This is a genomic window from Micromonospora zhanjiangensis, from assembly GCF_042650605.1.
Classification (GTDB): domain Bacteria; phylum Actinomycetota; class Actinomycetes; order Mycobacteriales; family Micromonosporaceae; genus Micromonospora_J; species Micromonospora_J zhanjiangensis.
On sequence record NZ_JBHSBN010000001.1, the window covers coordinates 561005 to 618263 of the forward strand.

The following is a 57259-nucleotide window of genomic DNA, read 5'->3' on the forward strand; positions in this document are numbered from 1 at the left end:
GGTGGCCTGCTACCTGATCGGCCTGCACCTGGCCCAGGTGCGCGGCATCAAGTACGCCGACGAGGTGGCCGCCGTGGTGGACCAGCTCCAGGAGGTGCCGGGCAAGCTGCGCGCCCTGCTGGACCGGATCGAGCCGGTCCGCCAGTTGGCCCGGGAGTTGAAGTCGGCGCCGACCGTGCTGTTCATCGGCCGGCACGTCGGTTACCCGGTCGCCCTGGAGGGCGCGCTGAAGCTCAAGGAACTGGCCTACGTGCACGCCGAGGGCTTCGCCGCCGGCGAGCTGAAGCACGGTCCGATCGCGGTGATCGACCAGGGCACGCCGGTGATCTGCGTGGTGCCGTCCTCGGCCGGGCGGGGCATGCTGCACGACAAGGTGGTCTCCAACATCCAGGAGGTCCGGGCCCGCGGCGCCCGGACCATCGTCATCGCCGAGGAGGGCGACCAGGCCGTCCTGCCGTACGCCGACGAGGTGATCTACGTTCCGCGTACCCCGACGCTGCTGGCGCCGCTGGTGACCACGGTGCCGCTGCAGGTCCTCGCGGCCGAGATCGCCGCGGCCCGGGGCCACGACGTGGACCAGCCGCGCAACCTCGCCAAGTCGGTCACCGTCGAGTAGCCGCGCCCCGGACCGGACGCCGCCCGCGCCCGGGCGGCGCCGGTAGGGTGGGACCCGTGATCGTCTCAGTCGGCCTCGACGTGGTGCTGGTCGATCGGTTCGCCCGGGCGCTGGGCCGCACCCCGCCGCTGGCCGAGCGGTTGTTCACCGCGGCCGAGCGGCTCACCGGGTCCGGCAACCCGCGGTCGCCGGAGTCGCTGGCCGCCCGGTTCGCCGCGAAGGAGGCGGTGGCGAAGGCGCTCGGCGCGCCGACCGGCATGCGCTGGCACGACTGCGAGATCGTCACCGACCCGGACGGCCGGCCCTGGCTGACGGTCACCGGCACGGTGGCGGCGGCCGCCACCGAACGCGGGATCAACCGCTGGCACCTGTCGCTGTCCCACGACGGCGGCATCGCCTCGGCCATGGTGGTGGCGGAACGATGACGGCGGCCGGTCGGCCCGGTCGCGGCCCGGTGCGGGTCGGCACCACGAGGCCCGGCAGGCCGGCCCGAGCCCGGGGGAGGCGAGCACGGTGAGAGCGGCGTGGCGGGTGGCGGACGTACGGGCCGCCGAGAGTGCCCTGATGGCGACCCTGCCGGACGGCACGCTGATGCAGCGGGCCGCGGCCGGGCTGGCCCGGCGCTGCGCGCTGCTGCTGGCCGACCGGGGCGGCCTCTACGGCTCCCGGGTGCTGGTGCTGGCCGGCTCCGGCGACAACGGCGGCGACGCGCTCTACGCCGGTGCCCGACTGGCCGACCGGGGCGCCGCGGTCGAGGCGCTGCTGCTGGTCCCGGACCGGGCACACGCCGGCGGGCTGGCGGCGCTGCGGGCGGCCGGTGGCCGTACCGTCGAACGGCTGCCCGCCCGGACGGACCTGGTGCTCGACGGCATCGTCGGAATCGGCGGCTCGGGCGGCCTGCGCGAGCCGGCCGCCCGGCTGGTGGCCGAGCTGGCCGAGCGGCGCGGTCCGCGGCCGGTCGTCGTGGCGGTCGACGTGCCGAGCGGGGTCGCGGTGGACACCGGCGACGTGCCGGCGCCGCCCGCCGACAATCTGCCGGCCGCGGTCACCGCGGACGTCACGGTCGCCTTCGGCGTGCTCAAGCCGGCCCTGGTGGTCGGGTCGGCGGCGGCCCGGGCCGGCCGGGTCGAACTGGTCGACATCGGCCTCGATCCGCACCTGCGGACCGAACCGGCGGTACGGGTGCCGGACTGGACGGACATCGAGGGCTGGTGGCCGGCGCTGACCGCCGCGTCGGAGAAGTACACCCGGGGCGTGGTCGGGATCGCGACCGGGTCGGCGACCTACCCCGGCGCGGCGGTGCTGTCCGTGGCCGGCGCGCTGGCCGGGCCGACCGGCCTGGTCCGCTACGCCGGCGGGGCCAGGGCGGAGGTGCTGCACCACCACCCGTCGGTGATCGCCACCGACCGGGTGGCCGACGCGGGCCGGGTGCAGGCCTGGGTCTGCGGCTCGGGGCTCGGCACCGGCGACGAGGCCCGCACCGAGCTGCGCTGCGTACTGGCCGCGCCGGTGCCGGTGGTGCTCGACGCCGACGGGCTGTCGCTGCTGGTCGACGGCTCGTCGGCGGAGCAGCTGCGGCACCGCCGGGCACCCACCGTGGTCACCCCGCACGACCGCGAGTTCGCCCGGCTGGCCGGCGAACAGCCGGGCGCCGACCGGGTCGGCGCCGCGCTGCGGCTGGCCTCCTGGATGAACGCGGTGGTCCTGCTCAAGGGGGACCGCACCGTCGTCGCCACGCCGGACGGCCGGGCGTACGCCAATCCCACCGGCAGCCCGGCGCTGGCCACCGGCGGCACCGGCGACGTGCTCGCCGGGCTGCTCGGTTCGCTGCTGGCCGGCGGGCTGGCGCCGGAGCGGGCCGCCCTGGCCGCCGCGTACCTGCACGGGCTGGCCGGGCGGGAGGCGGCCCGGCACGGCCCGGTCACCGCCCCGGACGTGGCCGGGGCGCTGCGATCGGTGGTGCCGGGCGGCGCGGCCCGCCAAGGTCAGTAGGCTGGGCGTATGTGGCAGGCTGAGGTGCGCGTTGATCTCGACGCGATCCGCGCGAACGTGACGCGGTTGCGCTCCGGCACCAGCGCCGAGCTGATGGCGGTGGTCAAGGGCGACGGGTACGGGCACGGCATGCTGCCGGCCGCGCGGGCCGCCCTGGACGCCGGGGCGGACTGGCTCGGCGTCTGCACCCTGGACGAGGCGCTGACCCTGCGCCGGGCCGGGGTCACCGCACCGGTGCTGGCCTGGCTGCTCGCACCCGGCCTGCCGCTGCACGAGGGCGTGGCCGCGGACGTCGACCTGAGCGCCGCGAGCCTCGACCAGCTCGCCGAGCTGGTCGCGGCCGGTCGGCAGGCCGGCAAGCGGGTGCGGCTGCACCTCAAGCTGGACACCGGGCTGGCCCGGGGTGGCGCCACCGCGGCCGACTGGCCGGCCCTGCTCGACGCGGCGGCCAAGGCCCAGGCCGACGACCTGGTCGAGGTGGTCGGGGTGTGGAGCCACTTCGCGTACGCCGACGCGCCCGGCCACCCGACCATCGACCGGCAGATCGCGGTCTTCACCGAGGGCCTGGAGGTCGCCGAACGGGCCGGGATCCGGCCCCGTTACCGGCACCTGGCCAACTCGGCCGCCACGCTGACCCGCCCGGACGCGCACTTCGACCTGGTCCGGCCCGGCATCGCCGTGTACGGGCTGTCGCCGGTGGCGGGGGAGACCTTCGGGCTGCGTCCGGCGATGTCCGCCCGGGCCCGGGTGATGCTGACCAAACGAGTGCCGATGGGCACCGGCGTGTCGTACGGGCACACGTACCTCACCGAGCGGGAGACCACCCTGGCCGTGGTGCCGCTCGGCTACGCCGACGGGGTGCCCCGGGACGCCTCCAACGTCGGCCCGGTCCGCCTGGCCGGCCGTAACCGGACCATCGCGGGTCGGGTCTGCATGGACCAGTTCGTGCTGGACTGCGGCGACGACCCGGTGGCCGCCGGGGACGTGGCGACCCTGTTCGGCAGCGGTGCCGACGGCGAGCCCACCGCCGACGACTGGGCCGAGGCGGTCGGCACCATCAACTACGAGATCGTCACCCGGTTCGGCGGGGTGCGGGTGCCCCGGGTCTACGACGGGACGGGCGAGTGACCGTGGCCGAGCAGAAGCCCCGCCCGGGCCGGTCGGGCCTGCGGGCGGCCGGCCTGCTCGGCGCGGTGGTCGGCGTCGCGGCGGCCGGGGTCGCCGCCGGGGTCGCGGCCGAGCGGGCGGTGGTCCGCAGCTCCAAGCAGCGACCCGACCCGTACGCCGACGAGGCGTTCGGCGCGCTGCCGCACGACGACGAACTCATGCTGGAGATGCCGGACGGCACCGACATCCACGTCGAGGTGGTCGCGCCGTCGACGGCGGAGCCGGGCCGGCCCGTGGTGGTCTTCGTGCACGGGTTCTGCCTGGACATGGGCACCTTCCACTTCCAGCGCAGGACGCTCGCCGAGCGGGGTCGGCACCGGATGGTCTTCTACGACCAGCCCGGGCACGGGCGGTCCGGGCAGTTGAAGTCGGGGGAGTACCGACTCTCCCGGCTCGGCCGGACCCTGCGCGAGGTCATCGACCAATGCGTACCCGAGGGGCCGCTGGTGCTGGTCGGGCACTCGATGGGTGGCATGACCATCATGGCGTTGGCCGAGCTCTGTCCGGAGTTGTTCGCCGACCGGGTCGTCGGCACCGTGCTGATCGCCACCTCCGGCGGCCGGCTGGAACAGTCGAAGCTCGGCCTGCCGGCCATCCTGGCCCGGGCCGGCGGTCCGCTGCTGCCGATTCTCAACAACGCCACCCGGCTCACCGGCGGCATGCTGGACCAGGCCCGCAAGGCGTCGTCCAACATCGCCTGGCTGCTCACCCGGCGGTACGGCTTCGGCACCAACCGGCCGAGCCCGGCGCTGGTGTCCTACGTGGAGCGGATGAACTCGTTGACCTCCACCGAGACGGTGGCCCGCTATTTGCGTACCCTCTACTCGCACTCCCGGTACCCGGCCCTGGCCGCGCTCCGGGACACACCCACCCTGGTCATCGTCGGAGACAAGGACATGATCACACCGGTACACGAATCCGAGGAGATCCTGCGCCGGCTGCCGGACGCGGAGTTCGTCAAGGTGCCGGGCAGCGGCCACGTCGTGATGCTCGAACACGCCGACCAGGTCAACACCGCCCTGGTCGACTTCCTGGACAGGCTTTCAGCATGAGCGAACGCACCGAGCGAAGCGAGGGCCGTGAGCGCATGCCCGGCCAGCCCAGCATGAACGGTGCCGTAACGCTGTCCACGGTGGACGACACCCGGGCGTTCGGCGCCCGGTTGGCGGGCCGGCTGCGCGCCGGCGACCTGCTGGTGCTGACCGGCCCGCTGGGCGCCGGCAAGACCGCCCTGGTGCAGGGGATCGGCGCCGGGCTGGGCGTACTCGGCGACGTCACCTCGCCGACCTTCGTGATCGCCCGGGTGCACAAGCCCGACGCGGCGCGGGGCGGCCGGCTGCCGCTGGTGCACGCCGACGCGTACCGGTTGGGCGACGCCGCCGACCCGCGGGCCGAGATCGACGACCTGGACCTGGACGCCTCGGCCGACCAGGCGGTGACCGTGGTCGAGTGGGGCGAGGGCATGGTGGAGCAGCTCGCCGACGCCCACCTGCTGGTCCGCATCGACCGCCGGGACGACGACACCCGCGTCGTCGACCTGGTCCCCACCGGCGGCGACTGGCCGACCCGCCTGGCCGACCTCACCTGACCTGACTACGGGGAGCGGATCAGGTCGAGGAGGGCGGCGTGGGTGGGGCCGTCGGCGGCGGCGAGGAGACCGCCCACGCCGGTGTGCAGGGGCTGGCCGTGGATGCCGGTGACGACGCAACCCGCGGCCTCGCAGAGCGCGATCCCGGCGGCGAAGTGCACGCTGTCGCGCAGGTCGCCGGCCGTGAGGTACGCGGCGCGGCGTCCGGCGGCGACCCAGGTCAGGGCCAGCGTGGTGGAGAGCGCCCGGGGTTGGAACCGTTCGTTGAAGCGGGCGTCCGCGAGGAGTGCGGTCGCCCGGAACGCGGGACCCTCCAGGGCCGGGTCGAGGTTGAGGTCGACCAGCCGGTTGTCGGCCGAGGGGCTGGCCTCGCTGTCGGCGCCGTCGCGACGCAGGTACGTCCGCTGCCGGTCGGTCCAGAACACCTCGCCGGTGAACGGGTCGGCCGCGGCCGCGGCGGTCAGCCCGGAACCGGTGCGTAGGGCGACGTTGACCGCGACCAGGGTGGTCTGTGCCGCGAAGTTCAACGTCCCGCAGAGCGGGTCGACCAGCCAGGTACGCCCGGCGCGGCTGTCGCCGGTGAGCCCACTCTCCTCGCCCAGCACCGCGTCGCCGGGTCGGGCGGCGCGCAGCACGTCGAGGATGGCCTGCTCGGCGGCCAGGTCGGCCTCCGTGGCGAAGTCACCGGGCTCCTTGGCGTAGCGGGTCAGCGCGGTGCCGAACCGTTCCCGGACCACCGTCGCGCCGGCCTGGGCCGCGGCGATCGCCAGGTCGTGATCATTGAGGGACATGCCCGGAGAGTAGTACCCGGCGGGGGAAGGCGGTTGTCCCGGACCGGTGGACGGGACCGGCCCGCTCGGCGTCGGAACCGTCGGTGGTGACTGGTAGGAATAGTGCCTCCCGTCCGGCGTACGAAAGGTTCCCGCATGTCCGACACCATCGCCGCCCTCGACCTGCCCGGCCTGCTGCCGTCGGGCTGGCGGACGGTGCTCGACCCGCACCTCGACCCGGCCGGCACGGCCGAACTCGGCCGGTTCGTCGCGCAGGAGTACGCCCACCAGACCGTCTTCCCGCCGCTGGAGGACCTGTTCGCGGCCTACCGGTTGTGCCCGCCGCAGGACTGCCGGGTGCTGATCCTGGGCCAGGACCCGTACCACAAGGCGGGCCAGGCGCACGGCCTCAGCTTCAGCGTGCGGGACGGCGTACGGGTACCGCCGTCGCTGCGCAACGTCTACAAGGAACTCGCCGACGACCTGGGCGTGCCGGTCGCCCGGAGTGGCAACCTGACCCGCTGGGCCGAGCAGGGCGTGCTGCTGCTCAACGCCGTGCTGACCGTGCGCGAGGCGACCCCCAACTCGCACGCCGGCAAGGGCTGGGAGGCGTTCACCGACGCCACCATCAAGGCGCTGGACGATCTCGACCGGCGGGTGGTGTTCCTGCTCTGGGGCAGCTACGCCCGCAAGAAGAAGGACCTGATCACCAACCCGCGGCACGTGGTGCTGGAGGCCGGCCATCCCAGCCCGATGAACCCGCGCGGCTTCCTCGGCTCCCGGCCGTTCAGCGCGGCCAACTCCGCGCTCGCCGACGCAGGCCTGCCCCCGATCGAGTGGGACCGCATCGCCGCCTGACCGCTCAAAAGCCGAGATCACCGTCATTGTCATTGTTGAGAGAAGCGACGATTCCCGGGAAAGCAAGTCGCGACTTGCCGCCCGGCTTGGAGCCCAGCATTCTGAAACAAGCAGGCTTGACAGGGGGCTGTCAATTGCTGTCGTTTGAGTGAGCCTTGGCGATCTTTGGCTCGTTTTGGTGTCGGGGGCGCGGGATGTGTCGGTGGGAAGTGTCGTACCCCTGCCCGATACTGATTGTGATCGCTGGGGGTGGTGGGTGTGAGGGTGGTGCAGGCGTATCGCTTTGCGCTTGATCTGTCCCCGGTTCAGGAGCGTGCCGTGTTCACGCATGCTGGGGCTGCTCGGTTGGCGTACAACTGGGCGTTGGCGCGGGTGCGGGCGGTGCTGGACCAGCGGGCGGCTGAACGCTCGTACGGCGTCCCGGACGAATTGCTCACTCCGGCGATCGGCTGGTCGTTGCCGGCGTTGCGGCGGGCGTGGAACGCGGCGAAGGATGTGGTGGCGCCGTGGTGGCGGCAGGTGTCGAAGGAGGCGTTCAACACCGGTCTGGACGCCCTGGCCCGGGCGTTGAGGAACTGGTCGGGCTCCCGGTCCGGCAAACGCGCCGGACGCCCGGTCGGCTTTCCGCGGTTCAAGTCGCGCCGCCGTGCGGTGCCGTCGGTGCGGTTCACCACCGGCGCGATCCGGGTCGAGCCGGACCGCAAGCATGTGGTGCTGCCGCGGTTGGGTCGGTTGAAGCTGCACGAGTCCGCCCGTAAGCTGGCCCGCCGTCTGGACGCCGGCACCGCGCGGATCATGTCCGCGACGGTGCGTCGGGACGGTGTTCGGTGGCAGGTGGCGTTCACCGTCGAGGTCGACCGCACCGAACGGGCCCCGGCCCGACCGGACAGTGTGGTCGGGGTGGACGTCGGGATCCGACACCTCGCGGTGTTGTCCACCGGCGAACTGATCGACAACCCGCGTCACCTGGCCGCCGCCAGGCGGCGGATGCGGCAGTTGGGTCGGGCGTTGTCGCGTAAGACCGGTCCGGACCGGCGTACCGGGCGACGCCCGTCGCGGCGGTGGCAGCAGGCGTCCGCCCGCCTCGGCCGGGTACACGCCCGGGTTGCGAACCTGCGCCGCGACGGCCTGCACAAACTCACCACCCGCCTCGCCCGCCAACACGGCACGGTCGTGGTGGAAGACCTCAACGTCGCCGGCATGTTGCGTAACCGCAGGTTGGCCCGGCACATCGCCGACGCCGGTTTCGCCGAGATCCGCCGCCAGTTGGCGTATAAGGCCGGGTGGAACGGTGGCCGGCTGCTGGTGGCCGACCGCTGGTATCCGTCCTCGAAGACCTGCTCGGGTTGTGGTGCGGTGAAAACCAAACTCGCCCTGCACGAGCGTCAATACACCTGTCAGGTGTGTGGTCTGGTCATCGACCGGGACCACAACGCCGCACTCAACCTCGCCGCCCTCGCCGCGGCAGCGACAACCGCCGGGAGTGGTCCGGTGGCAGCACGTGGAGCCGACCAGAAGACCCGCCTACGCGGGCAGGTGGCTGTGAAGCGTGAACCCGGCACGGCAACCGCCGACAAGACCGGGACCGTCCCACCGCAAGGCGGGACTACCAACCGTGCGCTCACCACAGCGCACTGAGAGGCAACGGCAGGCAGTGAGCGCATACGTCGTGATCATCGAGCGTGCCGAAGATGGCGGCTACGGTGCCTGGTCGCCAGATCTCCCTGGCTGTGTCGCGCTCGGCGAGACGCGTAAGGAAGCGCTCGCCGAGATGCGCGAGGCCATCGCCTTCCACCTTGACGGCCTTCGCGAGGCAGGGGAGCCGGTTCCCGCGCCGACAGCGGTAAGTGTCGACCTGATCGCCGCTTGACCGACGGCCGGGTCGTCACCGGGCGTGATCCGGTGGGCGGATATGCTGGCTCACCGTGCTCGTACTCGTGGTGGATTCGTCGACCCCAGCGGTGACGGCGGCGCTGGCGGACGTCGGCGCGGACGGCGTGCTGCTGCGCGCCGAGCGGGTGACGGTCGATGCCCGGGCGCACGGTGAGCTGCTCGCGCCGCAGGTCGACGCGGTGCTGGCCGAGGCCGGTGCCCGCGCCGCCGACCTGACCGCGATCGTCGCCGGGACCGGCCCCGGCCCGTTCACCGGGCTGCGGGTCGGCCTGGTCACGGCGGCCAGCATGGCGCAGGTGCTCGACCTGCCCGCCTACGGCGTCTGCTCCCTGGACGCCCTCGGCCACGCCGCCGCCCGCTCCGGCGCCCCGGGCCCGGGGCCCGCCGCCGGCTCCGGTGGACCGGTGCTGGTGGCCAGCGACGCGCGTCGGCGGGAGATCTACTGGGCGGTCTACGACGCGACCGGCGCCCGGCTGTCCGACCCGGCCGTCGAGGCGCCGGCCGCCGTCGCGGCCCGGGCCCGCGACCTCGGTGCCCGGTCCGCGGTCGGCGAGGGTGCTCGCCGGTACGCCGAGACGCTCGACCTTCCGGTCCGGCCCGAGCCGGCCTGGCCGCCCGCGTACGCGCTGGCCGAGCTGGCCGCCGAGCGGATCGTGGCCGGGGCGCCCGGCGAGCCGCTGACCCCGCTCTACCTGCGTCGCCCGGACGCGGTCGCGGCCACCGTCCGCAAGCCGGTCCTGCCGTGACCCAGCGCCACGGGACGGCCGCGACCCGGCGGAGCGCGACAGCGGCCGCGCGATGACGCTCACCCGCTTCCGCTGGTGGCACATCGACGAGGTGCTGCCCATCGAGGCCGACGCGTTCGGCCCCATACAGTGGTCGGCGGCGATGTTCTGGAACGAGCTGGCCACCGGCCAGTACTACCTGGTGGCGCTGGATCCGGACGGGTCGGTGGTCGGCTACGCCGGGCTGACCGTCCAGCCCGGGGAGGCCTGGGTGCAGACCATCGCCGTACGCCGGGACCGGCAGCGGGCCGGCCTGGGCCGGCGGCTGCTGGCGGCGCTGCTGGCCGAGGCCGACCGGCGGGGCACCCGCCGGGTGCTGCTGGAGGTCGCGGTGGACAACGAACCCGCCCAGAAGCTCTACGCGGCGTACGGCTTCGAGCCGCTCGGCATCCGGCGCGGCTACTACCAACCGAGCAACACCGACGCACTGGTGATGGAACGTGATGGCTGACGAACCACTGATCCTGGGTATCGAGACGTCCTGCGACGAGACCGGCGTCGGGATCGTCCGCGGGCACACCCTGCTCGCCGACGCGCTGGCCTCCAGCGTCGACCAGCACGCCCGGTTCGGCGGCGTGGTGCCCGAGGTGGCCAGCCGGGCGCACCTGGAGGCGATCGTGCCGACCATGCGCCGCGCGCTGTCCGACGCGGGCGTCACCATGGCCGACATCGACGCGATCGCGGTGACCGCCGGGCCGGGGCTGGCCGGGGCGCTGCTGGTCGGGGTGGCCGCCGCCAAGGGCTACGCGCTGGCCGCCGAGAAACCGGTGTACGGGGTCAACCACCTCGCCGCGCACGTCGCCGTGGACACCCTGGAACACGGCCCGCTGCCCGAGCCGGCCATCGCCCTGCTGGTCTCCGGTGGGCACTCGTCGTTGCTGCTGGTGGACGACCTGGCGACCGGGGTGACCCCGCTGGGCGCCACCATCGACGACGCGGCGGGAGAGGCGTTCGACAAGGTGGCCCGGCTGCTCGGCCTGCCGTTTCCCGGCGGCCCGCCGATCGACCGGGAGGCCCGGGCCGGTGACCCGGCCGCGATCGCCTTCCCGCGCGGGTTGACCGCGCCGAAGGACCTGGCCGCGCACCGGTACGACTTCTCCTTCTCCGGCCTGAAGACGGCGGTGGCCCGCTGGGTGGAGGCGCGGCAGCGGGCCGGCGAGCCGGTGCCGGTCGCCGACGTGGCCGCCTCGTTCCAGGAGGCGGTCTGCGACGTGCTCACCGCGAAGGCGATCGCGGCGTGCCGGGACCGGGGCGTGCAGACCCTGGTGATCGGCGGCGGGGTGGCCGCGAACTCACGGCTGCGTGCGGTGGCGCAGCGGCGGGCCGAGAAGCACGGCATCACCGTACGGGTGCCCCGGCCCAAGCTGTGCACGGACAACGGGGCGATGGTGGCGGCGCTCGGTGCGCGCCTGGTGGCCGCCGGGGTGGCGCCCAGCCGGCTGGATCTGCCCGCCGATTCGGCAATGCCGCTCACCGTGGTCAGCGTGTAATCTTCCGGCGACCCGTGGTGCTGGGAGGGAGACGGTGGCCGACGTGATCGTGCGGATGTGGGAGGCGCGGGCCGAGCCGAAGGGCTTCGCCGAGCTGATCTCGTGGGTCTGCGACACGGCGTTGCCGGAGTTCGAGCACCATCCGTTGCACCTGTCCAGTGAGGTCTTCTCGTCCACCGACCACCGGGTCGTGGTCGTCTCCAAGTGGCGCGGCGGCCCGCAGCCGATGCCGGACCCGCCGGTGCTGCTGGTCGCCCGGCCGCCGCACGAGTGGGACTTCACCCAGGTCGACCGCTGATTCGCCCCGCCGCCCGGGTAGCCGGGGTTGCGAACCGAAACCTGGATATGTAGTGTCCAGGTATGCGGATGAGCGAGGGCGTGGAGTGGGCGCTGCACAGTTGCCTCAATCTGACCTGGCTGCCGAGCGGCACGGCGGTCCCCGCCGCGAAGCTGGCGGCCTTCTACGGCCTGCCGGCCGCGTATCTGAACAAGCAGCTCCAAGCGCTCGCCCGGGCCGGCATCGTCATGTCGACCCCCGGTCCGCGTGGAGGTTTCCAGCTCGCCCGTAGCCCGGAGCGGATCACGTTGCTCGACGTGGTCGTTGCGATCGAGGGGCCGGACGAGGCGTTCCGCTGTGAGCAGTTGCTCAAGCGGGGGCCGGGCGCCGACCCGGAGGTCGACTACCGCCAGGCGTGCCTGGTGTCCCGGGCCATGCGGCGGGCCGATCTGGCGTGGCGGCGGGAACTCGCGGAGCAGACCCTGGCCGACCTGAAGGACCAGGTGGAACGGCAGTATCCGGCCACGCCCGGCAACACCGTGAACAGGTTCACGGCGCTGCGCGCCTGACCGCTCGACCCGAAGCCCTCCCCGAGCGGGAGGGCTTCGATCGGAACATATCCCGGACATAAAATATCCAGATAATGGAAGGTGCCTGATGAATCCCCTGAACGAGTTGCGCTCCGCCGTCCGTGGCGGCGTCCTGCTGCCCGGTGACACCGGTTTCGACGGCGCCCGCCGTCCCTGGAACCTCGCGGTCGACCAATCGGTCGTGGCCGTCGTCGAAGCCGCGGACGCCGACGACATCGCCGCGCTCGTGCGGTACGCCCGGAGCGCCGGGGTCGGAATCTCGGTACAACCCAACGGACACGGCGCGACCGGCCGCACCGACGGCACCATCCTGCTGCGCACCCGGCGACTGGACACCCTGGACATCGACCCGACCGCCCGGCGGGCCCGCGTCGGCGCGGGTGTGGCGTCGGGCCGGTTGCAGGCCGCCGTCGCGCCGTACGGCCTGACCGGGCTGCCCGGCAGTTCGCCCGTCGTCAGCGTCACCGGCGTCGCCCTCGGCGGCGGGCTGAGCTGGTTCGCCCGTGCCCACGGGTGGGTCGCCGACAGCGTCACCGCGTTCGACGTCGTCGACGCCGACGGCCGGCGGCGCCACGTCACCGCCGACCGCGAGCCCGACCTGTTCTGGGCGATGCGTGGCGGCGGCGGCGACTTCGCCGTCGTCACCGCGCTCGACGTGACGCTGCACCCCGCACCGGCCCTGTACGGGGGCCGGGTGCTGTGGGACGCCGAACACGCGCCCGCCGTCGTCGAGGCGTACCGGCGGATCACCGCGACCGCGCCGGACGAGCTGACGGTGTGGCTGGACCTGCTGCACTTCCCCGGCGCGACGCCCATGGTCGCCGTCGACGCCACGTACCTCGGCGGTCCGGACGAGGCGCGTGACCTGCTCGCCCCGCTGGACCACCTGCCCCGGCCGCTGTCCGACGGCCGGCGCGTCATGACGGTGGCCGAGCTGGGTTCCATCACCGCCGAACCGACCGACCCCGGTGCCGGCCTGTCCCGGGCCGAACTACTGCCCGAGTTGACCGACACCGCGGCGAAGACGCTGCTGGCCGACCCGGTCGCGCCGCTGCTGAGCATCCAGCTCCGGCAGCTGGGCGGCGCGCTGGCCGGGCCGTCCGACAGCCCGCACGGGCCGCTGGTCGAGCCGTGGGCGCTGTACATGTTCGGGCTGGCAACCGATCCGGCGACGGCCACGGCGGTCGCCGACCGGCAACGGGCTCTCGCCGACTCGCTTCCGGTGAGCGGCCGCAAGCCGTACACGTTCCTCAACCCGGACGAGACCGTGGCCGACGCCTTCGCTCCGGAGGTGGTTGACCGGCTGCGCGCGGTCAAGCGTCGCCACGACCCGGACGCGGTGTTCCGGGCCAACTTCCCGGTCGGCGACTGAACGGGCCAGATCGAAGCGGTAGCGGCAGGTGACCGCAGCCGCCCGCCCGGCCACCGGGCGGGCGGAAATCGGTGGCGGGGACTGTCCGTGACGGCCTAGCGTCGGCACGTCATGCGCCCGTTGCCTGTCGCCGATCCCGGCGTTCCCGATCACCGGTCAGCCACCCGCCTGCTGCTCTGGTTGGCCCGGTGTGCCTGGCCGTCGCTGCTGGCCGGCATCGGCTTCGGCATCGTCTGGACGGTGAGCCAGGCGTTGATGCCGGCGGCGATCGGCCGGGCCGTCGACGCGATCACCGCCCGCGACCAGGGTGACCTGCTGCGCTGGGGAGCGGTGTTGTTCGCCCTCGGCGCGGTGCAGGCCGGTGCCGGCATCGCCCGGCACCGCTGCGCGGTGGCCAACTGGCTGGGTACGGCGTACCGGACCGTGCAGGTGACCATCGACCAGGCGAACCGGGTCGGGGCCGCGCTGCCGAAGCGGATGGCGGCCGGTGAGGTGGTCAGCATCGGCACCTCGGACATCAACCAACTCGGCAACGCGATGGAGATCACCGCCCGCGGCACCGGGGCGGTGGTGGCGATCGTGACGGTGACCACCATCCTGCTCGGCACCTCGGTCACGCTGGGCCTGGTGGTGCTGATCGGCGTACCGGTGCTGCTGGTCGTCGTCGGGCTGCTGATCCGGCCGCTGCACCGGCGGCAGCAGGCGTACCGGGACCAGGTCGGCACGTTGGCCACCCGGGCGGGTGACATCGTCGGTGGGCTCCGGGTGCTGCGCGGGGTGGGTGGTGAGGCGGTCTTCTCGGCCCGCTACCGGACCGAGTCCCAGCGGCTGCGGGACGACGGGGTCCGGGTGGCCCGGGTCGAGTCGCTGCTCAGCGGCGCGGAGGTCCTGTTGCCCGGCGCCTTCGTCGCGCTGATCACCTGGCTGGGCGCCCGGTACGTACTCAGCGGCGAGATCACCGCCGGTCAGCTGGTCGCGTTCTACGGTTACGCGGCGTTCCTGGTCGGCCCGCTGCGGACCATCACCGAGGCGATCGACAAGATCACCAAGGGGCACGTGGCGGCCCGCCGGGTGATCGACCTGCTCGCCCTGCGACCCGACATCGCCGACCCCGCCGAGCCCACACCGGCGCCGGCCGGACCGGCCGACCTGGTCGACGCCGTCTCCGGGACGACCGTGCCGGCCGGCCGGTTCACCGCCCTGGTGGCGGCCACCCCGCAGGACGCGGTCGAGATCGCCGACCGGTTGGGCCGGTACGTCGACGGCGACGTGACGCTGGGCGGCGTACCGCTGCGGGAGCTGGCGCTGGCGACGGTCCGGCGGCGGATCCTGGTGGCCGACAACGACGCGCGGCTGTTCTCCGGTCCGCTGCGGGACGAGCTGGATCCGTACGGCGTCGCCGACGACCAGCGGATCACCGCCGCGCTGGTCGCGGCGAGCGCCACCGACATCGTCGAGGCGCTGCCCGACGGGTTGGCCGCGGTGGTGGCCGAGCGGGGCCGGGAGTTCTCCGGCGGCCAGCAGCAGCGGTTGCGGCTGGCCCGGGCGCTGGTCGCCGACCCGGAGGTGCTGGTGCTGGTCGAGCCCACCAGCGCGGTCGACGCGCACACCGAGGCACGGATCGCGGCCGGGCTCGGCGCGGCCCGGTCCGGCCGCACCACCCTGGTCTGCACCACCAGTCCGCTGGTGCTGGACCGGACCGAGCACGTGGTCTTCGTCGAGAACGGCCGGGTGCGGGCCGCGGGACCGCACCGGGAACTGTTGGCCACCGTGCCGGCCTACGCGGCCACGGTGAGCCGGGCCGAGGCCGAGGACGCGGAGCCGGTCCGCGCGCCGGCCGAGCTGTCCGCCGGATGAGCGCGACGCGCGTCGAGCGGGAGGTTTGACTCATGGGTACGGCGTTGCCGGTCGCCGACGCGAGGCAGGTCCGGCGGTACGCGCGGGCCGTCGTCCGGCGACACCCGCGGGCGCTGGCCGTGGCGCTGGGCCTGCACGCCCTGGCGGCCGTCGCCGGCCTGGTCGCGCCGCGGCTGCTGGGTGACCTGGTCGAGGCGATCTCGGCGGGCACCACCTCGCTGACCGTGGACCGGATCGCGCTGGCGATCGCCGGGTTCGTAGTCGTCCAGGCGGTGCTGACCCGGTTCGCGTACTTCGCCTCCGCCCGGCTGGGCGAACGGGTGCTGGCCGAGCTGCGGGAGGAGTTCGTCGACCGGGTGCTGGCCATCCCGCTGTCCACGGTCGAGCGGGCCGGCACCGGTGACCTGTTGACCCGGACCTCGCGGGACGTCGGGGCGCTGTCCCAGACGATCCGGTTCGCCGCGCCGGACACGCTGATCGCGCTGGTCATGATGGTCTTCGTGGCCGGCGCGCTGGTCCTGGTGGGGCCGCTGCTGGCGCTGCCCGCCCTGTTGGCGGTGCCGTCGTTGTTTCTGGTCACCCGCTGGTACCTGCGCCGGGCGCCGGCCGGCTACCTGCGCGAGAACGCCGCCTACTCGGACATGATCGACGGGATCAACGAGGCCGTCGAGGGGTCCCGGACCACCGAGGCGCTGGGGCAGCAGGTCCGCCGCCGGGCCCGTACCGACACCGACATCCGCCGGTCGTACGCGGCGGAGCGGTACACCCTGTTCCTCCGGACGGTCACCTGGCCGGTCGCCGAGCTCAGCTACGTGCTGCCGGTGGTGTCCACGCTGCTCATCGGCGGTTGGTTCCACCTGAACGGCTGGGTGACCATCGGGCAGGTCACCGCCGCCACCCTGTACGCCCAGCAGCTCATCGAGCCGCTGGACCGGCTGCTGTCCGTACTGGACGAGTTGCAGGTCGGCGGCGCGTCGCTGGCCCGGTTGATCGGCGTCGCCGAGCTGCCGGCCCGGCCACCGGGCGAGCCGGGCACCGACGCCCGGCCGGGCGACGATCATGGGCCGGACGCGTCGGCCCGGCCGGGGACGGACCTCGGGTCGCGGACCGGCGCGGTCGACGCGCGCGACCTGCGGTACGCCTACCGGCCGGGCCGCGACGTGCTGCACGGTGTCTCGCTCACCGTGGCGCCGGGTGAACGGCTGGCCATGGTGGGCCCGTCCGGCGCCGGGAAGTCCACCCTGGGCCGGTTGCTGGCCGGCATCCACGCCCCGCGTACCGGCGTGGTGGCCGTGGGCGGCACCCCGCTCGCGGACCTGTCACCGGACCGGCTGCGTCGGCGGGTCGCCCTGGTCACCCAGGAACACCACGTCTTCATCGGCACGCTGCGGGACAACCTGGTGATGGTGCGGCCCTCCGCCACCGACGAGGAGGTCCGGGAAGCCTTGTCCGCGGTCGACGCGCTGGCCTGGGCGGCGGCCCTGCCGGACGGGCTGGACACCGTGGTCGGTACGGGTGGTCACCCGCTGTCGGCCGCCCAGGCGCAGCAGTTGGCGTTGGCCCGGCTGGTCCTGGCCGACCCGCACACGCTGGTGCTCGACGAGGCGACCTCGTTGATCGATCCCCGGGCGGCCCGGCACCTGGAACGGTCGCTGGCCGGGGTACTGCGCGGCCGCACCGTGATCGCGATCGCGCACCGGCTGTTCTCGGCGCACGACGCGGACCGGGTGGCGGTGGTCGAGGACGGCCGGATCACCGAACTCGGCCCGCACGACGCCCTGGTCGCCGCCGGCGGCTCATACGCCGCACTCTGGCGCTCCTGGCACGGCTGAGTCTCCCGGTTGGCGCGGGCGTTCCGAGGGCGGCCTGACTCCACCTCTTGCAAAGATGTGTTTGCAAAGATAGCTTTGCAAACATGTCTCAGGATAAGGTTCGGCCGAGTCCGACCACGCTGCGCGGCATCGCCCACCCACTCCGGCTCAAGATGCTCAACCTGCTCCGGGCCGACGGGCCGGCCACCGCCACCATGCTGGCCGAGCGGCTCGGCCAGTCGACCGGAGCCACCAGCTACCACCTGCGCCAGCTCGCGCAGTACGGCTTCGTGGTCGAGGATCCGGCCCTGGGCGCCGGCCGCGAACGCTGGTGGAAGGCCGCCCACCGGGGCACCCTCCTGGAGGGCGACATCGTCCGCGAGGCGCCCGCCGACACCGAGGCCTACCTGCGGGCCGTCGCCTCGCTGTACGCCGAGCGGGTGGACCGGTGGCTCGGCGAGCGGGTCACCCTGCCGGCCGGCTGGGACGGCGCGTCGACCTTGAGTGACACGCGTCTGCGGCTGACCGCCGACGAGGCGCGCGACCTGCACCGCGAGCTGGACGAGCTGATCGGCCGCTACCGCCGGGACGACCCCGACGCGGTCACCCCGGCCGGCGCCGAGCGGGTGGTCGTCCAGTGGCAGCTCATGCCGTTCCTGACCGGAGCCGTCGCGGGAGCCGAACCGCCCGTCCCACAGCCGCCGGCCGGCGAGCCGCCGAGCCGTGAGCCGACCGGGTCCGGTGGTGGCGGATCGGCCGGGTCCGGTGGCGCGGAGACGACCGGGTCCGACGGCGCCGGGTCGGCGGGGTCGACCGGGAGTGGCTCATGACCGCGGGCGGCCGGCGGGCGCTGGTCGGACTGCTGACCGCCGAGGTGGTCTCGGCCGCCGGCACCCGGATGTCGATGGTGGCGCTGCCGTGGTTCGTGCTGACCCTGACCGGCAGCCCGGCCCGGACCGGCCTGGTCGCCGCCGCGGAGATGCTGCCCTACGTGCTGGCCTGCGGCCTCGGTGGTCCGCTGCTGGACCGGATCGGCGTCCGCCGCGTCAGCATCGTCGCCGACACGGTCAGCGCGTTGGCACTGGCCGCCATCCCGCTCCTGTTCCGGGACGGCGCGCTGTCCTTTCCGGTGCTGCTCGGCCTGGTCGCCGTCGTCGGCCTGCTGCGCGGTGCGGGTGACATCGCCAAGCAGGCCGTGTTCCCCCGCACCGTGGCCGGTACGGGCATCGAGCTGACCCGGGCCACCAGCCTGCACGACGGGCTCCGCCGGCTCGCCACGCTGCTCGGCGCGCCGCTCGCCGGCGTGCTCATCGCCGCGCTGGACGCGCCGACCGTACTGCTGCTGGACGCGGGCACGTTCGCGGCCGGCGCGCTGCTGGTCGCCGCCTGCGTACCGGCGGGTCTGAACCACGCCCGCGACCCGGAACCGGCCGGCGGCACCGCCCGCGGCACGGAACCGACCGCCACCGCCGACGGAGCGGCACCGGCCGGCGCCGCGGGGTCCTACCTGGAGTCGCTGCGCGAGGCCGGGCGGTTCCTGCGCGGGGATCGGCTGTTGATCGCCATCGGGATCATGCTGACCGCGACCAACCTGTTCGACCAGGCGTACTCGGCGGTGCTCGCGCCGGTCTGGGCGCGCGAGGTGGTCGGTGACGCGACCGCCCTCGGCCTGCTGTTCGGGATCTTCGGGGTCGGCGCGGTGGTCGGCAACGCGGTGTTCACCGCGGTTGCCCCGCGGATCGACCGCTGGGCGGTGTTCTCGGTCGGGTTCCTCGTCGCGGGCGCGCCCCGCTACCTGGCCACCGCCCTGTTCGGCGAGCGGCTCTGGGCGATGTACCTGGTGTCCTTCCTGGCCGGCGTCGCGATCGCCGCCGTCAACCCGATCCTCGGCACGGTGTTCTACGAGCGGGTGCCACAGCGGTTGCACGCCCGGGTGCTCGGCCTCTCGCACGCGGTCTCCTGGGCCGGCATTCCGCTCGGCGGCCTGATCGGCGGCGGGCTGGTGCAGTGGCTCGGCCTCGAACCCAGCCTGTACGTCTTCGGCGCGGGCTACCTGCTGGTCACCCTGCTGCCCTTCCTCGACCGCTCCTGGCGCGACCTCGACGCCCGTCCCGGCCCCACGCCGACGGTGGAGGCGGACCGGGTGGACGAGCGGCCGGCGGGTGCCCGCTCGACCTGACTCCCCGGCTTCACCCGTCCCGGCGTCCTGCCAGCTCGACCGCGGGTCGGCGGACGCGCCAGGCTCCCGGCAGCACCGTGGCGAGCACGGCGAGCAGGGCCGCCCCGGCGGTCACCGCACCGACCAGAGTCCATGGCAGGGCGATCGGAACGGGACCGGAGTACCGCAGCAGCGCGAGCCACAGACCACCCAGGCCGACCGCCGTCGCACCGGCTGCCAGCACCACGCCGATCGTGACCGCCAGCAGTGACTCCAGGACGAGGACTCGGAGCACCTGGGCCACGGTGGCGCCGGCCAACAGGAGTGCGGCGATGTCGGTGCCGCGTTCGGCGGCGGCCATCAGTACCATGTTGACGATGGCGATCGCCGTGTAGCTCAGCACGATGCCCAGGACGAGGAACAACCCGATCCGGCTGGCGTCGGCCTGACCGTCGGCGAGACCGGCGAGCCACTCGGCCTTCGACGCGATCGCCGCCTTCTCACCGGCGGCAGCCTGGTCGAGTGCCGCCCGCACCGCGGCGGGGTCGGCGCCAGGGCGAAGCTTCACGTAGAGCATCGGAGCCAGACCGGTGCCGTACCGGGGGGTCAGGTAGGCGTACGGGAGGGGGCCCTCGGCCAGCACCGCCGCGACCCGCAGCTTGGCGGGCCTGCCATCGGCCAGCCAGACGTCGACCAGGTCGCCGACGCTCCGGGCCCAGTGCTCCGGCACGGCGATCGAGTCGTCCTTGACGTCCGCCATCGATCCGGCCAGCACGGGGGTGTCCAGGGCCAGTGCAAGCGTCGTGGGCGTCACCGCTTGGGCGGGGAAACCGATCAGTTTCGCCTCGGCGTGCACGGCGTAGACGGTCGTCGGCACCGGCGCGGCCACGTCGACCCCATCGACGGCGCCGAACCGGGCGACCAGCGCCCGGTCGAATCCGGGCGCGCCGATGGGGCGGACGACGTAGTCGGCCAGTACCGTCCGCCCGGTCGACGCGTTCTCCGCATGGTCGATCATGCCGGCCGCGCCGCCGAGCAGCGCCGTGAGGCCGACGGTCACCAGAACCGGTGCCGCCGTCGCGGCGGTGCGGCGCACCGAGGTGAGGGTGTTCTCCCGGACCAGCATCCCGATCGCGCCGTCCGTCGACCGCCCGAGGCGGGTGACCGCCCGGGTCACCGGCGCCACGGCCAGCGGGGACAGCAACCCGACCGCCACCGTGAGCACCATGACCATCGGCATGTACGTCTTGTCCGACGTCGCGGACTCGGGATCCAGCACCGTCGTGGTGAACATCACCAGCGCGCTGCAGAGCGCGACGCCGCCGACCAGCAACCGTCCCCAGGTGAGGGCGCGGGTGTCGACGGCAGCCTCCCGCAACGCCTCCACCGGGCGTGTCCGACCGGCCCGCCAGGACGCCACAAGCACGCCGGACAGCCCCACCCCGGTTCCAGTGGCGAAGGCCACCGCCAGCGGCACCCACGAGGTGCTGTCCGGCAGCCAGTCAGGCGCCATCCCCAGCGCGATCAGCCGGTCGAGCATCGACGGAGCGGCCAGTGGACCGAGGACGCAACCGATGGCGGAGGCGGCTGTGCTGACCAACGCCACCTCGCCGAACAGCATTCGGCGGATCTGCCGGGGAGTGGCTCCCGTGGTCCGCAACAGGGCGAATTCGCGGCGCCGCTGGACGACCGAGTAGCCGAACGTGGCGGCCACCACGAAGATCGCCACGAAGGCGGCGAAGCCCCCGACGATGCCGACCAGCGCGTTGGTGTCGTTGCGGGCGGCCGCGTCCCGGGTCCGGTCCGGGTCCAGCGCCGCCAGGCCGGCGCCGCTGAGCACCCGTGCCCGGTCGCCGACCGCGGCGCGGACGGCGTGCACCGGCCCGTACGCAATCAGGGCGTCGACCTGCGGCGACAGCCGGGCGGCCTCGGCGTCGGTGAAGAAGACCGGTGCCTCGGACCGCCGTGCGGACACCGTCCCGACGACGGTGTAGAGGCGGGAGCCCGCCACGGTGCGCACCCGAACCCGGTCGCCGGGGCGCGCGAGGCCGGCCACCACCACCTCGTCGTCGTGGGCCGGCGCGGAACCGGCCGTCAGCGCGTACCCGGTCGGGGGCGCCGCCGACCAGCCGTGCCCGACCGGATCCCCTCCCGCAGCGGCCTCGGCGTCCCAGGCGGCGGCGTTCGGGATGGCCCCGGCGTCCGGGAAGACGCCGGCCACCTGGGCGTAGAAGCTGCGGTCCGGCACCACCCGACCGGTGGCAGCCACGTCGTCGACCAGGTCGGCGGGCAGTCCCGGCGAATCGGCGAGCTGTGCACTGTCCAGCCCGCTGAGCCTGGTCGACACCGACAGGGTGTCCGCCGGTGCCACTACGGCCGGGCCCACCATGTACCGCTGCGGCGGACGTGCGGGAGCGGCCACGCTGGCCGCGAGGACCAGGCCCGCGGCGGCGATCAGGCCGACGCCGAGCGCGAGGGCGGTGAAGGTACCGACGAAGGACACCCAGCGCATCCGCAGGGTGCTCAGGGCGATGGTCAGCACCGGGTCACCGCCCGGGCCATGTGCGCGGCCACCGACTCGGCGGTGGGGGCGGTCAACTCGCTGGTCAGGCGACCGTCAGCCAGGAACAGCACCCGGTCGGCGAACGACGCGGCGACCGGGTCGTGGGTCACCATGACGATCGTCTGCCGGCGCTGGTCGACCAGGTCCCGCAGAATCCGCAACACGTCATGGCCGGTGGCGGTGTCCAGGGCGCCGGTCGGCTCGTCGGCAAAGAGCACCGCCGGTCGGGTCGCCAGCGCGCGGGCGATCGCCACCCGTTGCTGTTGGCCGCCGGAGAGTTGACCCGGCCGATGTTCCGCCCGGTCGGCCAGTCCGACGTCGGCCAGCGCCCGGTCGATCAGCGACCGGTCGGGCCGGCGGCGGGCCAGCCGCATCGGCAAAGCCACGTTCTGCGCCGCGGTCAGCGAGGGCATCAGGTTGAAGGATTGGAAGACGAAGCCGATCCGGTCCCGGCGCAACAGTGTCAGCCTGGTCTCGCTGAGACCGGTCAGCTCGATCCCACCCACCGCCACCCGGCCCGACGTCGGCCGGTCCAACCCGGCGGCACACTGCAGCAGCGTCGACTTGCCGGATCCGGACGGCCCCATCACCGCGGTGAACGTGCCGACCGGGAAGTCGACGGTCACGCCGTCCAGGGCGGTGACCGTCCGGTCGCCTCGGCCGTAGGTCCTGCGCACCGCGTTCATCCACACCGCCGGCTCCGGCCGGTGTGCGGTCGTCGTCACTGTCACGGATCGAATCCTGGCGACCGGAGAGTGTCGGTGGATCACCGGCGCGACCGATTCCGCGGATCACCGTCGTGGGGGAGCGGGCCCGGTCGATGGGTCGTGTGGGGGAGCCGGCCGCCGTCCCGGCCGACAGCGGCTGACCTAAGGTTCCGGGTCATGTGGCGGACGTGGACGAAGGACGTCGGTCTCGCGGCGGCCGTACTGCTGGCGCAGTCCGCGCCGTTTCTGTTCGCGCACCGGGTGGACGGGTCCGGTCCGTGGCGGCTGGTCGAGTACCTGCCGGTCCTCGCGTCGGCCCTGCCGGTGGTCTTCCGCCGGAAGGCGCCGCTGGTCTGCCTGCTCCTGGTCGAGTTCGCCGTGGGGGCGTACGCGCTGGTCGGCGACGGGCCCGAGCAGCCGATCTGGTTCGGCGCCCTGGTCTGCCTCTACACCGTCGCCCACCAGGCGCCGAGAAGTCACCAGGTTGCCGCGCTGCTCGTCACCGGGGGTGGGTTCCTGGCCGTGGTCGGTTCGGTGACCACCGCGGTACGGGAACTGCTCACCTGGTCCGCGGCGTTCGCGCTCGGGGCACTGGCCCGCAAACGGGCGGAGTTGGCCGCGGCCGGCGCCGTCCAGGCGGCGGAGTTGGCGACGGCGCGGGAACGTGCCCGGATCGCGGCCGACCTGCACGACATTCTCGGCCACGCGTTCAGCATGATGGTGGTCCAGGCGGAGGCCGGTGCGGCCGTGGCGGGCCGCCGACCGGAGCGGGCCATCGCCATCTTCGACGCCATCGCCGACACCGGCCGTAAGGCCATGGGTGAGCTGCGGACGGCGGTCTCCGGGCTGCGCGACGATCCCCCCACACGCAGCCCGAAGCCTGGCATTGACGACCTGCCCGACCTGGTGCGGCAGGCCGAGCGGGCCGGACTGGTGGTGCGGCTGCGCACCGAGGGTACGCCGCGACACCTGCCCGCGGCGGTCCATCTCGCCGCGTACCGGGTGGCGCAGGAGGCGATGACGAACGTCGTCAAGCACGCCCGGGCCCGGACGGTCGAACTGCGTACGGACTGGACGGTGGGAGCCTTCCGGTTGACCGTCACGGATGACGGGGTCGGCACCCGGGTCGCGAACGGCGCGGACCGGTCGACGCTCGGCGGTGACGGGCACGGACTGAGCGGGATGCGGGAACGGGTCGCCGCCGTCGGTGGCGACGTCACCGTCGGCGCGAGACCGGACGGACGGGGATTCAGGGTGGAGGCGGTGTTCCGGTGATCCGGGTGGTGGTGGCCGACGACCAGGAGCTGGTCCGGGCCGGGTTCTCGATGATCCTGGACGTCCAGGACGACATCGAGGTGGTCGGGGAGGCGGGCGACGGCGCGGCGGCGCTGGCCGCCGTCCGGGAGCTGGAGCCGGACGTCGCCTTGCTGGACATCCGGATGCCGCTGATGGACGGGATCGAGGCTGCCCGGCGGATCTGCGCCGAGTCCGACACCCGGGTGGTCATGCTGACCACCTTCGACTCCGACGAGTACGTCTTCGACGCGCTGCGTGCCGGAGCGAGCGGCTTCCTGCTCAAGGACGTCCGCCGGGACGACCTGACGCACGCCGTACGGGTGGTTGTCGCCGGGCAGTCCCTGCTGGCACCGGCGGTGACCCGGCGACTGATCGACGACGTGTTACGTGGTCGACCCCGCCACCGGGACCCGGGTCTGGGTCTCGACCGGCTCACCGACCGGGAACGGGAGACGCTCGTGCTGTTGGGTCGCGGCCTGTCCAACGCGGAGATCGCCCGCGACATGATGGTCAGCGAACACACCGTCAAGACGCACGTCAGCAACGTGCTGACCAAACTGGGACTACGCGACCGGGTCCAAGCGGTGATCCGCGCGTACGAGTCCGGGCTGATCGTCCCGGGCGGATGAGCGGGACGGCGGATCCGTCCCGGGACCGGGCCGGAACCGCCGTGTCTCCCTCCCGCGCGCGAGGCGGAAGATCGGTTGTCCCGGCGATGTCGTGGACGGCCCGGCCGAAGAGCATCATCGTCATGACACAACGCTCGACAGCCCGGCGGACCCGGCTGCTGACAGCCGTGACCGCCGTGGCGGCGATGATTTTCGGATCGGCGGCCCCGGCGGCCGCCGCTCCCTCGGTCCCAATGGCGCCGTACACGCCGTCGGCCGGGTTGACCGCGACCGAGGTGACCTTCGCCGGTGCCGGCACGACCCTGCACGGATCGGTGGTCCGCCGCGCCGACCTCGACATGTCGGTCCGGCATCCGGGAATCGTGTTGGTACACGGTTCGGGGACCGGTCAGCGGGTCACGGTCGGCCAGGAGGCGGAGGTCTTCGCCCGGGCCGGGATAGTCACTCTGATCTACGACAAGCGCGGCGACTACGGCAAACTGCATCGCGACTTTTCCGCCATGGCGCGGGATGCGCTGGCCGGAGTGCACACCCTGCGTGGCGTTCCCGGTGTCGACCCGGCGAAGGTGGGGCTCTGGGCGCTGAGCGAGGGCGGTTGGATCGCGCCGATGGCGGCCGCCGAGTCGTCCGAGGTCGCCTTCCTGGTCACGATCGGCGCGCCGGGCCGGTCCCCACTGCGTACCCAGGCCTGGAACATCAGCAATCGGATCGCCGCCGCGGCGGTGAGCCCGTCCACCGCACGGTCCGTCCCCGCCGCCGGCATGCGCATCGCCGCAGGTACCGGACTCTTCCCGGGCGGCGACCACGACCCGGTGCCGGTGCTCTCGCAGGTTCGCCAGCCGGTGCTGGCCATGTGGGGTGAGCTGGACGTCCAGGTCCCACCCCGGGAGAGCGCCGAGATCTTCGCCGGCCACCTGACGAACAGTCCCAGCGTCACCATCCGGATCCTGCCGCACGGGCACCACGCGGGCCGGGTCACCACCGACGGATTCGACCGGGTCGGCGGGCCGCAGGTCGGCGGGTTCCGCTTCGGCGAGCTGTTGCCCGGCTACGGCAAGCTGATGACCGACTGGATCGCCCAGGTCACCGCCGGTCGGCCGCCCGCGTCGAGCGCGGACGGGCTGCCCGCCCAGCGCATCGACAGTCGGTCGATCGAACCGGCCACCTGGTTCGACTTCGCCGTGTTCGCCCTGCTCCTGACGGTCCTGCTGAGCTGGCCGGTGACCGCTGTGGTCCGCCGGTTGCGGGGCTCGCGGGGTGCGCCGGTCGGCGCCTGGCCGGCCCGCGCGCTCGTCGTCACGGGCCTGGCCGCCGCGCTGGGCGTCACCGGGTACGTCTGCTGGGTGGTGGCGGACCAGGCCAGAAGCATCGGCGGCACGGTGCTGGGCCAGCCGGTTCCCTGGCTGCTGCTGCGGCTGTTGTTGGTTCTCGCGCTGGTCAGTGCGGTCATCACCGGTCTGACCGGGTGGCGACGTCGGACGCAGCTGTCCGTCGGGCACCGACTGCGGCTCGCCGCCGTCACCGCCGGCGGACTTCTCCTGCTCCCGCTCGCACTCACCGCCGGCCTCCTGCAACCGTGAGACGACAGGAAGCGCCCCCACTCGTTGCCAGCGGGGGCGCTTCCGTGCGAACGTCGGAGTGCGGACGGGTCGGGGTCAGCGGCGGAGCAGCTTGAAGGTGGCGAAGCCGCCGCCCGCGAGCGCGACCAGCAGCACCGCCCAGATCACCCCGGAGCTGCCGGCGCCGGGCAGCGAACCGGCGTTGGCCTTGGCCAGCGAGATCGGGTCCTGCTTCGCCGCCGCGGGCACCGCGGCCGGTGGCAGGTCGGTGTACCGGACCAGGCCGGTGCTCTCCAGCATGGTCATGTGGTTCATGACGAACTGGTTGGCGTCCTGGGCGAGCTTGCGGACGACCGGGTCACGGGTGCCGGCCCGGACCGCCCCGATGACCGGGAAGATCTTGCCGTGCGCGGCGCGCAGCCGGGCCACGAAGATCCGGTCGAACTGGGCGCCGTTCGCGTTCTGCATCTCGGCCACCCAGCCCTGCTGCTCGTCGGTGGCCGTGGGCGGTAGCTGGGCACCGAGCTTGTTGGCGGCCTCCACCGCCAACCCGTCGAGCACGACGTGCTGCCTGGCGATCTCCGCGCCGATCTCCCGCACCTTGGGCAGGCGACCCTTCTCGGCGGCGAGCTGACCGGCCGGGATCTCCCACAGTCCGGCCTGCCGGACGCCGTTGAGCAGGGCCACGTCGGTGGCGCTGAGCTGCACCGGCACCGCCGGCGCGGCCGACGTCGGCGCGGGTGCGATCAGCAACCCGGCGATCAGCCCGGTGAACAGCGAGGCCGTCCGGCGGATCAGCCGGGCTCGTTTCCTATCGGCGGTCATCGGCACCTCTCCCGGCGTCGCCCCTGGTGCGGCCCGTGGTCCGACATATCCGCGCCACCTACTTTCCGATCGGTCCGTGCGCTGTCCTGCCCCGAGGTACGGATTACCGGTCGGAAACGTTCATACGTGCAGGTACTTTTTTCACCGCGGTTGGTTCGTCGACCCCGGACCGGACGCGCCCACCGGCCTCAGGCCGCGTCCAGCGGGTCGGCGAGCACCTGCTGGAAGGCCAGCTCGGCCGCGCCGATCAGCGCCGCGTCCTCGCCCAGCTTGGGGGTACGCAGCCGCAGGTGCTCCCGGCAGGCGGGCAGTGCCATCGCGTTGAGCCTGCTGCGGACCTGGGCGGCCGAGGCCAGGTAGACGTCGCGCAGCGTACCGCCGAAGATCACCATCTCCGGATTGAAGATGTTCACCAGGTTGGCGACCCCGAAGCCGAGCCAGTCGCCCACCTTGCGGACCGCGCTCTGCGCGCCGGCGTCACCGCGGGCGGCCGGGTCGACCACGGCGAACACGGCGTCCTGCCCGGTGAGTCCCTCCCGGGCCGCCGCGCGCAGCAGCGCGTGCTCGCCGATCTCGGTCTCCCAGCAGCCACGCGAACCGCAGCCGCACGGCTGACCGCCGGGGTTCACCACCATGTGCCCGACCTCGCCGCCGTAGCCACCGTGCCCGCTGATCAGCCGGTTCCCGGCGATGATGCCGGCACCGATGCCGACGTCACCGGTGAGGAAGATGACGTTCTCGCAGTCCACCGCGACGCCGCGGGTGTGTTCGGCCAGCGCCGACAGGTCCGCCGCGTTGCCGACCGCCACCGGCCGGTCCCGGCCGAGTTCGGCCCGGAGCACCTCGCCGAGCGGTTCGTCCAGCCAACCCTTGTGCGGGCTGAGCCGGACCATGCCGTCCTCCCGGCGGACCATGCCGCTGACCGCCACCCCGCCGCCGACGTACACCGCCGCGGTCGGGACCGCGTCGTGCATCTCCTTGACGAACCCGGCGAGCAGTGGCGCGGTCTCCCCGGCGGTGAGCCCGCGGGGCCGGGCCGCCTCGCGCCGGTCCAGTACCGCCCCGCCCAATCCGACCCGGGCCGCCCGGACCCGGTCCACCTCGACGCTCAGCGCGAAGGCGTACACCCGGGAGTTGGGCCGGACGACCAGGGACGGTCGTCCGGCCCGGCCGGTCTCCCGGGGCGCTCCCTCGACCACCAACCCGGCGGTGACCAGGTCGGCGGTGAGGGCCCCGATGGTGCTGCGGTTCAGGCCGAGGATGGTGGTCAGCTCGGCGCGCGAGGTGGCCCCGCGCAGGTGTACGTGCCGCAGCAGCGCGCCGAGGTTGTGCCGGCGGATCTCCTCCTGGCTCGGTCCTGCGCGCATCGTGGCCAACTTCCGGTGTGGGACCCGCTCAGCGGGCGCCCGTCGCGGCGGCCCGCCGCCGGGACAGCGCGTCGACGCCGGCGGCGAGCAGCAGCACCACGCCGGTGACGATGTACTTGACCCCGGAGCTGTAGTTCAGCAGCCCCATCCCGTTGATGATGACCGCCACCACGGCACCGCCGAGCACCGCGTCGATGACCCGGCCCTTGCCGCCGAAGAGGCTGGTCCCGCCGATGACGGCCGCGCCGACAGCGTAGAGCAGCACGTTGCTGCCGCCGGTGTTCGGGTCGACGGAACGGGCCTGGCTGGCGGCCACGATGCCGCCGACGGCCGCCATCCCGGAGCAGATCACGAAGGCCGAGATGCGGATCCGGTCGACCGGGATACCGGCCCGGCGCGCGGCCTCCCGGTTGCCGCCCACCGCGTACAGGTGCCGGCCGTAGGTGGTCCGCTGCAGGACGAAGGTCCAGAACACCAGCAGTACCGCGATCACCGGTACGACGATCGGCATGCCCTTGTCCGACGTGATCAGCGCGTTGATGCTGCGCTCCCGGTTGAGCACGTACACCGCGATGCCGAGGACGAGCGCGAGGACGGCGATCCGGGCCACCACCACGGCGATCGGGTCGGCGACCAGCCCGCGACGGACGCGGTTGCGGTACCGCAGCAGCTGCACGGCGGCGTAACCGGCGACCGCCAGCGCGCAGATCAGCCAGCCGATCGCCGGTGGGATCTTGCCGTTCTCGATCGCGACCAGGACGTCGTCCTCGATCGAGATGTTGGTGCCCTCCTTCATCAGCAGCAGCACCACGCCCTGGAAGGCCAGGAAGCCGGCCAGCGTGACCACGAAGGACGGGATACCGACCTTGGCCACCAGGAAGCCCAGCACGAAACCGATCAGCACGCCGGTGCCGATCGCCGCCAGGGCCGCCACGTACCAGGGCAGGCCGAGCACGGTGGCGACGTTGGCCAGGATGGCCGCGCAGACCCCGCTGGCGAAGCCGGCGGACAGGTCGATCTCGCCGAGCAGCAGCACGAAGACCAGACCCATCGCGATCACGGTGACCGCGGCGCCCTGGGTGAACAGGTTCGCGAAGTTGCGTTCCGAGAAGAACACCGGCCGGACGGTGGTGAACACCGCGCAGAGCACGATGAGACCGAGTACGGCCGGCAGCGAACCCAGGTCGCCGCCGCGTACCCGGGACCAGTAGTTGCGCACGTGGCTGCCGACCGTGGGCGCCGGGGTGACGGCCGCCGGGCCCTCCTCGCGTACGGCTGTGGTGGTCATCGGACTGCTCCCGGATCGGTCTCGACGGGGTCGGTGCCGGTCTGGCCGTTCTGTGGGTCGACGTCGAGGCCGAGCGAACCGGACCGGCCGGCGGTGATCAGCTCGACCACCTGGGCGTGGGTGATGTCGGTGGTCTTCACCTGGGCGACCATCCGGCCGAGGTACAGCGCGGCGATCCGGTCGGAGACGGCGAAGACGTCGTTCATGTTGTGCGAGATGAGGATGACCGACAGGCCGTTGTCGGCCAACCGGCGGACCAGTTCGAGCACCTGCGCGGTCTGCGCGACGCCGAGCGCGGCGGTCGGCTCGTCCAGGATGACCAGCTTGCTGTTCCACAGCACGGCCTTGGCGATGGCCACCGTCTGTCGCTGGCCGCCGGAGAGGCTGGAGACGTGCTGCCGCAGCGACTTCACGGTCCGTACGCTCAGTCCGGCCAGCGTCTCGGCGGCCATCTGTTCCATTGTCGGTTCGTCGAGCACCACGCCCCGGCGGCGTTCCCGGCCGAGGAACATGTTCTGCACGATGTCCAGGTTGTCGCAGAGCGCCAGGTCCTGGTAGACGACCTCGATGCCGTGCGTGGCGGCGTCCCGCGGGCTGTGGATGGTGATCGGCCGACCGTCGAAGAAGAACTCGCCGCGGTCGGTCGGGTAGATGCCGCTGATGCACTTGACCAGGGTGGACTTGCCGGCGCCGTTGTCGCCGACGAGCGCGGTCACCTCACCGGGATAGGCGGAGAGGGCGACGTCGCGCAGAACCTGTACGGGACCGAAACTCTTGTCGATCCCGCGCAGTTCCAACAGGGGGGTGGCGGACACTGGTATCTCCTTCTCGCGGGTGCCCGGCGGGGCTCCCACCCGGCGGCGACGCCGCCCGGTACGGCGATGGTGCGCCGTACCGGGCGGCGTGCGCGTCGGCGGTTACCCGGAACCGGCCTCGGCAGTTAGCCCCTGGTCAGCTGATGCCGGCCTTGGTGCACAGCTCGGCGAAGGAGCCCTTGCAGAGTTCCTCCTTGGTGACGTAACCGTCGGCGACCACGTCCTTGACGTTCTCCTTGGTGATCGCCTTCGGGGTGAGCAGCACCGACGGGACGTCCCGGTTGCCCTCCGGGTCCTTGACCGTCTGCCCGGTGTCCTTCTTCTCGCCCTTGGCCAGGCTGATCGCCAGGTCGGCCGCGGCGTCGGCCTCCAGCTTGATCGCCTTGTAGACGGTCATGCACTGGTCACCGGCGAGGACGTTCTGCAGGCCCTGCGCGCCGGCGTCCTGCCCGGTCACCGGCACCTTGCCGTTGAGCTTGTTCTTCTTCAGGATCGAGATGGCCGCGTTGCCGAGCGAGTCGTTGGCCGCCAGCACGCCGTTGATCTTGCCGCCGGTCTGGGTCATCATCTGCTCGAACGTGGTGCCGGCCGTGGCCGGGTCCCAGTCGGGGATGGACTGGTCCGGGCCCTTGACGTACTCCTTGGCGTCGAACTTCGGCTGGAGCACCGAGTCGTAGCCCTGCTTGAACAGGGTGGCGTTGTTGTCGGTCGGTGAGCCGTTCAGCTCGGCGACCACCGGGTTCTTGATGCCCTGGTCGGTCAGGCACTTCACCAGGCCCTCGCCCTGCAGCTTGCCGACCTGCACGTTGTCGAAGCTGACGTAGTACTGGGCCGAACCGCCGAGGGTGAGGCGGTCGTAGTCGATGGTGGCCACACCCTGCGACTTGGCCTTGTCCAGCACGGCCTTGCCGGTGCCGGAGTCCAGGTTGACGATCATCAGGGCGGTGACCCCGTTGGTGATCATCTGGTCGGCGATGGTGGTGAACTGCGTCTTGTCGTTGTTGGCGTTCTGGATGTCGTACTGGACGCCGGCGGCCTTGAACGCCGCCTCCAGGTACTTGCGGTCGGCGGTCTCCCAGCGGGGGGAGGACTTGCTGTCCGGCAGGATCACGCCGATCTTCGGCGTCTTCTTGCTGTCGCCGCCCTTGTCGCCGGAATCGTTGCCGCAGGCGCTCAGGCCGCCCGTGACGAGCAGGCCCGCCGCGGCGATGGTGAGGATCCCTCTGCGCATTGCACGGGTCCTTTCGGGGGTGGGGTGATTTTTTTCTTTTGTTGTGCCCGGCAACGTATTCGTCGCCCGGCTCGGCGCACAAGACCGCCGAGGTGGCGAGTTTGTTGTCGGCGATAACAATTGGGCAACGCGCCGGACATCCGCCCGCCACTGTCCGTTTCCACCCGCCCGAACCTGGCCCGGGGGCGCGGGTCAGGTGGTGGCGAGGGGAGAGGTGGTCGCGTCGGTGAGGTGGACGAGATCCGCCGGGGCGAGTTCGAGTTGAAGGCCCCGCCGGCCGGCCGAGACGTAGACGGTGGGGAAGTCAAGCGCGGACGAGTCCACCACCGTCGGCAGCCGTCGGCGTTGGCCCAGCGGGCTGATCCCGCCGCGGACGTAGCCGGTGGCCCGCTCGGCCACCGCCCGGTCCGCCAGCGCCGCGCGCTTGCCGCCCAGGGCCGCGGCCAGCGCCTTGAGGTCCAGTTCCGCGCTGACCGGTACGACCGCCACGGCCAGCGTCCCGTCCACCTCGACGACCAGGGATTTGAACAGCCGTTCCGGCGGTACGCCCAGCGCGGCGGCCACCTCGGCGCCGTAGTGCGGCACGCCGGCCGGAACGTCGTACCGGTGCGTGGTGTACCCGATCCGCCGCTTCGTCAGCAGTACCGTCGCCGGCGTCCCCTGCGCTGCCATACCCGGCAACCTATCCGCCCGCTCAGCCGGCCGGATCCTCCGCCGGCCGGCCGACCAGGACGGTGGGTGCTCCGGCCACCCGGGTCAGCACCAGGCTGGCCGGTGCGGGCCCGGACAGCCGCAGGTCCCGGCGCAGCTTCTCCGGTTCCAGCGCCGAGCCGCGCTTGAGGATCTCCACCCGACCCACCCCGCGCTCGCGCAGCAGGGCGCGCAACCGCTTGAGCGAGAACGGCAGCACGTCGGTGATCTCCAGGCAGCGCCCGAACGGGGTCGACGTGTAGCGGTCGGCGTACACGTAGGCGATGCTCGGGTCGGCCAGCCGGCCCTCCACCGTGGCGGCGAACTCGGCGACCAGGCGGGCCCGGACCACCGCGCCGTCCGGGTCGTACACGAACCGGCCCGGCGGCCCGACCGGCGCGTCGGCCGTGCCGTCCCCGGTGAGCTGATGCCCGCCGGACGGCGGGCTGCCCGGTCCGCCGGCCGGGGCCGGGGCACGGGCCGGCGACGCGGTGTGCGGCGGGTGGCCGGCCGGCGGACCGACCCGGCCGCCGGTGGCGGCCAGCAGGGTGGCGCGGCGCGGGCGGTCGGCCAGCGGGCCGCACCACAGGGCGGCCTCGACCAGGTCGCCGGCGACGCTGACCCACTCGGCCTCGGCGCCGGTCGGGATCAGGGCGTGGTCGATCCCCGGCGCCACCTTGACCACGGTACGCGGCACCCGGGCGGCCAACCCGGTCACGAAGTCCCAGGGCGGCGAGTACGCGGCCGGGTCGAACACCCGTCGACCGGTCCCGCCGCGCCGGGCCGGATCGCAGAACGCCGCGTCGACCCGGGACACGTCGAACGCCGTCGCGTCGCCGTACTCGACGGTGAACCGGTCGGCCAGCCCGGTGGCCTCGGCGTTGGCGGCGGCCACGGCGGCGGTGACCGGGTCGGCCTCCACGCCGTACACCCGGATGCCGGCGCGGGCGGCGGCCAGGCCGTCGGCGCCCAGGCCGCAGCCGAGGTCGGCCAGGCTCCGGACGCCGGCGGCGCGCAGCCGGGCCGCGCGCCGGTCGGCGACCACCGACCGGGTGGCCTGCTCCAGGCCGGCCCGGGTGAAGAACATTCGGGCCGCGACCGGGCCGAACTTGCCGACCGCCCGGCGCCGGAGTTCGGCCTGGGTCAGCGCGCCGGCCGCGAGGTCGCCGGGCACCCCGGCCGAGCGCAGCGCGGCGGCCGCGGCCAGCGGGTCGCCGCCGGCCAGCTCGGCCGCCGCCGCGAGCGCGCTCGCTCCCGCGGGGGTACGCAGCGCGGCGAACTGGTCCAGGTCCACCCGGCCATTGTTCCCCCGGCCGGTCCGGTCGACGGCGGGCGCCCCCACCGGCGGAATCCACGCGCCGGATTGGCACTCTCCTTGACGGAGTGCTAGTTGCGGCCTAATCTGCGGTTAGCACTCTCGCCCTGAGGGTGCCAGCGTCCGGGCCCCGGCCCGGGGGTTGAACGCCAGGCGGACCGGCACCCGCGACGACGGATCCGCCCGGTGGCATGAGGCAGATCGACACTGGCCGGCTTGCCGGCCGGTACAGAAACCAAGTACCCCAGGAGGGTATGCCCGTGACTACCGCGACCAAGGTTGCGATCAAGCCGCTCGAGGACCGGATCCTGGTCCAGGCGAACGAGGCTGAGACCACCACGGCGTCGGGCATCGTGATCCCCGACACCGCCAAGGAGAAGCCGCAGGAGGGCACCGTCCTCGCTGTCGGCCCGGGGCGCGTCGACGACTCCGGCAACCGGATCCCGGTTGACGTCAACGTCGGCGACACCGTCATCTACTCGAAGTACGGCGGCACCGAGGTCAAGTACGCCGGCGAGGAGTACCTGGTGCTCTCCGCCCGCGACGTCCTCGCGGTCATCGAGAAGTAACCAACTGAATCAGTGACGCAGCCCCGGACCGGCTCGCCGGGCCGGGGCTGTATCGCCTTGAAGGGACATTGATGGCGAAGATCCTGAGCTTCTCGGACGACGCCCGACACCTGCTGGAGCACGGTGTCAACGCCCTGGCTGACACGGTCAAGGTCACCCTCGGCCCGCGCGGGCGCAACGTCGTCCTGGACAAGAAATTCGGTGCGCCGACGATCACCAACGATGGCGTGACCATCGCCAAGGAGATCGAGCTCACCAACCCGTACGAGAACCTCGGTGCGCAGCTGGTCAAGGAGGTGGCGACCAAGACCAACGACGTCGCCGGCGACGGGACCACCACCGCCACCGTGCTGGCCCAGGCCATGATCCGCGAGGGTCTGCGGAACGTGGCCGCCGGCGCCAACCCGACCGGCCTCAAGCGGGGCATCGACGCGGCGGCCGCGAAGGTCTCCGAGGCGCTGCTCGGCAAGGCGGTCGACATCGACAGCAAGGAGTCCGTCGCGCACGTCGCGACGATCTCCGCGCAGGACGCCACCATCGGCGAGCTGATCGCCGAGGCGATGGAGAAGGTCGGCCGGGACGGTGTGATCACCGTCGAGGAGGGCTCCACCCTCGCCACCGAGCTGGAGGTCACCGAGGGCCTGCAGTTCGACAAGGGCTTCATCTCGCCGAACTTCGTCACCGATCTGGAGGCGCAGGAGGCGGTCCTCGAAGACCCGCTGATCCTGATCACCACCCAGAAGATCTCCTCGATCGAGGAGCTGCTGCCGCTGCTGGAGAAGGTCCTGGGCAGCGGCAAGTCGCTGCTGATCATCGCCGAGGACGTCGAGGGCCAGGCGCTGTCCACGCTCGTGGTCAACTCGATCCGTAAGACCCTCAAGGTCTGCGCGGTCAAGGCACCCGGCTTCGGCGACCGGCGCAAGGCGATGCTGCAGGACATGGCGATCCTGACCGGTGCCGAGCTGATCGCCCCCGAGCTGGGCTACAAGCTCGACGCGGTCGGCCTGGAGTCGCTGGGCGGCGCCCGTCGGGTGGTGGTGGACAAGGAGAACACCACCGTCGTCGACGGTCGCGGCAAGGACACCGAGGTCGCCGACCGGATCGCGCAGATCCGCAAGGAGATCGAGGCGTCGGACTCCGACTGGGACAAGGAGAAGCTGGCCGAGCGGCTGGCGAAGCTGTCCGGTGGAATCGCGGTCATCAAGGCCGGGGCGGCGACCGAGGTCGAGATGAAGGAGCGCAAGCACCGCATCGAGGACGCGATCGCCGCCACCAAGGCCGCCGTCGAGGAGGGCATCGTGCCCGGTGGCGGTGCCGCCCTGGTGCAGATCGCCGCCGCGCTCGACGGCGACCTGGGCCTGACCGGCGACGAGAAGGTGGGCGTGTCGATCGTCCGCAAGGCGCTGGTCGAGCCGCTGCGGTGGATCGCTCAGAACGCCGGCCACGACGGCTACGTGGTGGTCCAGAAGGTCGCCGCGAGCGACTGGGGCACCGGCCTGGACGCGGCCCGCGCCGACTACGTCGAGCTGGCCAAGTCCGGCATCGTCGACCCGGTGAAGGTGACCCGCAACGCGGTCGTCAACGCCGCGTCGATCGCCGGCCTCCTGCTGACCACGGAGAGCCTGGTCGTGGAGAAGCCGGCGCAGCCCGAGCCGGCCGCCGCCGGTGGTCACGGCCACGGCCACGGCCACCAGCACGGGCCGGGCTTCTGACCCACCCGCCGGTCTTCCGGTAGCTCGGGGCGCGGCCACCACGGTGGCCGCGCCCCGACGTGTCTCCCGTCCCGGGATTTCCATGATCCGGAAGAGTTCTGCTCGCTCTGACCGGCAGAACTCTTCCGGATCATGGATCGGCCGGCCTTCTCCCGCGCAGGTTACGGAACGCTGACGTCCCTATCGGTGGCCGGTGGTGATCGTCGAGACTGATCCGGTGACCACACAGTCGGCAAGCCGGAAGTCGGGTCGGTTCGGCGCGCTGGCCGGCATCGCCGCCGCCACCACCGCCATCGGGTCCGCCGAACTGGTCGCCGTGGTGACCGGCTCCCGGTCGGCGCCACTGGTGGCGGTCGACGGGGTGGTGGTGGACCACGTACCCGGTCCGGTGAAGCAGTTCGCCATCGACGTGTTCGGCGTGCACGACAAGCTCGCCCTGCTGGTCGGCACGGCGGTGCTGCTCGCCGCGTTCGCCGCCGGGTTCGGTGCGCTGGCGGTCCGTCGGCTGCCGGTGGGGCTGGCCGGGATCGCCCTGTTCGCCGTCGTCGGGGTGGCCGCCGCGCTGACTCGGGCCGGAGCCGGTCCGGCCGCCGCCGCACCGTCACTGGTCGGCGGCCTGCTCGGGGCCGCAGTGCTCTGGTTGCTCGTCGCCGGCCCGCTGGAACCACCCGCCCCCACCGTCGACCGGACCGATCACACCGTCGCCGGCCAGGGCGATGATGCCGTCGACCGGGCCGCCGCCGCGCGGGACGGGGACGAGTGGCGGGAGCAGCGGCGGCGGTTCCTCGGCGGGGTGGCCGGCGCGGTCGGCGTCGGCACGCTGGCCGGCCTGGGCGGTCGCTGGCTGTCCGCCCGGCGAGGGGTGGCGCAGGCACGGGCGGCGGTGCGGCTGCCGGCCCCGGCCAGCCCGGCCCCGCCGGTGCCGGTCGGGGCCGACCTGTCGCTGCCCCGGTTGGCCCCGTACACGACACCGAACGCCGGGTTCTACCGGATCGACACCGCGCTGGTCGTACCCCAGGTCGATCCGGACACCTGGCGGTTGCGGATCCATGGTCGGGTACGCCGACCGATCACGCTGAGCTACGCCGACCTGCTGGCCCGGCCGCTGGTCGAGCGGGACGTCACCCTCGCCTGCGTCTCCAACGAGGTCGGCGGAGACCTGATCGGCAACGCCCGGTGGCTGGGCGTCCGGATCGCCGACCTGCTCGACGAGGCGCAGCCGCTGGACGGGGCGGACCAGGTGGTCGGCCGGTCGTCGGACGGCTGGACCTGCGGTACGCCGACCGCCGTGCTCCGCGACGGCCGGGACGCCCTGCTCGCCGTCGGGATGAACGGCGAACCGCTGCCGATCGAGCACGGCTTCCCGGTCCGGATGGTGGTGCCCGGCCTGTACGGCTACGTCTCGGCCTGCAAGTGGGTGGTCGAACTGGAGCTGACCAGCTTCGCCGACTTCGACGCGTACTGGGTGCCGCGTGGCTGGTCGGCGCGCGGGCCGATCAAGACGCAGTCCCGGATCGACACCCCGCGCGGGCGCGGCGGGCTGACCGCCGGACCGGTCACGGTGGCCGGGGTGGCCTGGGCGCAGCACCGCGGCATCCGCGCCGTGGAGGTACGCGTCGACGGCGGCCCCTGGCAGCCGGCCACGCTCGCCCCGACGGTGTCGATCGACACCTGGGTGCAGTGGTCCTGGCGCTGGCCGGCCACCCCCGGCGAGCACACCCTCCAGGTCCGCGCCACCGACGCCACCGGCGACACCCAACCCGAACACCGCACCGACGTCGCCCCCGACGGCGCCACCGGCCACCACACCGTTCGCGTCACGATCACCTGACCCACCGACCACCCGGCCCTAGCCTTGTCGATCATGAAGTTGTTGTCGCGACACGCCGATGCGGGTGACAACAACTTCATGATCAACCCACAAAAGGGGGTCAGGGTTGGGGGACGGGGATCTTTCGTTGGGCGGGGGGGACGGTGGATTTGTGGGGGCGGCCCAGGCGGGCCTCCAGGCGGGCCAGGTCCACCCGGTAGCGGCGGCGGTCGGCCAGGTCCTCCCAGCCCACCGCGAGCAGTCGCAGCCGCTCGGACTCGCTGAACCCGCCCCACACCCCGTACGGTTCGCGGACGGCCAGGGCGTGCGCGGCGCATTCGGCCCGGACCGGGCAGGTGAAGCAGACGGCCTTGGCGTTGGCCTCCCGACGGTTGCGGGACGAGCCCCGTTCGCCGTCCGGGTGGAAGAACTGCGCGCTGTCCCGGCCCCGGCAGGCGCCGAGCCGCTGCCATTCCCACAGATCGACGATGGGTCCGGGCAGCCTGCTCACGTTCGACATCAGCACCCCTCCTTCCGCGCGGCACCGCGTTGACCGGTGACACTGCCGGTCGGTGTCCGACGGGGGCCGCGCGGTCCGCCGTTCCGACCTGCCCCAGGCGATACCCCACGTCCGGTCGACTCACACGTCTCTGATCGAAAACGTCGCCTCGGAACTGAACTTTCGTCCCGATGGTCACCGGGGCGGGTCTGCCCGATTCCGATCAGTACCCGACCGGCCAGGTGGGCACGGACCGTCCAGGTCGCCGCTCGACCCCCAAAGCGGCACGTCATGGCGGATGCGTCAAAAACTTTGACATTCTTCGGCCGGAAACTCGCCATGATCACACCGTCTCGTGTTCTCCTCACTGGGGAGAGGAGGCTGACGTGCGTACTGTCCTGGTGTGTGTGCGGACCCCGCTCGCGGCGCAGAACGTCGCGTCCGCCGCGGCCCGGCTCGGACTGGCCCCGGTCGTGCGGACCGCGGTGTCCGATCCTGAGGTGATGCTCCGGCTGGCCGAGCGGCCGGCGGACGTCATCCTGGCCGACACCGCTCTGACCCGTCCGGACAGCGTCGGGTTCACCCGGCGTGTGCTGGCCCGCTCGCCCGGCGCCGCGGTGCTCCTGTTCGGCCCGGAGGAACCCGGCGTGGCCGCCGCGGCCATCGCCGCCGGTGCCCGGGGCCTGATCCAGGGTGAAAACGATCTGGTCAGCGCCGTGGCGAAGGCGATGCTGCTGCTCAGCGCGCCGGGCCGGCCGGCCCGCGGCCCGCGGCTGCCGGGCAGCGGCGGGTCCACCGGGGCGCCGCTGCCGGCCGAGGTCGGGCGTGCCCGGCCGGGTGCCGACCGGTTCGGTGGCGCGGCCGCCGGCGCGTCCCGCCCCGGCCCGGTCGCGCCGGCCGCCGGTGCGGGGGCCGCCGGTCCGCCGGTCCGCCGGCCCGTCGACGGCTCGGCCGGAGTCGTCCCCGGCGCCCCGGGCGCCGCCGCCACGCCGGGCGAGCCCGGCGGTCCGGCCATGGTGCCGGTGCAGCGCGGCGAGGACGGTGCCCCGATCCAGGACACCGGGACCGAGCGCGGACCGGGCGACACCGACCAGCCGTCCACCGGTACGACCGACCCACGGGCCAACGTCGCCCCCGAGGCCCGGTACGGCGCACCGCGCCGGGGTGAACCGGCGGGCGGCAACGGCCACCCGCGCGGCGCGACCGGTCCGGCCCGTCGGGTCAGCCTGACCGAGCGGGAGATGCAGGTGCTGTTGGGCATGGCCGACGGCAAGAGCAACGCGGAGATCGGCCGGGAGCTGTACGTCTCGGAGGACACCGTGAAGACCCACGCCCGCCGGCTGTTCCGCAAGCTCGGCGCCCGGGACCGGGCACACGCCGTGGCCGCCGGGTTCCGCGCCGGCCTGGTCGCCTGACCACCCGACCGGGCCTCCCGGTCCCGGCTCAGTCGTCCTTGTCGTCGTCCTCGCTCAGCGTGTCGTGCACGCCGTCGGCGTAGCCGCGCGCGTACTCCCAGGTCACGTAGTTGTCCAGGTCCGGGTCGTAGGCGGGCTCGTGCACCCGGGGGCGGCCGGAGGACAGCAGATGCCGCAGGTTGCCGCGCAGCAGATCCCAGTCGAAGTAGTGTGGCTCCCGGCAGTCCTCGCACTCGATGACCAGGCCACGGATCCCGGTCGGCGCGAGCAGCACCTGGTAGATCTCCAGGTCGGCGAGGTCTTCGAGCACGTCCTGCCGCTCGGCCTCGGTCAGCGGGTCGAGCTGGGGATCCTCGACCGGATCGTCCAGGCTGGCCGCCGGGTCGGCGGGGTCGCCGTTGAACGGGTCGATGGGCTCGTCTTGCACCCCTCCACCGTAGTCGCAATCCGCGCTCGCGTGCCTACCCGGCCTCGCCGGACACGGTGCCCGGATTCGTTCTCCCGGCGAATCCGGGCCACCGCGGCGCGGGACCGGCGGTGAGGGCCGCCGCTTGTCCGGGCGGCGCAGGTCACTGGGTACGATGAAACATCGCGCCGCCGGCCCGCGGGCCGGTGACCCGTCGATGCCTCCCACCAAACCAGCCCGGCCAACCAGCTCAGGGGATAATTCGTGGACAATTCACCCACCACCGATTTTCCGGCAGGCGCGGACACCGACCAGCTCGGCGGGCATCTGCCCGAGCTTCCCGCCGGATCGGCCCGGATGGTGCCGCTCGGGTTGACCTTCGACGACGTGCTGCTGCAACCCGGCGAGTCCGACGTGATTCCCAGCCGGGTCAACACGGTCACCCGGTTGAGCCGCAACATCACCCTCACCATGCCGCTGGTGTCCAGCGCGATGGACACGGTGACCGAGGCCCGGATGGCGATCGCGATGGCCCGCCAGGGCGGCATCGGCGTCCTGCACCGCAACCTGTCGGCCGAGGACCAGGCGGCCCAGGTCGACCTGGTCAAGCGGTCCGAGTCCGGCATGATCACCAACCCGGTGACGGCCAGCCCGGAGGACACCCTGGGACACGTCGATGCGCTGTGCGCCCGGTTCCGCATCTCCGGCGTACCGGTGGTCGGCGCCGACGGCGCCCTGGTCGGCATCGTGACCAACCGCGACATGCGGTTCGTCTCCGACCCGGCCACCCCGGTCAGCCAGATCATGACCCGGATGCCGCTGGTCACCGCCCCGGTCGGGGTGAGCAAGCCCGACGCGCTCGCCCTGCTGCGCCGGCACAAGGTGGAGAAGCTGCCGCTGGTCGACGAGTCCGGCCGGCTGCGCGGGCTGATCACCGTCAAGGACTTCACCAAGACCGAGCAGTTCCCGGACGCCACCAAGGACGACGCGGGCCGGCTGCGGGTGGCCGCCGCCGTGGGCGTCGGCGAGGACGCCTACAAGCGGGCCCGGGGGTTGGTGGACGCCGGGGTGGACGTGCTGATCGTGGACACCTCGCACGGGCACCAGCGGGCCGTGCTGGACATGGTGGCCGCGCTGAAGAAGGACACCTCGATCGACATCGTGGGCGGCAACGTCGCGACGTACGCCGGCGCGCGGGCCATGGTCGAGGCCGGCGCCGACGGGGTGAAGGTCGGGGTCGGGCCGGGCGCCATCTGCACCACCCGGATCGTCGCCGGGGTCGGGGTCCCGCAGATCACCGCCATCATGGAGGCGGCCCGGGCGTGCCGCCCGACCGGCGTCCCGGTGATCGGCGACGGCGGCATCCAGTACTCCGGCGACATCGCCAAGGCGCTGGTCGCCGGCGCCGACTCGGTGATGCTCGGCGGTCTGCTGGCCGGCTGCGAGGAGAGCCCCGGCGAGTTGCTGTTCATCAACGGCAAGCAGTTCAAGACGTACCGCGGGATGGGTTCGCTGGGCGCGATGCAGTCGCGCGGGCAGGCCCGGTCGTACTCCAAGGACCGCTACTTCCAGCAGGACGTGCTCAACGACGAGAAGCTGGTGCCGGAGGGCGTCGAGGGCCAGGTGCCGTACCGTGGGCCGCTGTCCCAGGTCGCTCACCAGCTGGTCGGCGGGTTGCGGCTGGCCATGGGGTACGCCGGCGCGGAGACCATCCCCGAGCTGCACCGGCGGGGGCAGCTCATCCGGATCACCGCGGCGGGCCTGAAGGAGAGCCACCCGCACGACATCCAGATGACCGTCGAGGCACCCAACTACCACACCCGCTGACCGCGCCAACCCCTTCTACATTGGAGAACCTCCATGCGTGACGTGGTCGAGATCGGGCAGGGTAAGACCGCCCAGCGCGGCTACCACCTGGACGACATCGCGATCGTGCCCAGCCGCCGTACCCGGGACGTGGACGACGTGTCGACGGCCTGGCAGCTCGACGCGTACCAGTTCCGGATCCCCTGCCTGGGGCACCCGTCGGACGCCACCATGAGCCCGACCTCGGCCGGCCGGCTCGGCCAGCTGGGCGGCCTGGGCGTGCTCAACGTGGAAGGGCTGTGGACCCGGTACGAGGACCCGAGCAAGATCTTCGAGGAGCTGGCCGGGCTGGCCGAGGACGGCGCCCCGACGAAGCGGCTGCAGGAGGTCTACGCCGAGCCGATCCGGCCGGAGCTGATCGCCGAGCGGGTCCGGCAGATGCGGGAGGCCGGCGGCACGGTGGCCGTCCGGGTCTCGCCGCAGCACACCCTCGGACTGGCCCCGGTGATCCTGGACGCCGGGGTCGACATCCTGGTCATCCAGGGCACCCTCGTGTCGGCCGAGCACGTCTCGACCACCGACGAGCCGCTCAACCTCAAGGAGTTCATCGCCGACCTCGACCTGCCGGTGGTGGCCGGCGGCTGCACGGACTACAAGACCGCGCTGCACCTGATGCGCACCGGGGCGGCCGGCGTCATCGTCGGCGTCGGCGGTGACGAGTGGTCGACCACCGAGTCGGTGCTCGGCATCCGGGTGCCGATGGCCACCGCGATCGCCGACGCGGCGGCCGCCCGCCGCGACTACCTGGACGAGACCGGCGGCCGGTACGTCCACCTGATCGCCGACGGTGACCTGCGTACCTCGGGCGACATCGCCAAGGCGCTGGGGTGCGGGGCCGACGCGGTGATGCTCGGCGAGCCGCTGTCGCTCTGCGACGAGGCGCCGGCGTCCGGCGCGTGGTGGCACTCGGCCGCCAGCCACCCGTCGTTGCCGCGGGGCGCGTTCGGCGCGGCCAACGGTTCGCTCGGCACCATGGAGAAGCTGCTGTACGGTCCGGCCGACCAGCCCGACGGCCTGCTGAACCTGTTCGGCGGGCTGCGCCGGGCGATGGCCAAGTGCGGCTACCGCGACCTGAAGGAGTTCCAGAAGGTGGGGCTCGTGCTCGACCGCTGATCGGCGTTCCCGTCCGGGCGTCCCCGGCGTCGATCGTGACGCGGTCGACGCCGGGGACGCTTAGGGTCGCAGGTGGTGAGGCTCGGGAGGAAACGGACCATGGCGGCTTGGCGGCGGGCGGTGGGTGGTGCCGCACTGGTGGCGGTGCTGGCGGTGGCGGGGTGCACCGGCGACCGGGACACCCCCGCCCCGGCCGCCCCGGACAGCGGCGGGTTCCCGCCCGGCGCGACCGGCATCGGCGACTCGTACTTCCCGACCTACGGCAACGGCGGCTACGACGTGGCCAACTACCGGCTGAAGGTGCGGTACGACCCGGCCACCGACCGGTTGTCGGGCACCGCGTTGATCACCGCCACCGCGACCGGTGACCTGTCCCGGTTCGACCTGGACCTGTCCGGCCTGACGGTCTCCGCGGTACGCGTCGACGACGCGCCGGCGCAGCAGCGGCGGGACGGTGCGGAGCTGGTGATCACCCCGGCGAAGGGGCTGGCCAACGGCAGCCGGTTCACCGTCGAGGTGGTCTACGAGGGGGTCCCGAAGCCGTTCGAGAGTCCGCGGCTGGGGGCGAACGGCTTCGTCAGCACGACGGACGGCGCGATCGCGCTGGGCCAGCCCGAGTCGGCCAGCACCTGGTTCCCGGTCAACGACCACCCGCTGGACAAGGCCAGCTACGACTACGAGATCACCGTGCCGACCGGGCTCGCCGCGCTGACCAACGGGGTGCCCGGCGGCACCCGCCCGGCCGAGGCGGGCTGGACCACCTGGCTCTGGTCGGAGAAGAACCCGATGGCCAGTTACCTGAGCACCGTGGTGATCGGTGACTACCGGGTGAAGACCGGCACCCATGACGGCAAGCCGATGGTCACCGCCGTCGCGGCCAGCCTGCCGGAGGGCGGCGCGGCCGACGTCTCGGTGGCCCGGACGGGGGAGATCGTCGACTTCCTGGCCACCCGGTTCGGGCCGTACCCGTTCGGCTCGTACGGCGGGATCGTGATCAACGATGACCGGTTCCGGTTCGCCCTGGAGACCCAGTCCCGGCCGGTCTACGGCAACGCCTTCTTTCGCGGCGACGCGAACACCTCGGTGGTCGCCCACGAGCTGGCCCACCAGTGGTTCGGCGACAGCGTCTCGATTGCCCGGTGGAGTGACATCTGGCTGAACGAGGGGTTCGCCAGCTACGCGGAGTGGCTGTGGGAGGAGCACACCGGCGGTCGTTCGGTCCGGGAGAGCTTCGACGCCCAGTACGCCGCGACCGACTGGTCGAAGCCGGCCGTCGACCCGGGTCGGGAGAACCTGTTCGGCACGGCCGTCTACAAGCGCGGCGCGCTGGTCGTGCACGCGTTGCGGCTGGCCGTCGGCGACGACGCGTTCTTCCGGATCCTCAAGACCTGGACGGCGGAGAAGCGGGACGGCAACGCCACCACCGACGACCTGATCGCGGTGGCCGAGCGGGTCTCCGGCACGTCGCTGCGGTCGCTCTTCACCGCCTGGCTCTCCGGCACCTCCGCCCCCGCCATACCCGCCCGCTGACCCCCGGTCCCGCCCCCGCCCCCGGGAGAGGGCTTGTTGATCATGAAGTTGTTGTCACCTCGCCCGGCGTGTCGCGACAACAACTTCATGATCAACCCGGGGGATGGGGGTGGGGTGGTTGGGGGCTGGTGGGGTTGCTACCGGTGGGTAATGATGGGTTGCGTGAGGTATGACGTGGTGGTCGTCGGGTCCGGGTTCGGGGGCAGCGTGGCCGCGTTGCGGCTGGCGGAGAAGGGCTACTCGGTCGCCGTCGTCGAGGCGGGGCGGCGGTTCGCCGACGACGAGTTCCCGGAGACCTCCTGGCAGACCCGGCGCTTCCTGTGGGCGCCGCGGCTCGGCTGCTACGGGATCCAGCGGATCACCCTGCTGCGGTCGGCCGGTCGCCGGGCCGGCGGCGCCCCGGCGAAGGTGCTGGTGCTCTCCGGCGCCGGGGTGGGCGGTGGCTCGCTGGTCTACGCCAACACCCTCTACGAGCCGCTGGACGCGTTCTACGACGATCCACAGTGGCGGGACATCACCGACTGGCGGGCCGAGCTGGCGCCGCACTACGACCAGGCCAAGCGGATGCTCGGGGTCACCACGTACCCGGTGCACACCGGCGCGGACCGGGCGATGCGGGCGGTGGCCGACCGGATGGGGGTGGGCGACACCTTCCGTCCCACCCCGGTCGGGGTGCACCTCGGCCGGCCGGGTGAGGTGGTGGCCGACCCGTACTTCGGCGGGGTCGGGCCGGACCGCACCGGCTGCCTGCACTGCGGCGCCTGCATGACCGGCTGCCGGCACGGCGCGAAGAACACCCTGGTCAAGAACTACCTGTGGCTGGCCGAGCGGCAGGGCGCGCAGGTGCTGCCGATGACCACGGTCACCGCGGTGCGGCCCGAGCCGGACGGTGCCGGCTACCGGGTGGAGACCGTCCGTACCGGTGCCTGGCCGGCCCGGCGGCGCCGGAGCATCCAGGCCGACCAGGTGGTCTTCGCCGCCGGCGCGCTCGGCACCCAGCGGCTGCTGCACGAGATGCGGGCCACCGGCGCGCTGCCGCGCCTGTCCGCCCGGCTCGGCGCGCTGACCCGGACCAACTCGGAGGCCATCCTCGGCGCCTCGGTGTCCCGCGCCGAGGCCCGGACCCGGGGGCTGGACTTCACCGACGGGGTGGCGATCACCAGCAGCTTCCACCCGGACCGGCAGACGCACGTCGAACCGGTCCGCTACGGCCGCGGTTCGAACCTGATGGGGCTGCTGCAGTCGCTGCTGGTCGACGGCGGCCCGCACCGGGTCCGCCGCTGGTTGGCCGGCATGCTGCGCCAGCCGGGCCTGGCGCTGCGGATGCTGTCGGTACGGGACTGGTCCAGCCGTACGGTGATCGCCCTGGTGATGCAGTCGGCGGACAACTCGCTGACCACCTCCTACCGGCGCGGCTGGCTGGGCGGGCGTCGGTTGGCCGCCAGCCAGGGCCACGGCGCGCCGAACCCGACCTGGATCCCGGCCGGCAACTCCGCCGCCCGGCTGCTCGCCGAGGAGATCGGCGGTACCCCGGGCGGGGCGGTGACCGAGCCGTTCAACATCCCGATGACCGCGCACATCCTGGGCGGGGCGGCGATCGGCGCCGACCCGGACCGGGGCGTGGTCGACCCGTACCACCGGGTTTTCGGGCATCCCGGGCTGCACGTCGTCGACGGGGCCGCGGTGTCGGCGAACCTCGGGGTGAACCCCTCGCTGACCATCACGGCGCAGGCCGAACGGGCGATGGCGTTCTGGCCCTGCAAGGGCGAGCCGGACCCCCGTCCGGCGCTCGGTGCCGGCTACGTCCGGCTGTCCCCGGTGCCGCCGCGCGACCCGGCCGTCCCGCCGCACGCCCCCGCCGCGCTGCGCATCCCGGGGTCGTCGCGGGAGCGTCGGTAGGCGTCCCGGACACGCCCGCGACCGCCGACCGGCGCGGGGGTGACTGTCGGTAGGCTTACCCGTCATGAGCACCCCGCGTCCGGTCCTCGTGGTCGATTTCGGAGCCCAGTACGCCCAGTTGATCGCCCGCCGGGTGCGGGAGGCCAGGGTCTATTCGGAGATCGTCCCGCACTCGATGCCGGTGGCCGAGATGCTGGCCCGGGACCCGGCCGCGATCATCCTGTCCGGCGGCCCGTCCAGCGTCTACGAGCCGGGTGCGCCGCAGGTCGACGCCGGCATGTTCACCGCGGGCGTGCCGGTCTTCGGCATCTGCTACGGCTTCCAGGCGATGGCCCGGGCGCTCGGCGGCACGGTGGCGCGCACCGGCACCCGGGAGTACGGCGGCACCCCGCTGCGGATCGGTGCCGAGGCGTCGGTCCTGCTGGCGGATCTGCCGGCCGAGCTGCCGGTCTGGATGAGCCACGGCGACTCGGTGACCGAGCCGCCGGCCGGGTTCACCGTGACCGCCCGGTCCGCCGGCGCTCCCGTCGCCGCGTTCGAGGACGTCGCCGGTCGCCGGGCGGGTGTGCAGTTCCACCCGGAGGTGGGGCACACCGAGCAGGGTCAGCGGATGTTGGAGCGTTTCCTGTACGACATCGCCGGCATCGAGCCCACCTGGACGCCCAGCAACATCATCGACGAGCAGGTGGCGGCGATCCGCGCCCAGGTCGGCGACAAGGAGGTCATCTGCGGCCTCTCCGGCGGGGTGGACTCGGCGGTGGCCGCCGCACTGGTGCACGAGGCGGTCGGTGACCAGCTCACCTGTGTCTTCGTCGACCACGGGCTGCTGCGGGCCGGTGAGGCCGAGCAGGTGGAGAAGGACTACGTCGCGGCCACCGGCATCAAGCTCAAGGTGGTCGACGCCGCGGACCGGTTCCTCGGTGCGCTGGCCGGCGTCACCGACCCGGAACTCAAGCGCAAGATCATCGGCCGGGAGTTCATCCGGGTGTTCGAGGCCGCGGCCCGCGAGGTCGCCGCCGAGGCGGACGTCGAGTTCCTGGTCCAGGGCACCCTCTACCCGGACGTGGTGGAGTCCGGCGGCGGCACCGGCACGGCCAACATCAAGTCCCACCACAACGTCGGCGGGCTGCCGGAGGATCTCCAGTTCTCGCTGGTGGAGCCGTTGCGGACGCTGTTCAAGGACGAGGTCCGCACGCTCGGCCTGGCGCTGGGGCTGCCCGAGGCGATGATCTGGCGGCACCCGTTCCCCGGGCCCGGCCTGGCCATCCGGATCATCGGTGCGGTGGACCGGGAGCGGCTGGCGGTGCTGCGGGCGGCCGACCTGATCGCCCGCGAGGAGTTGTCCGCGGCCGGGCTGGACCGCGGCGTGTGGCAGTTCCCGGTGGTGCTGCTGGCCGACGTGCGCAGCGTGGGGGTCCAGGGCGACGGCCGGACCTACGGGCACCCGGTGGTGCTGCGGCCGGTCTCCAGCGAGGACGCGATGACCGCCGACTGGTCCCGCCTGCCGTACGACGTCGTCGAGCGGATCTCGACCCGGATCACCAACGAGGTGCCCGAGGTCAACCGGGTGGTGCTGGACGTGACCAGCAAGCCCCCGGGCACCATCGAGTGGGAGTAGCCGGTCAGCCGGTCCACGGCGGCCGGGTCGGCCCGTACCAGTGCGGTCCCGGCCAGGCCGGGGCGTCGGCCGGCTCCTCGGGCATCAGGAACCACATGATCGGGTACGCGAGCAGCGCGATGCCGGCGGTCAGCAGGCCGGCCACCGCGAAGACCACCCGGACCAGGGTCGGATCGACCTCGAAGTAACGTCCGAGGCCACTGGCCACGCCGGCGATCATGCGGTCCGCGACGGGTCGGCGAAGTTGCTTGTACGGAGCCTGGGGCGGGGGCAGCGGGGTCATGTCACCAGGTTCCGTCGTCGGCGCGGCGGCTGCCTCGGTGACCGCCCGGAGCCGTACCCTGATCGCTCCCTGACCGCCGGGGCCGAGGTCCTCTACCGTAAACCGACCAGCGGGTCCGATTGATTGTCAGGAATCCGACTCTATTCATGGCCGACCGGGCCGACCCGGGAAGAATTCAGGTTCGTGACCATCGCGCTGGAGCCGCTTCGCAGGATCGCGGCATACGCCCTCTGCGCCGACCCGGCGGGCCGGGTCCTCCTGGTGCGCGCCTCGCCGGCCTCCGGCACGCCCGGTGTCTGGTCGTTGCCGGGAGGCGCGGTCGACCACGGCGAGGACCCACGGCACACCGTGGTCCGGGAGACCGCCGCCGAGACCGGCCTGTCGGTGGCCGTCTCCGGGCTGCGCGACGTCGTCGCCGACATGCGGGCGCTGCCGCACCGGGGCGTCACGATCCACACCGACCGGCTCGTCTACACCGTCTCGGTGCGCGGCGGCAGCCTCTGGGACCGGACGGCTCAGCCTACCGACCTGGCCCGGTGGCACACCCTGGACGAGGCGGCACGGCTCGCGCTGCGGCCGTTCACCGCCCGGGCGTTGGGCCTGCCGGCGGCCACCGTCGACCTGCGACCGGACGAGCCGCCCGAGTTCCCCTCCTTCCACGCGGTGCCCGGTCCGGACGGGCTGCACCGGGCCCAGCGCTTCGCCGCGTACGCGGTGGCCACCGATCCGGCGGGCCGGGTGCTGCTGACCCGGATCGCCGACGGCTACCCCGGTGCCGGCTGCTGGCACCTGCCCGGCGGCGGCACCGACTACGGCGAGCAGCCGGGCTCGGCGTTGATCCGGGAGCTGCTGGAGGAGACCGGTCAACGGGGCCGGCTGGTGGAGCTGCTCGGGGTGCTGAGCCACCGGGACGCTGCCTCGCTCGGCCCGGAGGGCTACCCGATCGACTGGCACGGCGTCCGCGCCTTCTACCGGGTCGCGGTGGACGCCCCGGTGCCGCCCACGGTCGGCGACGTCGGCGGGTCCACCTCCGAGGCACGCTGGTTCACCCCGGACGAGGTGACCGCGCTGGCCGCCGACCAGCTCACCGAGGTCACCGCGGATGTGGTGCGGGCGACCTTCGGCGGCCACCGGCTGTCCTGACCCGGCGTGGCGGGCCGGCCGACCCCGCGGCGCGCGCACCGGTCCCGGTCCGACAAAATGCGGTGACGCGGGGCCTTTCCGACCGCGGAACGGGACGCGGGACGCGGGGAAGGTGGCTCGGGGTGCGGCAACACCGGCGGATCGGTGCGTACGGGCTGTGCCGGGACGGTGATCGCGTGCTGCTGACCCGCGGCTCGGACGCCGCCGACTTCCCGGGCCGCTGGCAGGTGCCGGGCGGCGGCCTCGAACACGGCGAGGAGCCGGGCGTCGCGGTGGTCCGCGAGTTCGCCGAGGAGACCGGCCTCACCGTGGCGGTGACCGGGGTCCGGGCGGTGCTGGCGGACGTGGTCCGGCTGCCGGACCTGGCGGTCGCGCTGCACACCGACCGGGTGGTCTACGACGTGACGCCCACCGGTGGCACGCTGCGCGACGAGGTGGCGGGGACCACCGACCGGGTGGCCTGGGTGGCGCCGGACGAACTCGCCGGGCTGTCGCTGATGCCGTTCACCGCCGAACTGCTGGGCCGGCCCGTGGTCCCGCTGGCGCAGGACCCGCCGCATCCGGTGGGCCGGGTGCCGTACGATCCGCCGCCGGTCGACCGGGGCCAGCGGTTCGCCGCGTACGGGTGGGTGACCGACCCGGCGGACCGGCTGCTGCTCACCCTGATCGCGGACGGCTACCCCGGTGCCGGCCGCTGGCACCTGCCCGGCGGTGGTACGGATCACGGCGAGCAGCCCGAGGCGGCGCTGCTGCGCGAACTGGTCGAGGAGTCCGGGCAGCTCGGCCGGGTGACCGGCCTGGTCGACGTGACCCACCTGCACAACCCGGCGGCGCTCGGCCCGGAGGGCCGGCCGATGGACTGGCACTCGGTGCGGGCGATCTACCGGGTGCGGGTCGCGACCCCCACGGAGCCGAGGGTGACCGAGGCGGCGGGTGGTTCGACGGCCCGCGCCGGCTGGTTCACGGTGGGTGAGGCGGCCGCCCTGCCGCTGACCGACGTCGCGGCCATGATAACGGGACGAAGCGCCTCATAAGGGGGCGGAGCACAGATCATCATTGATGCTTCCGGTAAACTCGTGCCAACGGTCGCGGTCGGGTCCAACGGTGTATCACCCGCGATGGGAATATCCGAGCGATTCGTGCGGTTTGCAGGTAAAAGCTCCACTGCCAGCTATCGCCATCCCTTCCGGTTTGTGCGATGGTGTAGGCCGCGAAACGCCAGCCGGGCCACCAAGCAGGCCCGCACGAGACAGCCGGACGACCGCCCCCGGCGGGCGCCCCGGTGATGGAGGAGACGTGCCGAGAGCCCCTTGGCGCCGGCGTACGACGGACAGCCCGCGCCCCGCAGGGCGCCGCTGGACAGGCGGACTGCGCCGCAGCGGGACGTTCGCCCGGCAGGTTCTGCTGGTCCGCGTGGGACGCCGGTCCCACGAACTGGGCGGCGGATCCGGCCTGGTGCGGGCCGACCACTACCCGGACGGCACGCTGGCCGGTCGCCGCCGCCGGCTGTCCCGGGCCGAGGTCGAGGCGGTCGCCCCGGTCAGCCCCGCGCTCGGTCCGACCACCTCGGTCGACGAGTCCGGCCCGGGCATGGTCATCCCACTGCTCCCCGGCGACCGGACGATGGCCCGCCGGATGAAGTTCGCGGTGGTCAACGGCTGCACCCTGGGCAGCCTGGCGCTCGGCCTGATGGCCATCTTCCTGGCCATGCGGGGCGACGTGCAGGTCGCCGCCGGCTGCCTGATCGCCTGCGTCGCCTTCGACGGCCTGGACGGCGCGCTGGCCCGCAAGTTGGGCGTCGCGTCCCCGTTCGGGGCGCAGATGGACTCGCTGGCCGACATGTGCTCGTTCGGCCTGGCCGCGCCGGTGGTGGTCTACGCCTCGCTGGCCGGCTCGGTGTCCACCGCCGCCGCGGCGGTGGCCTGCGCCCTGGTCGCCGCCTGCGCGGCGATCCGGCTGGCCCGGTTCAACGTCTCGCCCAAGGACGGCCGATTCTTCTGCGGCGTTCCCACCACCATGGCCGCCGCGGTGCTCGCGCTGGCCGTCCTGATCGGTCTGCCGGTCCCCGGCATCGTCCAGGTCGCCGGGGTCGCCCTGCTGGCCTTCGCCATGGTGTCGAGCTTCCCGTACGCCAAGCTGGCCCGGCTGATCAAGCTGCCGCCGTGGCTGTGGCTCGCGCCGGTGGTCGGCGCGCTGGTCGACATCCGGATCACGTTCGCGCTGGTGGTGGTGGCCTACCTGGTCAGCGGCCCGCTGCTGTGGCTGCGCCAGCGCCGTACCGCCTGAGGTCCGACAGCACGAAAGAGGGCGCCCCGCGTGGGGCGCCCTCTTTCGTGTTCCACCCGGGTCAGACCCAGCGGGCGATCACCGTCGACCCGCCGACCACCCGGTCGCCCGGCGCCACCAGCGGTTCGGCCGCGTCGGCGGGCAGGTAGACGTCGGTCCGCGAACCGAACCTGATCAGGCCGAACCGCTCGCCCCGGGCCAGCAGCGACCCGATCGGCGCCCGCTGGACGATGCGCCGGGCGATCAGCCCGGTCCGCTGGGCCACCACCACCGTCCCACGATCGGTGTCCAGCACGGTGTAGGCCGCCACGTTGTGCTCCGCGTCCGGCTTCATCGCCGCGGCGAACCCACCGTCGGCGACGAAGTAGTCGACCACCTTGCCGGCCACCGGGGCCCGGTTGACGTGCACGTCGAGCACGGACAGGAAGACCGCCACCCGGAGGAACTCGCCGTCGCCGAACCGGTCGTCACGCAGCCGCTGCACCGAGAGCACCTGCCCGTCGGCGGCGGCGACGACGGCCGACGGGTCCTCCGGCACGTCCCGCTCCGGATCCCGGAAGAACGCGGCCACCGGGGCGGCGGCCAGCGCCGGCACCAGCCAGAGCCGGGACTTGGGCCGGGTGATCCGGGCCAGCGCGGCCAGACCGAGGGCGATCCCGGCGGCGGCCACCCCGTTCGAGTCGATGTGCATGCCCCGGGTCAGCGGCACGCTCGACGGCCGGTACGCCGGCGCCAGCCGGGCCGCGGTCGCCACCGTCGCGGGGGTGTAGCGCAGCCGGTGCACCCGCACCGGCGGTTGGTTGCGCAGGACCAGGTCCGTGCCCACGCCGAACAGGGCGCTCTGCCGGTCCAGCTCGGCCGCGGCGCCCTCGGTACGTCCCGGCACGGCCGGCACGACCGCGGTCAGCACCCCACCCTCGGCCAGCTGCTTGGCCAGCCCGTCCAGCGTGCCGCGCGCCTCGTCGGCGGTGCCGGTCAACGGCTCGGCGAGCACCACCACCTCGGCCGGGTCCGCGGCGGCCGGCGACTCGACGACCCGGACCCGGTCGGCAACCCACCGTCCCTGCTCCGTGACGTGGTCACGCAGGTCGTCGGCGCCGGCCGCGTCGGCCGGTACGACGGTGAGCACGTCACCGGGCAGCAGCGCGTCGAGGGCGGCGGCCAGTACGGCGGAGTCGGGTGTGACCCCGACCAGCAGGCCGGTCTTCGGGCCGTGGTGCCGGGCCAGTTCCGCGGTCACGGTCCGGGCGGCACGCTCGCCGAGGCGGACCGTGCCGGGAGCGCCTCCGGTACGTACGGCGGGGGACTGGGTCATGTCGAGCGGGCTCCTGTCGAGGCGAGGGTGAACCGGGCGGACACCGCGACCGTCGTTCTCCGGCCGCGGTGCGCGGACCGGCCGGGGGAGGAAAACTCCACCGGCCAGCATATGCGCCCGGGCCGACCGGAACACAGCGCGGCGATCAGCTCCGGTCGTCGTTTCCGGTGGCGGGCGGCGCGGTGGTCGGCTCGACGGAGGCCGCCCCCGGCGGAACCCACCGCGGCTCACCACCGACCGGGCTCCCGCCGATCGGGCCCCCACTGACCGGGCTCCCACTGACCGGGCCGCCGCTGGTGGGCGGGAGGTAGCCGCCGCCGCTGGTCGGGTCGGCGTGCTGGGTGGGCTCGACGGCGGCCGGCGGCGGGCCGGCCGGCCGCCCGGAGCGCAGGGCACCGAGCAGCCCGAGCAGCCCGAGCAGGATCAGGCCGCCGGCCACGAACCAGCCCAGCGCCGGCGACGACAGGTCGAACAGTCGAGCGGCCAGCCACCACCCCAGCACGGCCAGGAAGAGCAGGGCGAAGGTCAACGACACCCCGTCGGTACGGTGCGCCTTCATCGGGTCACCTCCAGATCGCCCGCGTTGACGTGCAGATTCAGCCGTAGTTTGCCGCCTCCGGCGCCGTCGGCACCGAGATCGACCGCCTCGCGTCGCTGGCCCTGGACGCCGCCCCACCGCGAGCCGAACACGCGTACGTCACCCGCGTTCACGTCGGCCGAGGTGGTGACGTCCACGTTCGGCGGCACCAGCACCCGCAGCTTGCCGAAGTTGACCTCGGCCGAGACCTGGGCGTCCCGGTTGGCGAAGTCGACCTGCCGGAGGTCCAGCACGGCGTCGCCGAAGGCGTTCTCGTACCGGTCGGCCAGCTCCGCGTAGCTGGCCGGCTCCCAGACCACGCTGTCGGCGAAGCTGCGGACCCGGTCGTACGACTCGGCCATGCTGGTGATCCCCAGGGCCGCGCAGGCCGCCAGGCCGAGCGCGATCAGCCAGCGGGCCCGACCGAACCAGGCGCCGACCAGCAATCCCAGCGCGATGGTGGCCAGTGCCGCGGCGAAGTAGGTGGACGGCGACACGCTGACCGTGTTGGCCAGGTCCAGGATCACCACCACGCCGATCGCGATGAAAATCATCGAGAAGGTGGCCGCCCCGAGCGCGGAGCGCTCCTTCGGCGGCTTGGGCGGCTTCGGCGCGACCGGCGGTGCCGGCGGGTACGGCGGGACGCCGGCGTACGGGCCGCGGGGCGCGAAGGCCGGGCGGTAACCGCGGTGCGTCGGCGGCGGCCCGGCCGTCGACCAGGCCGGCTGCCCGGCCGGGCCCAGGCTCGGCGGGTACGGCGGTCCGACCGGCCCGGGTTCCGGAGCGTACGGCTGCCCGGGGCCCGTCGGGTACGGCTGTCCGGCCGGCTCGGGCCCCGGCGGGTACGGCGGTCCCGCCGGCGGGAGGTTGGCGTACCCGGGACGGCCATCGGCCCGCACCGCGCCACCCGGTCCGGCGTCCGGCGCGGCGGCGGCCGCCCAGCCACCCGGCTCCGACCCGACCCCGGGGTACGCCGGGGCGCCCGAGCCGGGCCGGTCGACCGACCCGGGGTACGCGGCCGCGGCACCGGCCGGCCACGCCCCGCCCGGCGCGGGCGGCGGCGGCCCGTACGGCGCCCCCGGTACCGGCGCGGGCTCCTGGCCGGCCGCGTTCCGGTTCAGCAGCAGCGCGCCCACGATCAGGATCGCGGCGCCGAGCAGGACCGCCCGGAACTTGTCGGTCACGATCAGGCCGAACATCGTCGCGGCGAGCACCCCGAGCACGATCACGGTCACCGGGGACATGCTGGACCGGCCCCGGCCCAGCATCGCCTCCACCGGTGAGGCGGTGTCGCCCTCGGCGGGGATGATCAGCCAGGCGGCCAGGTAGACCAGGATGCCGATGCCGCCGAAGAAGCCCAGCACGGCCAGCAGCACCCGCCACAGGACCGGGTCGGTGTTGGTGGCCCGACCGATCGCGGCGCACACCCCGGCCAGGTAACGGCCCTGGCGGGGCCGGACCAGCCCGTACCGGGAGGTGAAGCCGGCGGCCGGCGGCGGCCCGGCGGGACCGCCCCACGGCGGTGGCCCGGCACCCGGCGGCGGTGGCGGCCCGCCGGGCCCACCCGGCCCGCCGGGCCCACCCGGCCCGCCGGGCCCACCCGGCCCGCCCGGCGGCGGTCCGCCCACCGGTGGCGCGTCCGGTCCGCCGGGTCCGCCCGGTGGTGGGGCGGCCGGGTCGGGCGGCGGTGGCGCGGCCGCCCCGGACGAGGGGATGGCCGCGCCCGGCCTGGGCGGCGGCTCTGCGGGGAAGGCGAGAGTCGGGTCCGTGGCGGGGTGGAGCGGCTCGGTCGGCCCGTCCGGCACCTCGGCGTGCGGCGTCGAAGGTGCCGGACCGGGCAGTGGGGAGGTCGCGTCCTGCGCGGTCACCGGCCGGCGCGACTCGGCAGCTTCGTCGGTCATGCCTCGATACTCGCCCCGACCACCGCCGAACGGCCTCAGGAGGTGACCCTGAGGCCACCCTGAGATCGGGGCGACCGGAAAGTCCGGGGCGTCCCCGTGGTCGGGGCACGGTACGCCGTGTGACGATCGAAGGGACGACCCGCCCGCCCGGCGGGTCCGCCCGTCCACCGTTCCATCGGCCGACCCGGCCGCCACCGACCAGGGAGCCAGCGATCAGCGTCGCCACCGAGCCGCCGCGCCTGTACCGCGTCCGGGACCACCGGATGGTCGCCGGCGTCGCCTCCGGCATCGCCCAGCACCTGGGCATCCCGGTGGTCCGGGTCCGCATCGCCTTCGTGGTGCTGCTCGGCCTCAGCGGCCTGGGCCTGCTGCTGTACGCCGCCTTCTGGGCCGTCGTACCGCTGCGGCAGGACGCCACCGGACCGGCGCCGCGCCGGGACCCGGCCCAGCTGCTGCCGTTCGTGGCGATCGGCCTGGGGATGATCGTGATCCAGGCGCTGGTGTTCCGGTCGGTCGGGGTGGCCAGCACCGCCGGTTGGCTGGTCGCCATCATCGCCGTGGGCGCCGGCGTGATCTGGCACCAGTCCGCCCCGGAACGCCGGCAGCGGTGGAGCGAGTCGATGCCGGTGCCGTGGCTCGGCGCGGTGGTGGCCGAGAACGACCGGCGGGCGTTCGTCCTGCGGTTCATCGGCGGCGGGATACTGGTCGCGGTCGGCATCATCGGCGTGGCCGCCGTCTTCTCCCCGCAGCAGAACTTCGACGCGGTGCTCAACGGCGTGATCTTCGCCCTGGTCGGACTGGCCGGAGTCGGCGTGGTGGCCGCCCCGGTGCTCTGGCGGACCTACAGCCAGTTGCGGGACGAGCGCGAGGGCCGGATCCGGGAACAGGAACGGGCCGAACTGGCCGCGATGGTGCACGACCAGGTGCTGCACACGCTGGCGCTGATCCTGCGCAACGCGAACGACGTGAAGACCGTCCAACGGCTGGCCCGCGGCCAGGAACGCTCGCTGCGCAACTGGCTCTACAAGCCGACGGCGTCGCCCAGCGAGCGACTGGCCGCCGCGCTGGAGCAGGCCGCCGCCGAGGTGGAGGACACCTACGCGATCACGGTGGAGACCGTGGTGGTCGGCGACCAGGAGACCGACGACCGGGTGGGCGCGCTGGTCGCCGCCGCGCGGGAGGCGCTGGTGAACGCCGCCCGGCACGCCAAGGTGCAGACCGTCTCCCTGTACGCCGAGGTCGAGCCGGACCAGATCAGCGTCTTCGTCCGGGACCGGGGCGCCGGCTTCGACCCGGCTACGGTGGAGGACCACCGGCACGGGGTACGCGGTTCGATCATCGGCCGGATGAAGCGGCACGGTGGCCGGGCCGAGATCCGCAGCGAGCCCGGCGACGGCACCGAGGTACGGCTGCACCTGCCGATGCCCGGCAACGGCCACCAGGACCATCGGTGACGGCCACCAGTCTCACCGGCACGCGGCCACCACCGGCCGCCGGCGGCCACCAGGAAAGGACAGGTAGGGATCATGACTGACCAGCCGATCGCGTCGGCGGGGGACACCGCCGGGGACCGCCGGTTGCGGGTCTTCCTGGTGGACGACCACGCGATGTTCCGGGCCGGCGTACGGGCCGAACTGGGGGTGCACGTCGACGTGGTCGGCGAGGCGAGCACGGTCGCCGAGGCGGTCAGCCGGATCGCGGCCGTCGAACCCGACGTGGTGCTGCTCGACGTACACATGCCGGACGGCGGTGGGCGGGCGGTGCTGGACGCGATGCGCCGGAGTCACCCGCAGGTGCGCTTTCTGGCA

General features: G+C 73.4%; 52 protein-coding genes (2 of these 52 cut by a window edge). 36 read left to right on the plus strand and 16 right to left on the minus strand.

Going from position 1 to position 57259, the window contains the following annotated elements:
* The 6 genes from glmS to tsaE form a co-directional block, all read left to right on the plus strand.
* Positions 1 to 616, plus strand: the end of a protein-coding gene (gene glmS / locus ACFOX0_RS02770; RefSeq protein WP_377541786.1) for a glutamine--fructose-6-phosphate transaminase (isomerizing). The gene continues 1304 nt to the left of window position 1, outside the view; the window shows 616 of its 1920 coding nt (coding positions 1305–1920); its start codon lies off the left edge, out of view; the stop codon is at positions 614 to 616.
* A gap of 56 nt (positions 617 to 672) precedes the next feature.
* Positions 673 to 1041 (plus strand): holo-ACP synthase, encoded by a 369-nt coding sequence (locus tag ACFOX0_RS02775; RefSeq protein WP_377541787.1) that lies wholly within the window; start codon positions 673 to 675, stop codon positions 1039 to 1041.
* Positions 1042 to 1129: 88 nt separating this feature from the next.
* Complete coding sequence (locus tag ACFOX0_RS02780; RefSeq protein ID WP_377541788.1) at positions 1130 to 2608, plus strand: NAD(P)H-hydrate dehydratase; 1479 nt, start codon at positions 1130 to 1132, stop codon at positions 2606 to 2608.
* Between the two features lie 9 nt (positions 2609 to 2617).
* Positions 2618 to 3736, plus strand: coding sequence for an alanine racemase (gene alr / locus ACFOX0_RS02785; protein ID WP_377541789.1), 1119 nt, complete (start codon positions 2618 to 2620; stop codon positions 3734 to 3736).
* Positions 3737 to 3738: 2 nt separating this feature from the next.
* On the plus strand, positions 3739 to 4827 hold the full coding sequence (locus tag ACFOX0_RS02790; RefSeq protein WP_377541790.1) for an alpha/beta fold hydrolase: 1089 nt from the start codon (positions 3739 to 3741) through the stop codon (positions 4825 to 4827).
* A 53-nt stretch (positions 4828 to 4880) separates the two neighbouring features.
* Positions 4881 to 5363 (plus strand): tRNA (adenosine(37)-N6)-threonylcarbamoyltransferase complex ATPase subunit type 1 TsaE, encoded by a 483-nt coding sequence (tsaE, locus tag ACFOX0_RS02795; RefSeq protein WP_377541889.1) that lies wholly within the window; start codon positions 4881 to 4883, stop codon positions 5361 to 5363.
* Positions 5364 to 5368: 5 nt separating this feature from the next.
* Here the strand turns inward: tsaE and ACFOX0_RS02800 are convergent, their stop codons facing one another.
* Entirely contained in the window at positions 5369 to 6154 is a 786-nt protein-coding gene (locus ACFOX0_RS02800) for an inositol monophosphatase family protein (protein ID WP_377541791.1), read from the minus strand.
* 135 nt (positions 6155 to 6289) lie between these two features.
* Here ACFOX0_RS02800 and ung point away from each other — a divergent pair, with 135 nt between their 5' ends.
* From ung to ACFOX0_RS02865, 13 genes are all read left to right on the plus strand, one after another.
* Positions 6290 to 6991 carry a uracil-DNA glycosylase gene (ung, locus tag ACFOX0_RS02805; protein ID WP_377541792.1) on the plus strand — a complete coding sequence of 234 codons (702 nt, stop codon included), beginning with the start codon at positions 6290 to 6292 and terminating at the stop codon, positions 6989 to 6991.
* Between the two features lie 267 nt (positions 6992 to 7258).
* The gene (gene tnpB, locus ACFOX0_RS02810; RefSeq protein ID WP_377541891.1) at positions 7259 to 8629 is read left to right on the plus strand and encodes an IS607 family element RNA-guided endonuclease TnpB; all 1371 of its coding nucleotides are present in this window, start codon (positions 7259 to 7261) and stop codon (positions 8627 to 8629) included.
* A 16-nt stretch (positions 8630 to 8645) separates the two neighbouring features.
* Positions 8646 to 8861 (plus strand): type II toxin-antitoxin system HicB family antitoxin, encoded by a 216-nt coding sequence (locus tag ACFOX0_RS02815; protein WP_377541793.1) that lies wholly within the window; start codon positions 8646 to 8648, stop codon positions 8859 to 8861.
* Between the two features lie 55 nt (positions 8862 to 8916).
* A complete protein-coding gene (gene tsaB, locus ACFOX0_RS02820; protein WP_377541794.1) occupies positions 8917 to 9630 on the plus strand; it encodes a tRNA (adenosine(37)-N6)-threonylcarbamoyltransferase complex dimerization subunit type 1 TsaB in 714 nt (237 codons plus the stop codon).
* 52 nt (positions 9631 to 9682) lie between these two features.
* A complete protein-coding gene (gene rimI, locus ACFOX0_RS02825) occupies positions 9683 to 10120 on the plus strand; it encodes a ribosomal protein S18-alanine N-acetyltransferase (protein ID WP_377541796.1) in 438 nt (145 codons plus the stop codon).
* Positions 10113 to 11159 carry a tRNA (adenosine(37)-N6)-threonylcarbamoyltransferase complex transferase subunit TsaD gene (gene tsaD, locus ACFOX0_RS02830; RefSeq protein ID WP_377541797.1) on the plus strand — a complete coding sequence of 349 codons (1047 nt, stop codon included), beginning with the start codon at positions 10113 to 10115 and terminating at the stop codon, positions 11157 to 11159. Before rimI ends, tsaD begins: the two co-directional genes overlap by 8 nt.
* Before the next feature lie 43 nt (positions 11160 to 11202).
* Positions 11203 to 11457: a hypothetical protein gene (locus ACFOX0_RS02835; RefSeq protein ID WP_377541892.1), complete on the plus strand. Its 255-nt coding sequence runs from the start codon at positions 11203 to 11205 to the stop codon at positions 11455 to 11457.
* Positions 11458 to 11525: 68 nt separating this feature from the next.
* The gene (locus tag ACFOX0_RS02840) at positions 11526 to 12005 is read left to right on the plus strand and encodes an RrF2 family transcriptional regulator (RefSeq protein WP_377541798.1); all 480 of its coding nucleotides are present in this window, start codon (positions 11526 to 11528) and stop codon (positions 12003 to 12005) included.
* Positions 12006 to 12093: 88 nt separating this feature from the next.
* Positions 12094 to 13398: an FAD-binding oxidoreductase gene (locus tag ACFOX0_RS02845; RefSeq protein ID WP_377541799.1), complete on the plus strand. Its 1305-nt coding sequence runs from the start codon at positions 12094 to 12096 to the stop codon at positions 13396 to 13398.
* A gap of 111 nt (positions 13399 to 13509) precedes the next feature.
* A complete protein-coding gene (locus ACFOX0_RS02850) occupies positions 13510 to 15255 on the plus strand; it encodes an ABC transporter ATP-binding protein (protein ID WP_377541800.1) in 1746 nt (581 codons plus the stop codon).
* Positions 15256 to 15287: 32 nt separating this feature from the next.
* Entirely contained in the window at positions 15288 to 17087 is a 1800-nt protein-coding gene (locus ACFOX0_RS02855) for an ABC transporter ATP-binding protein (RefSeq protein ID WP_377541801.1), read from the plus strand.
* An 83-nt stretch (positions 17088 to 17170) separates the two neighbouring features.
* On the plus strand, positions 17171 to 17896 hold the full coding sequence (locus tag ACFOX0_RS02860; RefSeq protein ID WP_377541802.1) for a helix-turn-helix domain-containing protein: 726 nt from the start codon (positions 17171 to 17173) through the stop codon (positions 17894 to 17896).
* On the plus strand, positions 17893 to 19245 hold the full coding sequence (locus ACFOX0_RS02865) for an MFS transporter (RefSeq protein ID WP_377541803.1): 1353 nt from the start codon (positions 17893 to 17895) through the stop codon (positions 19243 to 19245). Before ACFOX0_RS02860 ends, ACFOX0_RS02865 begins: the two co-directional genes overlap by 4 nt.
* 10 nt (positions 19246 to 19255) lie before the next feature.
* Here ACFOX0_RS02865 and ACFOX0_RS02870 read toward each other — a convergent pair whose 3' ends face one another.
* Positions 19256 to 21766, minus strand: a complete 2511-nt coding sequence (locus ACFOX0_RS02870; RefSeq protein ID WP_377541804.1) for an ABC transporter permease — start codon at positions 21764 to 21766, stop codon at positions 19256 to 19258.
* Complete coding sequence (locus tag ACFOX0_RS02875) at positions 21760 to 22473, minus strand: ABC transporter ATP-binding protein (protein ID WP_377541894.1); 714 nt, start codon at positions 22471 to 22473, stop codon at positions 21760 to 21762. Before ACFOX0_RS02875 ends, ACFOX0_RS02870 begins: the two co-directional genes overlap by 7 nt.
* Before the next feature lie 198 nt (positions 22474 to 22671).
* Here ACFOX0_RS02875 and ACFOX0_RS02880 point away from each other — a divergent pair, with 198 nt between their 5' ends.
* The 3 genes from ACFOX0_RS02880 (at position 22672) to ACFOX0_RS02890 (ending at position 25999) form a co-directional block, all read left to right on the plus strand.
* Positions 22672 to 23769: a sensor histidine kinase gene (locus ACFOX0_RS02880; RefSeq protein ID WP_377541805.1), complete on the plus strand. Its 1098-nt coding sequence runs from the start codon at positions 22672 to 22674 to the stop codon at positions 23767 to 23769.
* The gene (locus tag ACFOX0_RS02885; protein ID WP_377541806.1) at positions 23766 to 24419 is read left to right on the plus strand and encodes a response regulator; all 654 of its coding nucleotides are present in this window, start codon (positions 23766 to 23768) and stop codon (positions 24417 to 24419) included. Before ACFOX0_RS02880 ends, ACFOX0_RS02885 begins: the two co-directional genes overlap by 4 nt.
* A 122-nt stretch (positions 24420 to 24541) precedes the next feature.
* A complete protein-coding gene (locus tag ACFOX0_RS02890; protein ID WP_377541807.1) occupies positions 24542 to 25999 on the plus strand; it encodes an alpha/beta hydrolase family protein in 1458 nt (485 codons plus the stop codon).
* Positions 26000 to 26074: 75 nt separating this feature from the next.
* Here the strand turns inward: ACFOX0_RS02890 and ACFOX0_RS02895 are convergent, their stop codons facing one another.
* The 7 genes from ACFOX0_RS02895 to ACFOX0_RS02925 form a co-directional block, all read right to left on the minus strand.
* On the minus strand, positions 26075 to 26803 hold the full coding sequence (locus ACFOX0_RS02895; protein ID WP_377541808.1) for a DUF4142 domain-containing protein: 729 nt from the start codon (positions 26801 to 26803) through the stop codon (positions 26075 to 26077).
* 188 nt (positions 26804 to 26991) lie between these two features.
* Complete coding sequence (locus ACFOX0_RS02900; protein ID WP_377541810.1) at positions 26992 to 28170, minus strand: ROK family protein; 1179 nt, start codon at positions 28168 to 28170, stop codon at positions 26992 to 26994.
* A gap of 28 nt (positions 28171 to 28198) precedes the next feature.
* Positions 28199 to 29458 carry a sugar ABC transporter permease gene (locus tag ACFOX0_RS02905; protein ID WP_377541811.1) on the minus strand — a complete coding sequence of 420 codons (1260 nt, stop codon included), beginning with the start codon at positions 29456 to 29458 and terminating at the stop codon, positions 28199 to 28201.
* Positions 29455 to 30273, minus strand: a complete 819-nt coding sequence (locus ACFOX0_RS02910; RefSeq protein WP_377541812.1) for an ATP-binding cassette domain-containing protein — start codon at positions 30271 to 30273, stop codon at positions 29455 to 29457. The genes ACFOX0_RS02905 and ACFOX0_RS02910 overlap by 4 nt, the downstream gene beginning before the upstream one ends.
* Positions 30274 to 30409: 136 nt before the next feature.
* Positions 30410 to 31504, minus strand: coding sequence for a sugar ABC transporter substrate-binding protein (locus ACFOX0_RS02915; RefSeq protein WP_377541813.1), 1095 nt, complete (start codon positions 31502 to 31504; stop codon positions 30410 to 30412).
* 192 nt (positions 31505 to 31696) lie between these two features.
* Positions 31697 to 32176 (minus strand): Cys-tRNA(Pro) deacylase, encoded by a 480-nt coding sequence (gene ybaK / locus ACFOX0_RS02920; protein ID WP_377541814.1) that lies wholly within the window; start codon positions 32174 to 32176, stop codon positions 31697 to 31699.
* Between the two features lie 22 nt (positions 32177 to 32198).
* Complete coding sequence (locus ACFOX0_RS02925) at positions 32199 to 33488, minus strand: class I SAM-dependent methyltransferase (RefSeq protein WP_377541815.1); 1290 nt, start codon at positions 33486 to 33488, stop codon at positions 32199 to 32201.
* 275 nt (positions 33489 to 33763) lie between these two features.
* Here ACFOX0_RS02925 and groES point away from each other — a divergent pair, with 275 nt between their 5' ends.
* From groES to ACFOX0_RS02940, 3 genes are all read left to right on the plus strand, one after another.
* Positions 33764 to 34078, plus strand: coding sequence for a co-chaperone GroES (gene groES, locus ACFOX0_RS02930; protein WP_377541895.1), 315 nt, complete (start codon positions 33764 to 33766; stop codon positions 34076 to 34078).
* A gap of 71 nt (positions 34079 to 34149) precedes the next feature.
* A complete protein-coding gene (gene groL, locus ACFOX0_RS02935) occupies positions 34150 to 35790 on the plus strand; it encodes a chaperonin GroEL (protein WP_377541816.1) in 1641 nt (546 codons plus the stop codon).
* A gap of 217 nt (positions 35791 to 36007) precedes the next feature.
* Positions 36008 to 37621, plus strand: coding sequence for a molybdopterin-dependent oxidoreductase (locus tag ACFOX0_RS02940; RefSeq protein ID WP_377541817.1), 1614 nt, complete (start codon positions 36008 to 36010; stop codon positions 37619 to 37621).
* Positions 37622 to 37721: 100 nt separating this feature from the next.
* Here the strand turns inward: ACFOX0_RS02940 and ACFOX0_RS02945 are convergent, their stop codons facing one another.
* A complete protein-coding gene (locus tag ACFOX0_RS02945) occupies positions 37722 to 38120 on the minus strand; it encodes a WhiB family transcriptional regulator (RefSeq protein ID WP_377541818.1) in 399 nt (132 codons plus the stop codon).
* A 365-nt stretch (positions 38121 to 38485) separates the two neighbouring features.
* Between ACFOX0_RS02945 and ACFOX0_RS02950 the strand changes: the two genes are divergently transcribed.
* A complete protein-coding gene (locus tag ACFOX0_RS02950; RefSeq protein WP_377541819.1) occupies positions 38486 to 39514 on the plus strand; it encodes a LuxR C-terminal-related transcriptional regulator in 1029 nt (342 codons plus the stop codon).
* A gap of 28 nt (positions 39515 to 39542) precedes the next feature.
* On the opposite strand, the gene ACFOX0_RS02955 is transcribed toward ACFOX0_RS02950, so the two are convergent.
* A complete protein-coding gene (locus tag ACFOX0_RS02955) occupies positions 39543 to 39941 on the minus strand; it encodes a DUF5319 domain-containing protein (protein ID WP_377541821.1) in 399 nt (132 codons plus the stop codon).
* 243 nt (positions 39942 to 40184) lie between these two features.
* Here ACFOX0_RS02955 and guaB point away from each other — a divergent pair, with 243 nt between their 5' ends.
* The 5 genes from guaB to guaA all read left to right on the plus strand — a co-directional run bounded on the left by guaB (position 40185) and on the right by guaA (position 47946).
* Complete coding sequence (gene guaB / locus ACFOX0_RS02960) at positions 40185 to 41747, plus strand: IMP dehydrogenase (RefSeq protein WP_377541822.1); 1563 nt, start codon at positions 40185 to 40187, stop codon at positions 41745 to 41747.
* 33 nt (positions 41748 to 41780) lie between these two features.
* Positions 41781 to 42899, plus strand: coding sequence for a GuaB3 family IMP dehydrogenase-related protein (locus ACFOX0_RS02965; RefSeq protein ID WP_377541823.1), 1119 nt, complete (start codon positions 41781 to 41783; stop codon positions 42897 to 42899).
* A 99-nt stretch (positions 42900 to 42998) separates the two neighbouring features.
* Positions 42999 to 44429, plus strand: a complete 1431-nt coding sequence (locus ACFOX0_RS02970) for a M1 family metallopeptidase (protein WP_377541824.1) — start codon at positions 42999 to 43001, stop codon at positions 44427 to 44429.
* Between the two features lie 162 nt (positions 44430 to 44591).
* Entirely contained in the window at positions 44592 to 46328 is a 1737-nt protein-coding gene (locus ACFOX0_RS02975) for an FAD-dependent oxidoreductase (protein WP_377541825.1), read from the plus strand.
* Between the two features lie 64 nt (positions 46329 to 46392).
* On the plus strand, positions 46393 to 47946 hold the full coding sequence (gene guaA, locus ACFOX0_RS02980) for a glutamine-hydrolyzing GMP synthase (protein WP_377541826.1): 1554 nt from the start codon (positions 46393 to 46395) through the stop codon (positions 47944 to 47946).
* Positions 47947 to 47950: 4 nt separating this feature from the next.
* On the opposite strand, the gene ACFOX0_RS02985 is transcribed toward guaA, so the two are convergent.
* Positions 47951 to 48229 carry a PspC domain-containing protein gene (locus ACFOX0_RS02985; protein ID WP_377541827.1) on the minus strand — a complete coding sequence of 93 codons (279 nt, stop codon included), beginning with the start codon at positions 48227 to 48229 and terminating at the stop codon, positions 47951 to 47953.
* A 183-nt stretch (positions 48230 to 48412) separates the two neighbouring features.
* Between ACFOX0_RS02985 and ACFOX0_RS02990 the strand changes: the two genes are divergently transcribed.
* The 3 genes from ACFOX0_RS02990 (at position 48413) to ACFOX0_RS03000 (ending at position 51658) form a co-directional block, all read left to right on the plus strand.
* Positions 48413 to 49372 (plus strand): NUDIX domain-containing protein, encoded by a 960-nt coding sequence (locus tag ACFOX0_RS02990; RefSeq protein ID WP_377541828.1) that lies wholly within the window; start codon positions 48413 to 48415, stop codon positions 49370 to 49372.
* A 122-nt stretch (positions 49373 to 49494) separates the two neighbouring features.
* Complete coding sequence (locus ACFOX0_RS02995; RefSeq protein WP_377541829.1) at positions 49495 to 50406, plus strand: NUDIX hydrolase; 912 nt, start codon at positions 49495 to 49497, stop codon at positions 50404 to 50406.
* Between the two features lie 334 nt (positions 50407 to 50740).
* Positions 50741 to 51658: a CDP-alcohol phosphatidyltransferase family protein gene (locus ACFOX0_RS03000; protein ID WP_377541897.1), complete on the plus strand. Its 918-nt coding sequence runs from the start codon at positions 50741 to 50743 to the stop codon at positions 51656 to 51658.
* Between the two features lie 61 nt (positions 51659 to 51719).
* Here ACFOX0_RS03000 and ACFOX0_RS03005 read toward each other — a convergent pair whose 3' ends face one another.
* The 3 genes from ACFOX0_RS03005 to ACFOX0_RS03015 all read right to left on the minus strand — a co-directional run bounded on the left by ACFOX0_RS03005 (position 51720) and on the right by ACFOX0_RS03015 (position 55451).
* On the minus strand, positions 51720 to 52973 hold the full coding sequence (locus tag ACFOX0_RS03005; RefSeq protein ID WP_377541830.1) for a phosphatidylserine decarboxylase: 1254 nt from the start codon (positions 52971 to 52973) through the stop codon (positions 51720 to 51722).
* A gap of 145 nt (positions 52974 to 53118) precedes the next feature.
* The gene (locus tag ACFOX0_RS03010; protein ID WP_377541831.1) at positions 53119 to 53532 is read right to left on the minus strand and encodes a hypothetical protein; all 414 of its coding nucleotides are present in this window, start codon (positions 53530 to 53532) and stop codon (positions 53119 to 53121) included.
* Complete coding sequence (locus ACFOX0_RS03015) at positions 53529 to 55451, minus strand: PspC domain-containing protein (RefSeq protein ID WP_377541832.1); 1923 nt, start codon at positions 55449 to 55451, stop codon at positions 53529 to 53531. The genes ACFOX0_RS03010 and ACFOX0_RS03015 overlap by 4 nt, the downstream gene beginning before the upstream one ends.
* 212 nt (positions 55452 to 55663) lie before the next feature.
* Between ACFOX0_RS03015 and ACFOX0_RS03020 the strand changes: the two genes are divergently transcribed.
* Together ACFOX0_RS03020 and ACFOX0_RS03025 are read left to right on the plus strand one after the other, a co-directional pair.
* On the plus strand, positions 55664 to 56905 hold the full coding sequence (locus tag ACFOX0_RS03020) for a PspC domain-containing protein (protein ID WP_377541898.1): 1242 nt from the start codon (positions 55664 to 55666) through the stop codon (positions 56903 to 56905).
* Between the two features lie 72 nt (positions 56906 to 56977).
* Positions 56978 to 57259 carry the 5' portion of a response regulator gene (locus tag ACFOX0_RS03025; protein WP_377541833.1) on the plus strand. 402 nt of this gene lie beyond the right edge of the window, so only the first 282 of its 684 coding nucleotides appear in the window; its start codon is at positions 56978 to 56980; its stop codon lies off the right edge, out of view.

Bases quoted from the DNA above. Each gene is read 5' to 3' on its own strand.
- alr (WP_377541789.1), top strand. From the start codon at position 2,618: ATGTGGCAGGCTGAGGTGCGCGTTGATCTCGACGCGATCCGCGCGAAC.
- tsaE (WP_377541889.1), top strand. From the start codon at position 4,881: ATGAACGGTGCCGTAACGCTGTCCACGGTGGACGACACCCGGGCGTTC.
- ACFOX0_RS02800 (WP_377541791.1), bottom strand. From the start codon at position 6,154: ATGTCCCTCAATGATCACGACCTGGCGATCGCCGCGGCCCAGGCCGGC.
- ung (WP_377541792.1), top strand. From the start codon at position 6,290: ATGTCCGACACCATCGCCGCCCTCGACCTGCCCGGCCTGCTGCCGTCG.
- rimI (WP_377541796.1), top strand. From the start codon at position 9,683: ATGACGCTCACCCGCTTCCGCTGGTGGCACATCGACGAGGTGCTGCCC.
- tsaD (WP_377541797.1), top strand. From the start codon at position 10,113: ATGGCTGACGAACCACTGATCCTGGGTATCGAGACGTCCTGCGACGAG.
- ACFOX0_RS02840 (WP_377541798.1), top strand. From the start codon at position 11,526: ATGAGCGAGGGCGTGGAGTGGGCGCTGCACAGTTGCCTCAATCTGACC.
- ACFOX0_RS02845 (WP_377541799.1), top strand. From the start codon at position 12,094: ATGAATCCCCTGAACGAGTTGCGCTCCGCCGTCCGTGGCGGCGTCCTG.
- ACFOX0_RS02850 (WP_377541800.1), top strand. From the start codon at position 13,510: ATGCGCCCGTTGCCTGTCGCCGATCCCGGCGTTCCCGATCACCGGTCA.
- ACFOX0_RS02855 (WP_377541801.1), top strand. From the start codon at position 15,288: ATGGGTACGGCGTTGCCGGTCGCCGACGCGAGGCAGGTCCGGCGGTAC.
- ACFOX0_RS02860 (WP_377541802.1), top strand. From the start codon at position 17,171: ATGTCTCAGGATAAGGTTCGGCCGAGTCCGACCACGCTGCGCGGCATC.
- ACFOX0_RS02865 (WP_377541803.1), top strand. From the start codon at position 17,893: ATGACCGCGGGCGGCCGGCGGGCGCTGGTCGGACTGCTGACCGCCGAG.
- ACFOX0_RS02875 (WP_377541894.1), bottom strand. From the start codon at position 22,473: ATGAACGCGGTGCGCAGGACCTACGGCCGAGGCGACCGGACGGTCACC.
- ACFOX0_RS02880 (WP_377541805.1), top strand. From the start codon at position 22,672: ATGTGGCGGACGTGGACGAAGGACGTCGGTCTCGCGGCGGCCGTACTG.
- ACFOX0_RS02890 (WP_377541807.1), top strand. From the start codon at position 24,542: ATGACACAACGCTCGACAGCCCGGCGGACCCGGCTGCTGACAGCCGTG.
- ACFOX0_RS02895 (WP_377541808.1), bottom strand. From the start codon at position 26,803: ATGACCGCCGATAGGAAACGAGCCCGGCTGATCCGCCGGACGGCCTCG.
- ACFOX0_RS02900 (WP_377541810.1), bottom strand. From the start codon at position 28,170: ATGCGCGCAGGACCGAGCCAGGAGGAGATCCGCCGGCACAACCTCGGC.
- ACFOX0_RS02905 (WP_377541811.1), bottom strand. From the start codon at position 29,458: ATGACCACCACAGCCGTACGCGAGGAGGGCCCGGCGGCCGTCACCCCG.
- ACFOX0_RS02915 (WP_377541813.1), bottom strand. From the start codon at position 31,504: ATGCGCAGAGGGATCCTCACCATCGCCGCGGCGGGCCTGCTCGTCACG.
- ybaK (WP_377541814.1), bottom strand. From the start codon at position 32,176: ATGGCAGCGCAGGGGACGCCGGCGACGGTACTGCTGACGAAGCGGCGG.
- groES (WP_377541895.1), top strand. From the start codon at position 33,764: ATGCCCGTGACTACCGCGACCAAGGTTGCGATCAAGCCGCTCGAGGAC.
- groL (WP_377541816.1), top strand. From the start codon at position 34,150: ATGGCGAAGATCCTGAGCTTCTCGGACGACGCCCGACACCTGCTGGAG.
- ACFOX0_RS02945 (WP_377541818.1), bottom strand. From the start codon at position 38,120: ATGTCGAACGTGAGCAGGCTGCCCGGACCCATCGTCGATCTGTGGGAA.
- ACFOX0_RS02965 (WP_377541823.1), top strand. From the start codon at position 41,781: ATGCGTGACGTGGTCGAGATCGGGCAGGGTAAGACCGCCCAGCGCGGC.
- ACFOX0_RS02970 (WP_377541824.1), top strand. From the start codon at position 42,999: ATGGCGGCTTGGCGGCGGGCGGTGGGTGGTGCCGCACTGGTGGCGGTG.
- guaA (WP_377541826.1), top strand. From the start codon at position 46,393: ATGAGCACCCCGCGTCCGGTCCTCGTGGTCGATTTCGGAGCCCAGTAC.
- ACFOX0_RS02985 (WP_377541827.1), bottom strand. From the start codon at position 48,229: ATGACCCCGCTGCCCCCGCCCCAGGCTCCGTACAAGCAACTTCGCCGA.
- ACFOX0_RS03005 (WP_377541830.1), bottom strand. From the start codon at position 52,973: ATGACCCAGTCCCCCGCCGTACGTACCGGAGGCGCTCCCGGCACGGTC.
- ACFOX0_RS03010 (WP_377541831.1), bottom strand. From the start codon at position 53,532: ATGAAGGCGCACCGTACCGACGGGGTGTCGTTGACCTTCGCCCTGCTC.
- ACFOX0_RS03015 (WP_377541832.1), bottom strand. From the start codon at position 55,451: ATGACCGACGAAGCTGCCGAGTCGCGCCGGCCGGTGACCGCGCAGGAC.